Source organism: Christiangramia oceanisediminis, from assembly GCF_022570735.2.
In the GTDB taxonomy this organism is placed as follows: domain Bacteria; phylum Bacteroidota; class Bacteroidia; order Flavobacteriales; family Flavobacteriaceae; genus Christiangramia; species Christiangramia oceanisediminis.
The window spans coordinates 807,402-865,072 of record NZ_JANCNS010000002.1 but is presented as its reverse complement, the minus strand read 5'-3'; the positions used below and the strand labels follow the sequence as shown (position 1 = coordinate 865,072).

The window sequence follows — 57,671 nt, the reverse complement described above, 5'->3', positions numbered from 1 at the left end:
GGACTAAAAGAAATTTTAATCTTTTCATGTGGTAGGGATTTTTGTTGCTTGTAACTGAACGTAAAACTACAAAGCCTATTGTTTTTATTTAAGGAAATTTTAAGAATTAACAATTAAAAAATCCAGTTTCTGGCGTTTTTGATAAAAAAGGGGGGTTAACCCTAGCTGCCCAAAAAATTAACATGAACAAATTATAAATTCGAATATTAAAATATTATATTTGAAAGCGTTATGCTTTGTAAATGAGCGATATAACGGAAAGTCCCCACCTTTCCCCCCGTATAGATTAGGTAATTTAACATGCGTTATTATGAAATTCATAACCGGGAGAGAAGATCAGATCAAAATCATCATCCTATCTGTTAGCCTTGTTCTCATTATTTTAGTGGCGATCTTCAAGTAGGAAATTTATTTTAAACTCTTTTTTAGAGCCAGGATTTCACTCGCTGAGATCCTGCTCCTGCAATTCAACACCGTTCACTTAGGACAATATTAAATTTTTATCCTATTCAAAATTAGGGCTCCAGGATAAAATTCAAATTCAATCCAATATTTGTTAAAAAGTTGTATTTGACATGTTGTCAATGAGTTATATTTAGTAAATTTCTGTATTGATTCAGGCTAAATGTGACTTTTGATTTAAAGATATGCTTAGTTTCCTGGCCCGGTCTTAAATATTAACTACTAAAAAATTTGAAAGATGAAAACGAAATTTCTACCAATTTTATTGACTTTTCTGATGTTTTCCTGCGGACCAAGCACGCAGATAACCGGTGCATGGACCAAGGATAATATTTCCTCACAAGGCCCCTATAAGAAGGTATATATCGCCGCACTTACTCCTAATGTAAATGCTCAGAACGCCATAGAGAATAACCTGGCTTCAGCAGCCAGAGAACGAGGAATAGAAGCGGTTACCAGCAAACAGAGTTTTACCCGAACCTTTACACAGGATAATCAACCTTCCAGGACAGAGATCCTGGATAATATTCGTGCCCAGAATGCCGATGCGATTTTTACGGTGACCCTGGTAGACAAAGAATCTGAAACCAGGTATATACCGGGTAATACCACCTATGCACCCATGGCGTATGGTCCTTATTACGGAAGTTTTTATAGCTATTACAATACTATGTATCCAATTACCTATGATCCTGGATATTATGCTACAGATAAGATCTATTATATGGAAAGCAACCTGTATGATGCAGAGACAGAAGAACTGATCTGGTCTGCGCAGTCAAAAACAGTTAATCCTGCGAATGTAGATTCTTTCGCCAGGGATTATACCGAAGCGATGATCATGGAACTTGTAGAAGACGGCGTGTTGAAGGAATAAGATGTAGGTTCCTGCTGATTAAACAAATATAAATTCAGGCTTATGAAAAGATCCTTGCAACTATCCATTCTTTGCATCGGGGTATGTTTAAGCCTGGCTGCACAGGATTCTCATTACTGGTCGCAACAATTCGGAACCAGGTCTGCACTTCTTTCGGGTGCGGTTCTAGGAGGCGCCAACGATAACAGCATGATATTTTATAACCCGGGAGCATTGGGATACCTGGAGAATTCGTCCATATCTATTAATGCCAGTGCTTATAGCATTGGAAATATAAGGGTAGAAAATGCACTGGGGCAACAGGCCGATTTTGAAAGCGTGCAGATTGGATCTGTACCTCTTTTGGCAGGAGGAATGATACGAACAGGTGATGAAAAATGGAAAATTGGGTACGGCATTATAACGCCGGTAGATTTTAGCTTTAAAGGTATTGCAAGGCTGGATAATAGTTATGAGGTGATCGATGATACCGAAAGTCCTGGCCTGGAAGAACTGGTAGCAGAAGCGGCAGTGACCACCAAAACCTCGGAGATCATGCTCGCATTGGGTGTAGGCAGGCAATTAAATGATAAGTGGTCTATTGGGTTGAGTAATCTTTTCAGCGTTCGGTCTCATTCTTACCAGCGAAACTTCTCTACCTATGTTTTTATGAATGATGAGAACAGGACCCTGGTAGGTGCCAATCAAAATCAGAATGTAGAATATTATAATGTGCGATATGCAGCCAAATTAGGGCTGGTTTATCGAAGTGGTGAATGGAGCACAGGTTTAACCCTTACATCACCATCCATTAATTTCTTTGGGAACGGAACTCTTGCAAATAACATCGCGGTAAGAAATTTGAAACTTGTTGATGATGATCGAATAAGCGGGGTGGCCACCGCCCGCCAGGCTGAATTGAAAAGCACTTTTAAATCCCCATTTTCTGTAGCGCTCGGAACCAATTATACGAAAGGTAGGTCCTACGCGGGAATTGTAGTTCAGTATTTCAACTCGATAGATCCTTACGAGGTCATGGAACCCATGCCGGGTACTTTTGTGAGACCCGCAGAATTAGCTCCAGAATTGCAAAGCGACCGATTCCTGAGGAACAGGGCAGGAGCAGAATCGGTTTTGAATGTGGCCATAGGATATGAACACCAGTTAAATGAATCGCTGGCATTACTGGCAAGCGCCAGGAACGACATTTCTTATTTTGATGAATCACTGAATGACGGCCCGGGTATTAAATCTACCATCAGTTCCTGGGATATTTACCATTTTACGGCAGGAGTAAATTTAGATCATCGGCAAAGCAGCATTAGTCTTGGCCTGCTGTATAGCACGGGCAACACGGGCAGGTACGAACAGCCCGGTAATATAGATCCTTCTAATATCAACCTGGTTGAAGGTAGTACTACCATCACCGAAGCCAGATACGGCAACTTTGGGTTATTGTTAGGTTACACCCTCAACCTGGACCGCAGAACCAACAGCAATGATTTGGAGTAAAAAGGTCAATATTAGCTAAATCCTGGTGTCACCTCAAACAATTCATAAAATAATGCTAATCCAATTTATTTAACTGCTTATCAAATAGTTGAAAGTCAATTTTTCGTTAAATTTAGCAAGCTCTTTTTCTACGTTTTGAAACCCATACCTATTGAATCTGGGTATTATGATCTAATTCTCCCTTTTCTGATCATTCAAATTACAGGGTATGAAAAAAATTGCTTTATCTCTCTCGATCTTTTTGGGTTTTGCATACACTTTACACTCGCAAACCTTTACCATGGGAAAGAAATGCCGGGAAATTTATGTTCGAGCCGAGAATGCCCTTGAACAAAACGCTTACCAGGAAGCACTCAATATTCTGAATGAATTTTCAGATGAATGCAAGACAAAGGATGCCCGGGAATTAAGAAGCGTGGCCAAAGCCGAAGCCTATAATGGCCTGGGCCAATACGACGATGCGATGAGGGAGGCCGAGCTTGCTTTGGATGTGACAAAAGGAGAAAGCCTTAACGCATGGTTCCAGAAAGGTATTGCGCAAAATAAAAAAGGAGATATACAGGGATCCAGGAGTTCCCTGGAAAAAGTGATATCTCTTACTGAAATGAATCAGAACACTCAACAACGAGCCTCTAATTATGCACTGATGGGAGCGCTGTATAGCCGCCAACTCAATGAACCCGATTCCGCATTTTATTACCTGGATAAAGCCAAAGAACTGGATCCCGGGAATCCTGATTTCCTGATCCAGGAAGGGGATATCTATGTGAACTTTGATGATTATGATAATGCCTTCAGGGCTTATGACCAGGCACAGGCTGCCGGTAAGAATGATATGGAAATGTATATCATAAGGAGTGAAGCCCGGTTAAAACAAATGGAACATCAATATGGGACTACCAATGCCCAGGAATTAAAATCAAAAATGACCGCCCAGGAAAAGGAGACTGTTTGCGGCGACCTCCAGAAAGCCCTGGAAATGGGATGGCGGGATATGAACAAAGACATGTTCGCCGCCCTGGTATGTAACTAAAAAAGCAAAAGCTATGAAAAAGTATATCACCTTGATTTTAGTCATTAGTTTGTGTCTGGGCTGTGGCTCCTGGAATAAACAACAAAAAGGAACTGCGGCCGGTGCGGCCGGTGGAGCCCTAATAGGTGCTGCAGTTTCTAAAGGAAGCGTATGGGGTGTGCTGGCCGGTGCTGCCATTGGGGGTACAGCTGGAAATCTTATCGGAAAGCATATGGACGACCAGGCGAAGGAGCTTGAACAGGCTGTGCCAACGGCCGAGGTTAACCGGGTAGGAGAGGGGATCAATATGACCTTCGATTCCAGTCTTGCTTTCCAGATCAATTCTGCAGAGATCAGTGATTCCTATAAAGATGAACTTAGAAGTGTAGCGGGAGTTTTCCAGAAATACGATGACACCAATATTCTTATCGAGGGTCATACCGACGATACCGGGGAAGAAGCTTATAATATGGAACTTTCCAAAAAAAGAGCCCAGGCCGTGGAAGCTTTCCTTATTAGCCAGGGGGTAAGTTCCTCAAGGCTTACTACCAAGTGGTACGGTGAAACCCAGCCAAAATATGAAAATACCGAGGCAGAGCGTGCCAAGAACCGAAGGGTTGAATTGGGAATATATGCTAATGACGATATGATCGCGGCAGCGAAAGAAGGAGAATTAGATTAGTTTTTTATTAACCATTCTGGAATAACCTCAGTCGGTTTTAATATCAGGCTGAGGTTTTTCTTTTAGGCAAATTGATGATATTGACGAATTTACTTATTAAGTATCATTTATGGATTTCAAAATAAATTTAGAAATATAATGGTGGCAATCAGCAATTACCAGATTAATGAATGGCATTGAAGATCAGCTTTTCATGAATATTTTTAAATTTCAGGTTAATAGTATTGAAATACCAAGTGGATTTGTCTAACCATAAAAAAACCACCTGGTACAGGTGGTTTTAATTCTAATTCCGAAAAAATTATCAGGCAGGGATCTTTTTAGCTTCTTTTTCTCGTTTCCAGTTTCGATGCATCTGAATGGCCTTGATAAAATCTTCCGGCCCTTTATTGATAAAGATCGCGTCGTCCTTTTTAAAATCCTTACCATAGGTTTCATCGAATAGCTTTTCAGCTTCAGAATCGATCGCAATCGCCTTGCAATGCTTAATGGTTTCATTAATGAATTTTTTGGCTTTGGCAATTTCCATTAAAGAATCTATGCTTTTGTTGCCCCCGGGAATGTAAAGCGCATCAAAAACCACGCTCTCGGTGGTCATCAATGCGGCGTCTACCTTGTGTTTCTTGTTTTCACTGCATTTAACTTCACCGCCATGACTTGCCACGATGTTCACTACCGCCTTTTCCTTTTCCAGGGCATTTTTCATTTTGCTGAATTCTGAAGCATTAAAGCCGTCGCTCACAAGAAAAGCAATTTTTCGAGCCTCGATACTTTCAGATTTTAGATGGGTCTGGCTTAATGCGGCTGAATTCTTTAAATAATCTTTTCGTTTCCCGGGCTGATTGGTTTTAGAGCCGGCATCGGCTCCGATTGCCTGGTTTACTGGTTTTTCAATTTCTGAAGGTATTTCCATTCTCAGGTTACCGGCCACTTTTTCGGCAAGGTTTTCATCGATCTGATTGATCAACCATAACATTCGCTTTTTTATATGGTCATAGGTACATTTTCCAAGTTCGAATGAATACGCCTCGGCTACATGTTCCTTTTCCCATTCTTCCAGGCTTCTATAAAATATTCCCGGTTGTGAAAAGTGATCACTGAAACTTTCACTTCTGGCTCTTACCTTATTTCCGTCCTGTCTTTCTTCATAGCTGGTGAATCCGCCTTCAGCCATTTTTGCCAGGTGAGGACAACCACCTCCAATCGAATTAGGGAAATAGGCGGTTTTTCCCTTGTTCACGGTCATTCGCATATGGGCATCACGTTGGTTGTTGTGAACTTCATTAACAGGGCGGTTGATGGGAATTTCATGAAAGTTAGGACTGCCAAGCCTGGAGAGCTGGGTATCTGTGTAAGAGAACAGCCTGCCTTGTAACAGCGGATCGTTACTAAAATCTATTCCCGGAACGATGTGGCCGGGATGGAAAGCCACCTGTTCGGTTTCCGCAAAAAAGTTATCGGGATTCCTGTTGAGAGTCATTTTTCCAATTCGCTGAACGGGCACCATTTCTTCCGGAATTAGTTTGGTAGGATCCAGGAGATCAAATTCGAATTTATGTTCATCCTCTTCAGGTACCACCTGAATTCCGAGTTCCCATTCAGGATAATTTCCTGCTTCTATAGCATCCCAGAGATCCCTTCGGTGAAAGTCAGTATCGGCTCCGTGAAGTTTTACGGCTTCATCCCAGGTTACCGATTTTACACCTAGCATGGGTTTCCAGTGGAATTTCACAAAATGAGATTTGCCTTCTTTATTAACCAGGCGAAAAGTATGAATCCCGAAGCCTTCCATCATCCTGAAACTTCTGGGAATGGCGCGGTCACTCATAACCCATATGTGGTTATGAAGGGTTTCCGGGGTATGGGATACAAAATCATAAAAAGTGTCATGGGCTGATGCTGCCTGTGGGATCTCGCGGTCTGGTTCGGGTTTTACCGAATGGATTAGATCGGGGAATTTCATGGCATCCTGAATAAAAAATATGGGCATATTATTTCCTACCAGGTCAAAAACTCCCTCTTCGGTATAAAATTTTACAGCAAAGCCACGAACATCCCTGGCCAGGTCTGCAGAACCCTTGGAACCGGCTACCGTAGAAAATCTTACGAAAACCGGCGTTTTTCTGGAAGTATCAGTAAAAATACCAGCTTTGGTAAGCTTTTCCTGATTTTCATATAGTTCAAAATAACCGTGCGCCCCGCTTCCCCTGGCGTGTACGATACGTTCAGGGATACGTTCATGGTCAAAATGAGTGATTTTTTCTCGAAGAATAAAATCCTCCAGCAGGCTCGCACCTCTTTCTCCTGCTTTAAGGGAGTTATTTGTGTCGTTAACCTTAACCCCTTGATTAGTGGTCATGGTTTTACCTTCAGCATTTGATGTGTTCTTTTCAAGGTCTTTCTCCTTGGCATCTTTCTTCTCGTTGCTCATAATATGATTTATTAGTGTGGTTTACTTAAAAGTAAAACGAACAGGCCATGCATAGGAATAATTTCCTGTTAAACAATTCCGGGATTTTCTTAAAATGCGAAGTTTAAACTCGCCATCTTTTTGAAAACATTTCAAAATAAAGTGAATAAAAATCGTGTTTTATTGAATCCCGTATATCTGAGTTGGCTAAAGATTGATAGAATTAAGATGCTCAAGACCATCAGTGGTCATCTGGAAACCGCCCTTGAAATGGCAAAAGAAAGGATTGGCTGGTGATCGATATGAAAGAAGATTTTAAACAGATCTTTCCGAATTAAATTCGATTAATAAACACAATTGAAAAAATAAAAATACCGGCTTTCGCTGGTATTTTTATTTAATAAACTAGCAATAAGTAACTTGAGGAGATTTTTTCTTAATTTAATGCTTGTTAAAACTACTTATGCAGCTACTTAAAAAACCTATTGCGCAGATCCTCATTTTTGGCTGTTGCCTTGCAGCGATACTTCTAATCGTTTTCGGTGCGAAAAATCCCGGACTGGAAGATAAAAAAGTACTCATTGGCAATGCAGATGTCGCGCAGTTGATCGCCAGTTGGGAACGTACCTGGAAGCGCCTGCCCACGAAAGAGGAGCTCGACGGTTTATTGCAGAACCACGTTAGGGAAGAGATCCTTTACCGTGAAGCGCTGAACCAGGATATGGACGAGAATAATGCCATGATAAGAAGAGGCCTAATCGTGCAAATGAATATGTTGGCCGAATCCCAGGCCCAGGATAAAAAGGTTTCTGAGGAAGCCATCCAGGCCTATTATGACCTTAGGAAGGACCAGTTTATGAGCTCACCGGAATACACCTTTACCCAGCTTTCTTTTGACCAGACTAGTACTGAAGAAGAGATAGAAAAAATCAAGCAGCAATTGATTGAAGACGGTAAACAACCCGACTCCGATGACCTGCCAGGAAAACAGGGAATGTTGCAACGAGATTTTGACGGAGCCAGGCTCTACGATCTTGGCAGGACCTTCGGGGAAGGCTTTGCTGAGCAGCTGGACGAACTTCCGCAAAACACCTGGGCCGGCCCGGTAAAATCGGGATATGGCTGGCACCTGGTTTATATCGAAAATATCAAAGCATCTGAGCCACTTCCTTTGACTGAAGTAAGAGATGCGATCATCACCGAACTTCAATACGAAGAGGCTGAAGCGGCCAGAGAACAATTCTATACCGAACTCAGGCAGGAATACGATGTTGTTTATGAAGGAATCGCAAAAGACTTGGTAAATGATTAAGAGCTTAAAAAGGCTGTTATATATCGCACTCTTTGGATTTTGCTTTTTAAAACCGGCAGATTTCAGGGCAGATATTGTTTTCCCCGCAAGGCTGGAACTTACCGAAACCCAGCCGGGCGTCTTTGATGTGTTCTTTATTCTACCTGTGGTTAACGGAAAAGTATTAAAAGCCAGCCCTGTTTTACCCGAAGCCTGCACTTATCAAACGGAACCTGAAATAACCGGAACACCAAATACCAAGCAAATTACCTGGAGCATAGATTGCCAGGGTGAATATATTTACGGGAAACAGATAGGAATTGAAGGCCTTCAGGGCAGCCAGGTAGAGATCATGCTGATCATCAATTTGCTGGATGGGCGCAGTTATAACAAGAAATTAAGTCCGGCGATGGCCTATTTCGAGGTACCAGAGCCACCCACGACCCTGGAACTACTGAAGAATGGAATGATCAATGGAACAAGATCTCTGCTTTCACAGCCTTATCTTTATCTAATCCTTTTCTGCCTGGTGATCTTTACAGGTTTTGGAAGTAGATCAGGTTTCTATCCTGGTTTCTTTATTTCCATACTTATTGGATACTGGCTGGGAGCCTTTGAAATGATGATGACTCCCCAATGGATGTTCAATCTAACCGCTGCTGGTTTCACTCTTCTGGTTGCTTTAAAATCCAGGAAGGACCTTACAGAAGCTTTTTCCAAATTGCTTTTGATCCCGCCAGGTTTATTCCTGGGGAATAGTTTAAGTCTTCAGGAATTCGGACTTATCCTCACGCCGGAAGAACAGGTAGCTTTTTCTGTATTTTTTAGTCTGGGGATCGCTATAGGAATTCTACTGAGTTTGATCCTTTTCACCCAGCTCAAAAATATTCTGAAGTCCTATTCGGTCTACGAAAGCTCGCTTAAAGTATTTTCCATCCTAATTGGCTCTATAGGTCTCGGTTTACTGATCTTTGAAAGCAGCCTGTTCTGGAAAACTACATCCATGTTGCCACAGATCCCGGCTATGCTGATCCTTTTCTTCCTGCTGCTGCCACTTTTAAGAGGCTCAATGAGTCTGATGATCTCTGGCCTGTTGTTTATCCTGTTTTCGGCCCTTGGTCTAACGCTGGCCATGAACGAAATAAGCCTTCCTTATTCTGAACTGTTCCTGCTGGCATTGATCCTGATCTCGGGCGTATTCATGCTTGGTAAGGGCATGGTCCCGAATTTCATGTTTTTGATCCTGCTTATCATGGGTTCATTTGCCGCCGGGAATATCATGGGAGAATATGCGAATAATAATATTTCCTATCCGCTGGCAAGGTCGGTAGGTTACCTGGCTTTCGGATTATTCCTGATCGGTATCCTGGGTAGTTCAGTTAAAACAGCTGAATCCTCCAATTTCTTAAAAGCTGTTTCGGTCATAATTACTGGATTGGCTGTGCTGATCCTTTTTAACCTGTTTTCCAATGATTATTTTGAAGGCATCGTAACCGCATTCCTGAGCGGAAATCTGCCGATCCCTGTGATAAGTATTTTACTGCTCATCCTCGCCATCATTTTCTGGCCGAGAAACAGAAAAGTCCACCGGCAAATGGCCCTTAAAAGCCGAAAACCTCTTGTTAGTTTAAGTATGGTGATCCTGGCGGTTATCCTGCTTCCTTTTCATCTGAATATAAATAATCCCTGGTTTGAAGCAGAAGACCTGGACCAGGCGGGGATGGAACGTATCATGCAAAATGTACTTTCCAATACCTATTCGGCCTTTAATGTGGAAGATGAAGAAAAATTGTTTGAAGAACTCTCAAACAACGTAGATTCAGAATTGCTGGATAATGTTTACCTGGACAGCCGGAGAAGGCTGAATATGGGCCTTCGGGAAGGAGCCGAAGTGAGCGTGCAGGAGGTAGAACTCAACAGTATGGGGAAACCTCAGGTATTGCAAGACCCTGAAAGCATCGAATATCCTGCCCAATGGACCGTAACGGCGAGAGTACGACATTTAAAACACATACATTACCGTAAAAACCAGTATACCGGCACCGTAGCCCTAAAAGCGATAGATAATAAATGGAAGATCTCAAAAATAAGTCTCACCTCAGAAGAGCGGAAAGTGATCGCGGCTTCCAGCCTTTGATAAAACTGGAAGACCTCAGCTTCTCCTACACCAGGGATTCTTTTTATTTAAAGATTCCAGAGCTTCTTATTGGCAGATCTGAAAAACTGGGCATAACAGGTCCCAGTGGCTGCGGAAAAACCACTTTACTGAACCTTATTTCGGGAATTATAAAACCCAATTCCGGGAAGATCTTTACGGGAGATATCGAACTAACCAGCCTTGGAAACCAGGATATCAAAGACCTCAGGCTGGTAAAAATGGGGCTTATCTTCCAGCAATTTGAATTACTGGAATACCTCAGCGTTCTGGATAATATCCTTTTGCCCTTCAGGATCAATCCAATTCTGGAGCTACAGTCCGAAACTAAAGAAAGAGCGAGTTCCCTGGCAATTTCGATGGGGCTTGGAGATAAACTGAAACGCTATCCTGCTAATCTCTCGCAGGGAGAACGTCAACGGGTATCGGTAGCACGGGCCCTGATCACCAAACCGGAACTGCTAATCTGTGATGAACCCACGGCCAACCTGGACCCTGTAAATCGTGACCGCATCCTGGATATTATAGATTCTTACTGTGATAAGACCAATACGGCCTTAGTCATGGTGACCCACGACCGGGAGATCCTGGGCCGATTCGACCGGGTGCTGGATATCCTGGAATTTTCGAATTTTAAAGATAACCGTGGCCATGAATAACAGTTTTTACATAGCCTGGCGTTACCTGCAGTTTCACTGGGGCAAGACCCTGCTGCTTATCCTTTCCATTTCGCTAGTCATATTTATTCCTTTAGGCCTGAATCATCTGGTGAACAAAGGTTCTGAAGACCTTATGGCCAGGGCTGAAAAGACTCCGCTCCTGGTGGGCGCACCTGGAAGTGAAACCGAATTAAGCCTTAGTTCCCTGTATTTCAATAAACCGAAAAATCAACCGGTGATGTTTCGTGAAGTGGAAAAGATAAAGGAGCAGCAACTGGGAAAACCAATTCCGCTTAATATCGAATACCAGGTGAAGGAGCAACCCATTGTGGGCACGACGCCAGATTATTTTGAATTCAGGGATTTGAGCCTGGCTGAAGGCCGGAAAATGGCCATTTTGGGGGAGTGTGTGTTGGGTGCTGAAGCGGCCAGGAAACTGAATGCGCAAGTGGGATCTTCGATCATCTCATCTCCTTCAGGAGCTTTTGATGTTGCCGGAAGTTTTCCCCTAAAAATGAACATCGTTGGTATTTTAGAAGAGACCGGTACTTCTGATGATGAAGCTGTTTTTACTGACATCAAGACCAGCTGGGTCATTTCAGGAAAGGCCCATGGGCACCAGGACCTGCAGCAGGTGGAAAACGACAGCTTGTTACTGGCTAAAGATGAAACTCAGGCGGTGGCCAGCCCTGCCGTACTTTCTTATACCGAGATCACACCTGAAAATATCAATTCCTTTCACTTCCATGGGGACCCGGGAGATTATCCTGTCAACGCGATCATCGTGGAACCTAAGGACCGGAAGTCGGCTTTGATGCTGAGAGGTCGGTACGAAAATGAACAAAGTTCTGTGCAAATGCTGGTGCCGGAAAAAGTGATTTCAGAACTGGTGGGCACCATGATCTCGGTTAGAGACCTGCTTATCCTGGCCGGGGTGATCATTGGTATCGCCTGTTTGGCCATTCTTGCATTCGTTTTTGCTTTGTCTATTAAACTCAGGAAAGCCGAATTACAAACCATGAAGCATATTGGCGCCTCCCGAAATTTCATCGGCAGCGTTCTGGGCCTGGAAATAGGACTCGTCCTGCTTTCGGCCATTATAGTATCAGGAATATTAACTTTGATCATGGGGAACTTCGGGATTCCCCTTATTGAAAAACTAATCTCATGAAAAAGACCAGCCTAATTCTAGCATTTTTGATCTGCCTTGTGGCCTGCAAAGACAAGGAAAAAGAGAATAACACTACCGAACCCGTTTCCGAAGAAACACAGGAAAGCCCGGTAGTCTATGTAAGCAATTATCCGCTTTATTATTTTGCTGAAGAAATTGGCGGGGAGGCAATAGACCTGAGATTCCCGGCTTCCGGGGAAACCGATCCTTCCGGTTGGGTTGCTGGAGCTGAAACCATCCTGAATATGCAGCAAGCAGATCTTGTCATCATCAATGGCGCTACCTTCGAAAAATGGCGGAATAATGTGACCCTGGAGGAAGCGAATATCCTAAATACTACCCAGGGACTGGACGATAGGCTGCTTCCGCTAGGAGAAAAATTCACCCATAGTCATGGCGAAGGCGGTGAACATACCCATGAGGGGACGGCAAGCATTACCTGGCTGGACCTTGAACTGGCCATTGCCCAGGCTGAAAAGGTGAAAAATGCCTTTCAGGAACTGCTGCCTGGAAAAAGAGAGGAATTCCAGCAAAATTTTCAGGATTTAAAGCAAAGTCTTACCGACCTTGACAGCAATTATGACAAGCTGGAGGTAGATCCTGAAAAATTCCAGCTTATCTATTCGCACCCGGTTTACCAGTATTTGCAAAATGCCTATTCACTTAAGGGTGAAAGCCTGCACTGGGAACCCGGTGATGCCTGGAACAAGGATAAGAAGCATGAAATAGAGCACCTGGCGAAAAAAGGCAAAAAGACCTACCTAATCTGGGAAGATGAACCAGCTAAAGAGACAAAAGAAGGCCTGGAAGAAATGGGGGTTCATTCTATCGTGGTAAACCCTGTTTTCGGACAGCCAGAAAACCTGGATTTCCAGGAGGTGATCTTTAAGAACCTGCAAAACCTTCAGAAGATCAAAGAATAGACTTTTATGAAATTATTTAAAAACCTGTGGTCAGATTTTGGTCACAGGTTTTTTTGTTTAACCTTCTGACTGTCAGATATTTATTTTAAATTTTAATTTTCTTGTTGTATCTTCAATATTCCTTTCTTAAAAAGGAGAGGATCTTGCCCCACATTTTTTATTCGAACCTGAGATTTTAAAAAACAATTGTTTATGAAAAATTATTTGAATGTATTAGGCCTGATCCTTCTTGGCAGTCTTGTAATAAGTTGCGGCGATGAAAAGAAAAATGATTCAGAAGAATCATTGGCTGAAAATGAAGCCGAAACAGCAGAAATAAAAACCAACCCGCTAAAAGAGGTTTACTGGGGAGATACTCACCAGCATACGGGTAATTCTTTTGATGTATATCTATTTGGAACGCCAAATTCCACACCAGAGACTGCCTATCGTTTTGCCAAGGGAGAAGAAGTGGTCAGCCCAACTACCGGAGAAAAATGGCAACTAAGCAAACCACTTGATTTTCTTGTTATTGCAGATCATGCCGAATTGTTGGGTTCCATCGCGTTGATGTATAAGGATACCCCTGGAATTGCAGATACAAAAACAGGAAAGACCTTTCTGGAAATATCCCCTGAACCAGAGGAAGAAGGAATGCAAAAAATATATGACATCATAAACTACGCGGCATTTGATCAACCCAATGATGCTAATTTAACTTCGAAAGATCTTATCGGGGATTTTGGAGGCGATAAGGTAAGAATGGCCTGGGAGGCTAATATTGAAACGGCAGAGGCTCATAACGAACCTGGAAAATTTTCAGCAATCATAGGATGGGAATGGACCTCCAATAATGGCGGTGCCAACTTACACCGGGTAGTTTTCATGCCACAGGATGGTGATGTGGCTAAGCAGTTTATTCCTTATACTGCTCTGGAAAGTGATGATCCCGAGAGTCTTTGGGATTGGCTTGATGAAACCAGTGCCCGTACCGGTGCAGATTTCGTAGCCATCCCGCACAACCCGAATATCAGTATCGGGCTCATGTTTCCTGAAGTTCGCCTTAACGGGCAACCTATTGATGAAGCCTACGCCAAACAACGAATGAAATGGGAAAAGAACGTAGAGATCACTCAGATAAAAGGGGATTCTGAAACCCATCCTGCACTTTCACCCAATGATGAATTCGCAGATTTTGAAACCTATGATTTCGCCTTAACTCCCGATGGCACCAGGCCAGATCCTACCATGGCAGATTATGTTCGTACCGGTTTGATGAGAGGTCTTGAGCTTGAGAAAAAGTTAGGCACTAACCCTTACAAATTAGGGCTTATAGGAAGTTCAGATTCGCATACCGGAATATCGGCTGTTGAAGAAACCAATTTTGCGGGCAAAGGACAGCATGATGCCACACCAGAGCAACGACCTCATCCAACAGGTCTCGGCTCATCCAAAGGTTGGGATATGGGTGCTGCCGGCTGGGTAGGTGTTTGGGCCAAATCGAATACACGCCAGGACATTGTGGATGCATTTCAAAGGAGAGAAGTCTACGCAACTACAGGCCCCAGGATCACTTTAAGGTTCTTTGGCGGATTCGATTATTCCGAAGCAGATGCCAATGGAAATAATATGGTTCAAACCGGTTATGATAAAGGTGTACCTATGGGAGGAGACCTTAAAAATACCGATGGTAAGGCGCCAACATTCATGATCGCCGCCATGAAAGATCCAGACGGCGCGAACCTGGACAGGGTTCAGGTCATTAAAGGCTGGTTGGGAGCCGATGGTAAATCAAAGGAAAAAGTTTATGATGTCGCCCTATCCGGTGACCGTAAGGACGGAAGCGAAAAAGTGGGGAATACGGTAGACCTGGAAACAGGAAAATATACCAACAGTATAGGTGCATCCGAATTAAAAACTCTTTGGACCGATCCCGATTTTGATGCTTCGCAGAGGGCCTTTTATTACGTTCGTGTACTGGAGATCCCAACACCCAGGTATTCCTTACTGGATGCCATCTAGTTGGGTATTGACCCAAAGGAAACCAATCACCCGGCAACCATTCAGGAACGAGTGTATAGTTCACCGATATGGTATAACGCTAAATAAAATTCTCAGGATCCATTTTTAAAAGAACTAAAAAAAAAATTTAAATCAAAAAGCCTGTAATTCTTGTGAATCACAGGCTTTTATTTTTAAGTTTCAATTTTAATTTAATCTGAACTATGTTTCAGGATCAACATATTGAAATCTCTGCTGTTATACTTTTACCTGCTACCAGGCATGGAATTAATAGTCTCACTTAAATTGGTAACCTGTACAGACATTCCTTTCTGACTGGGCGGATACTCTTCAAATGTTTCTACGAACCTTCCTATTATCTTACCTGCCTGCCCCAGGATCCAACTGCGATTTTCAGACCACTCGTCATATCCTCTGGCTTTTATAAACCTTTCAAAGGGATCCATTTTTAAATTGATAAGGATGGGTGTAGAAAGTGGTACCTGTTCTGCCCGAAACCATTCCTCCTGATCTATAAAGAGCAACTTCCATTGGTTATAACGCATTCCATGGAAAACCGTCTCTGTAAAATAGAAAAATTCTTTACGATTGGTTTTACCATTGTTCAGTAAAATATCACTTTGATCGTAGCCGTCGAGATGGACTTTAAATTGTTTGCCATTTATGTTCATACCGTCAAGCAGATCTTCTTTGATGTTATCGTCTCCAACCCAGGCCATCAGTGTAGGAATCCAATCTTCCATGGTCATAAATTCACCAGTAACAGATCCTGCTGGAATATGGCCGGGCCATTTTACCATCATAGGCACTTTAAAGCCACCTTCCCAGCCACCAACACCTTTTTCTCCGTGGAAAGGGTGATTACCTCCATCAGGCCAGGAATTTGAGGGAGCCCCATTATCTGTAGAAAACATTACGATTGTATTTTCATCTGCACCAAGTTCTTCTAGCAGGTCTAATAATTCCCCAACGTCATCATCCAGTTCCATCATCCCGTCTGCATAAAGGCCATATCCGCTTTTCCCATCGTATTCTTCATTAAGGTTGGTACGGTAATGCATTCGTGTGGTGTTATGCCATACAAAAAATGGTTTATCATCCTCAACCGCATCACGAATAAAGCGCTTAGATTCCTCAAGGACCTGCTGGTCCAGATTTCTCTGTACTTCTCTTCCCCAGGGACCAAGATCCTTGATCTCCTGTTCACCATTAGCTAAGGCTTTGGAATGAATTATTCCGCGTTGATCGAGATTATAACGTTCCTGCACCTCTGGATCTTTTGGGAAATCATCCTGTTCAGGGTATTCCCCGGCATTCAGGTGATACAGGATCCCATAGAATTCATCAAAACCATGAGCAGTTGGTAGATGCTCATCACGATCTCCCAGGTGGTTCTTGCCAAACTGCCCGGTAACATAACCGTGGTCTTTTAACATTTGCGCAAGAGTAGGATCACTATCCTGAATACCTTCTTTCGCTCCTGGAAGTCCAACGGTAGTTAATCCGGTACGGATTGGATATTGACCCGTAATGAAGGATGCACGCCCGGCCGTACAGGATGCCTGAGCCAGGTGATCCATAAATAACATCCCTTCCACAGCTATTTTGTCAATATTTGGTGTACTACCGCCCATCATTCCGCGGTGATAGGCCGAAATGTTCCACATTCCCACATCATCACCCCAAATAATTAAAATGTTCGGCTTTTCCTGAACAACAATCGCCAGGGGGAGCATGAGCAGAATCAGCAAAACAGACCAATGATTTGTCGCTTTCTTTTTCATATTGATAGTTTATATAGTTAATAAAGAGTTATTCAGCTTTAGCCTAACATACTTTGGGGTATAGAATAAGTTATGTTGATGGGGTAATTCCTGTAAAAGCTTGGGAATCATTGAATTTAAGAATTTTCCTGATTATTTTCCTACACATATGCCTGAAAAAAATATTATAACTTCTGATTTATAGTGATTTAACTTTTGTTGATCGAGAAACCAGGCATTTTTTAAAGCATCAAAAAGCCTGTAGTTTTTATTAAGCTACAGGCTTTTTGATAAACTGTGTTTTCAAATTCTTATTCAGGACTATACCAGAAAGGTGAAGCCCAGGCTCTTTCCACGATCTGTTTTGGAATACGGTCAGGGAAATCTACACCGGCGCGAATCTCATCAAAGAGGTTCCATCTTGCGGTTGGTAACTGCAACACCCTTACATAGTAATAGGCATATTGATCTGGATTGAATTCAGGATCGGTCCATACGCCCGATAATTCAGGAGCTCCTTTTTCAGTATTGAACTCACCGGTTTCCAGGTTCACCGGAGCATCTATAGGTTCTACAGAACCATCAGATTTAAGCCTGTCTCCAGAGGCTACTACATTAAATATTTTATCCTTTAGTTCACCATTCTCTACCCAGCCTTTTATGATCTGGATTCGATCCAGGTTAGGCCCAATAGGATCTTTGATTGCCCAGACAAGGATCTGCGGGGCGGTATCTCCCTTATAATCCTGCCCCATGGGAACGCCTTTATCATAGGCATCGGTTATGATATCTTCATAAGATGTTTTGGAAGTATCAAAGCCCTGCCCGGCAAAGGCACGAACTTTTATCCTCGGACCACTGGTAGCGAAAGTTTCCTTGTTATACATTCCATCCCAGATCGCTTCTCGCGTGTTAGAGGTGGCCCAAACACCGGTAATGGCCCCTGGATTCATATCTGCCACGGTCATTTCTCCATCCATATCGTTGTTAGCCCTGTCTTCAGGAGTACGATCGGCCAGGCCGTGACCACCAACTTTCCAGTTGTCTTCCTCTACATTGGAAGGTGAACCATTATGACTATCGGTTCCGCCTGCGAAACCGTATTTAAATGGATTGGTGCCCAGGTCCTGTTCATATTTTAATCCCCGGGTAAGACCGTAACGTACAAAATTTCGTTTTTCGAATTTTCGGTCATTGAATTTTGCGATGGAAGGCGCGTTCTCAAAATCGGCAAATTCATCCTTTTGCCAGAATTGAGAAACCACTTCAGAATTACCTTTTATCTGCATCATCTCGATAAGCGGTTCCATGCTGTTCCTTGTTTCCACGTATTCCTTGGTAATAGGCCCACCGCTAAGAGTTTGTTCCGGGAAATCCAGGCCTTTACTTTCATTGGAATTATGTGGCACGGCAAAAACGCGCATTCCTTTATCCCGCTGATCCTGCATCCAGGCCCAAAGGTCTTCCGGATCCTTACTTTCGTTGGAAGAGAATGGAATATCAGGCACATTTGTGTCTCTAAAGAATACATTTCGGTGGGAGTTTCCTTCGTTTGGTGCAGAGGACCACTCATATGCATGGATCGTGGTAAACTTCCCGGGTTCATAATGTTTTTCGGTAGCTTCAAAATTGGCTTTCCAGGTAGATTTTACAGCCTCCCAGCCTTCCCAGAACTCGGCATGCGGATTATCACCTCCGGCAAGTACGTCCAGTACATATGTTTTATAAAGCCCAAGTGCTTCCTGGTAATCGGTCGCATTTCGAAATTTTGTAGGTACTTCAGAATCATAATTTTCAGATTCAGGATTCATTAAAGTGTAAGCTTCACCCATGAATTCAGAATGGTCGGTCACCGCACACCAATCCAAAGGTCTTTTGATCTGGTGCATCTGTCCGTTAACTTTTACCTGTTCTCCCTTGGCGAACTTATAGGCATCATCGGGTCCTATACGGGTTCCGGCGATATAAGCATCCATGGAAACACCTGTATGCAGGTGCTCCTCGCCAAAATAAGCATCTTTTAATGGGTTTTCCTTAACCTTGACTTCGGCTGTTTCAGGATTGGTTTGATTTAATTCAGCCTTTGATTCACTCTTATCAGATTTACAGGAAATAAGAAAAAAAAGCGCTGAAATGAAAATAATAGATCGTTTCATAATGAAAAAGGATTACGTAGTTGGCTATAATCACCCTAAGATACTGAAAAATAGAATACTATATAAAAAATTTTAAGTCTGGTTTGCAAAAGCCATTCAATTTCTTCGTTAAGATTGAATGCCTAACGTAACCTATGTTACGGTTCAGGTGCACTATAAATCTTAGTTTTGCCGGAGTGAGTTTAAACGCCCCCATATCCATTTTCCTTAGCCTGATGTTCATGGCTAAACTATTCCTGGTAGATGCCAGCTTTATGCAGGTGCTTAGCGGGGGTGAGATCAGGATCGAGAAAGCATATTGCAAGAAAAAGACCTCCATTTCAGAAAATAATAGGGCAGCTGCCTTTGTTGCTGAAACCAATACGAATAATTTTAGCCTGGAACTTTTGAGTTCCTGCACTCCACAGTTCAATTTTTTCATCGCAGGCTGGGATTTCGGATATTCCGAACCTATCAGGGCTACAGATGATCTTCATACTTCCAGGCTTAGTTATCTATACCTCGAGAAGCATTCTCCTCCTCCAAAAATTGGCTGATCTGCTTTCAGTCATAGCCTGAATCTTACTCTTCAGGTTTATCCTAATTCAATTTAAAATACGTTCAGAAATGACGAATAATATTCAGATTAATCGTCGTTCCATTCAGCTATTGCGTGTGCTGCTAAGCGGCATCTTCCTGGTGGCGGGAAGCAATCACCTGCTTAATACCACGCAAACAGTAAGAAGACTGGAACAGGCCAGTTTCAAAGGCATCGCCTATTTTTTTGGTGAACCTGAAACGCTGGTCCTGCTTTCCGGGATCCTTATGCTCATAGCCGGCTTCCTTTTCCTTATTGGATATAAGACCCGATGGGCGGCGATCGTACTGGGACTCATATTGGTCCCTATCACACTAACGGTCCAGGTAGGACAGATCAATACCCTGGGCCCGCTTTTCAAAAATATAGCAATCCTCGGTGGCCTGTTGTTCTTTATGATCAATGACACCGAAAAATCATTTAAAATCAAATAATATGAAAACGATACTCAAAATAAGTTCAATACTAATACTTGCAATTTTCAGTATGTTGCCTGCACAGGCACAACAGCATCATGCTGAAGAACATAATTATGTGGTGCTCACCAAAAAAGTACCGCAACTGGAACCTATCCTCATAACTGCTGAAAATCTCAAAACTGAAGACGGCGATCACTTTGGCGATTTCCAGGTGATCATCTGCGGAAAAAATATAGCTGATATCACCGATCCCGGAAAAATGGAAAAATTCATTGCCAAAGCTGAAAAGCTGGGCGTACAGCTGGTTGCCTGCGGATTTTCCCTAAATAAATTTGGAGTGGACAGAAAGGAAGTTCCCGAAAGTATAAAAACAGTAGAAAACGGGATCCTGTACAACTTCCAGTTGCAGAAAAAAGGATATAAAAGTTTAAGCCTGTAATTATGGAGTTAATAAAGAGAAATTTAGTTCCCGGTTTCGGATTCCTGGCACTGCTGATACTTTCAGTTGCCTGTAAATCTGAAAAGCGGGATTCAACAGCCGGGAATACCGGCAAGGATCCGCTAAGCATCAGCATCCTGCAAACTGCCGATATACATGGGCAACTGGATACACATCCCGAATTATTCTGGGAAGACGGCGAGATCACTTTCAGGGATCGCGGCGGACTGGCAAATATTAAAAGCCTTTTTGATAGTGAACGAAAAAGGAATCCCGGGAGAACGCTTATCGTGGACGGGGGAGACCTTATCCAGGGTAGCGGGTATATGGCCCTTTCAAAGGCAAAACAAATGCCGGAGATCATCAGGAACATGGGTTATGACGTGATCATTCCGGGTAACTGGGAGGTTGTATATGGGAAGGACGTAATGCTGGATGTGATGAATTCGTACGATACCCAGGTGATCGCGCAGAACATGTTTCATGAAAAAGACAGAGAAGCATTGTTTCCGCCATACTGGATCAAGGAGATAGAAGGAGTGAAAATAGGCTTTGTTGGGCTCAATGATCCTGATGTGCCGGTTAGACAAAATCCGGTTTTTAGTGAAGGCATCGAATTTACGGGGATCAACGATGAATTTCTTCAAAGTCTGGAAATGCTTAAAAAAGAAAAGGAGGTAGATGTACTTTTCCTGGTTACCCATATTGGGATCTTTAAACAGGTTGAACTGGCCAATAATCCCGATCTGAAAGAGGTAGATTATATCCTGGGTAACGATACCCATGAAAGAGTTAGGGAACCAATCCAGGGAAAATTTGCGAAGGTTACCGAGCCCGGTGCTTTTGGTTCTTTTGTTGGAAAACTGAAGCTTGATTTTGTGGATGGCGAACTGGTAAATGACGATTATGAGCTTATCGAAGTAGACCCTGAAAAATATCCAGCAGATGAACAGATACAGGCACTGGTGGATAGCGTGAAAGCTCCTTACCGGGATCACCTGGAAACGGTGATCGGGTACACCAAAGAACCACTTTATCGATACCTAACCGTAGAAAACCCCATGGACAATATGATCACCGATGCGGCCCGTTGGAAAACCGGGGTAGATATCGCCATTTCCAATGGTTTTCGCTTTGGGAATCCCATAGTTCCTGAAAATGGAGAGCCGGCACCCATTACCCGCGCGAATCTCTGGAACCTTTTACCGGTAAATGAAAAGATAAAGACCGGGAAAGCTAGCGGTAAACAGATCAAAGACTGGCTGGAAAACGAGATGGAAAATGTTTTTTCGCAGGATCCAACCAACAGGTTTGGCGGCTGGCTGGTTCGATTTTCCGGAATGAAGGTCAGCTTCGACAGTCAGAAGCAAAAAGGGGAACGTATCGAACAGATCACGGTAAACGGAAAGCCTATACAGGATGATGAATATTATAGCATTTCGGCCTGTGTTAGACCCGGAGACCCAATAGATACGCTTTGCCGATTGCCTGATGTTGAGGATGTGCAAATAAAGGATTACACCATTCACCAGGCAGTAGAGGAGTACCTTAAGGTACATTCTCCTGTTTCTCCAGGTTTGGAAGGCCGGGCCTATTGCGAATACCTTGGCGAGTACTCCTTCTCAACGGTACCGGGTACCAATTATGAATTTCAGTAAGCCTTGAATTTTTAGGTTTATCAGAACTGGCTACATCCTGGGTGTAGCCAGTTCTTTTTTTATTCACGATGAACGAATGTTAAATATGGATCAAAACCTATGTAAAGTGCTGTTTTGTAGATATTTATTTAAAGCATTAAAACTTTTTTACTAATTTAATGCTGGCATTTTAACAACCCGTCCGGAAATCATTCTTTTTTTTACCAGTTTAAGTCGTTTCCCCAAAGGCTTAAAAGGAACTTACCCCAAAGGCTAGAATATACTTACTATTGGATATAAAGCGCAGAAGCAAATCGGGTTTATATCAGGTTTGTACTGTCGAAAATGGAGATTAATTAGTTGAGATGCCGAAGATGATCTGGATAGTTTCGGGTTGTCTTCGGCTAATTAAGCTGATTCACAATAAATGTTGTAGTAATTAACCAGTCTAATAATGAAACTTCAGAAGAAATTATTAATCAGCATACTGCTGTGTTTGTTGAGTTTCCCCGCCTTAGGCCAGGAAGAGATGGAAATGCATAATGAGGAAGAACTTGAGGAACATCATCGCCATAAACATGTGATTTCCCTGGGGATAGGTCATGCGCATATCAATACAGGGGTTGAAAATGGTGTAAAGCAGTGGCTGGTATTGCCATCCTGGATGCTGGATTATAATTTCTGGTTTACAGAACGCTGGGCAATTGGATTGCATTCCGATATGATCATCGAAACCTTTGAGGTAGAAGATGAGCATAGTTCCGGTTCCGTAATTGAAAGGGAAAATCCCATAGCCCTGGTAGGTGCCCTTTCTTTTCAGCCAATCGAGTGGCTAAGCCTGGTTGCCGGTGGAGGTGTGGAATATGAAGCCAATGAAAGTTTTGGACTGGTTAGGCTGGGAGTGGAGCCTCACTGGGAGATCCACGAAAAATGGGAAATATTCGTCAATATAGGCCACGATATCAAGTTCGACGCCTATAACACTTGGAACATCTCCCTTGGGATAGGTCGGGGATTTTAAAAATCTCTGAAGCAAGCAGCATAGTATAATTTGTATGAAACAGTCGTACCTATTTTTGATCCTGATTTTGATTTACGCCCCCGTTTTTAGCCAGGGCGAGGAGATTGTTGAAGAAAAACAGAAGAAAGTCAAAATAGCGGGTGTTCCCTATCTTAATTATAGCCGTACCGTTGGCTTTTCTTATGGCCTGCTTGGCGCAGCCTTCTATAAACTGAATGCGAACGACAGCATTTCTCCTTCGTCGTCAACCACAATAGCGGGAATTTATTCAACTTCTGAAAGTTATATTGGCATGGGGATACAGCAATTCTATTTTGCTGAAGACCGTTGGCGAACCAAATTAGCAGGGGGAATTGGAAACGGTAACCTGCAGGTTTACCAGAGCTTTTATTCCGGCGGAAGCTTTATAGATTACAGTACGAAGGTAAAATTTATAATGGGGGAGGTAGCCCGGCGGGTCGCACCAGATCTGTATGTGGGGCTTTCGGGAGGTATGGTGAATGCCCGTACCGAGTTCGATCTAGATCTTCCGCTTACCGATAGAAGGCCAACAATTGACATTCCTATAAATTATGTGGGCACCTTTATTCAAAGTGATTCCCGTAACAATGTGAACTATCCTAATATTGGTCATAACATCCAGGCCAGCTTCAAGAATTCGGGAGAATGGCTGGGCAACGAAACCAATTTCAATCAGCTGGAACTTTCGTATGACCTTTACAAACCGCTGATGTCTGGCAAGGATATCTTCCTGGCGAGGTATTATTCCATCAGCTCTTTCGGCGATGTTCCCTTTGTAGGGCAGAATACGGTGGGCGGCGATAATATCAGGGGATATTCTGAAGGTCGCTATCGGGATGACCAGCTCTATTCCATTCAGGCTGAATATAGATATAATTTTGAATCGAAATTCGGAATGGTATTCTTTGGTGGATTTGCAACCGTAGTACCCGAGATCTCTGAAATCTTCGAACACGACCTGTTGCCCGGGATTGGAACCGGTATTCGATATCTCCTTCTTCCGAAGGAAAAAATCAATATAGGCCTCGATGTAGCCGCAGGGAAAGGAGACTGGAGCCTGAGTTTCAGAATTTCAGATGCCTTTGCAAGATAAGCACGTACACGCCTAATTAAAGTAGCTATGAGAAGAAAAAGCCCGTATCATTCAACAATCCAAAAACCTGTTTTCACGCTGGGTTTGATCTTGTGTGTGCTTATGATTCTTATAGGTAGCCCTGCGAATTCCCAGGTAACTAAATTAGATAAAAGCGAAAGGGACAGCCTGGCAGCTATTCCATACCCCTATGTACTTCCCATATTTGGAGGGAAGATCAGGGAAAAAGGAATAGATTTCCCGCATCCCCTTGGGATCATGGTTAATTATATCTACCAGGAATCGAAATTCGACCTGGAGAATCCTGCTATTGGGCTGGGCGATTTAGACCTGGTGGGCATAGATTTCGTGGATTTTAAGACCGTTCAGAATCAAACTAATATCATCAATGTAAGAGCCGATGCCTGGGTATTTCCATTTCTCAACCTCTATGGTATTTATGCGAGATCGGAGTCAAGGAGCGATATTCAAATTGGTGTTCCTCTGAATATCGAGGTGGAAGGGAACCCATCTGGTGAAACCTGGGGTTTTGGGGGCGTGGTCGCCTACGGAATCGGAAATTATTTTGCAGCGGCTAATTTGAATTATTCCTGGACCGATGTGAGTTCCCTTTCAGATCCCGTGCAGGGAATAGTTAGCTCGCTACGGATAGGCCGAAATATTGAACTGGGAAGACGAAACCGAAGTTTTATACCCACCATCGGGATCCAGCATCAACGAATTACCCAGGATTCGGGCGGGGAATTACCAATTTCCACCATCTTTTCGAAGTTCGACCAGGATAACCTGGACGACCTGAAAGCCCAGATTGCCGATGAGGCTATGAACTGGTATGATGACCTGAGTATTCCACAGAAACTGGTGGTAGACCGGCTGGTGACTGCCCTGGATAACTGGCTGGCAGGCCGGGATTTGGGAAGTACCCCATTGCGATACAGGTTTGATAAGGTTCCGGTTGGGGAATGGTCTTTCCAGGTAGGGTTTCAGTATAACCATAATAAGCACTGGTGGTACAGGCTGGAAACCGGTTTTGGTCCCGGTCGATTTCAGCTGATGACATCCATAAACTACCGATTCGGGATATGAAATTTGACCTTGTTAAATATGTTTGTTTCTTCCTGCTGATATTCTTCAGCATAGATGCTTATACCCAGGAAAAAGGCATCAAGGGATATTTTCAAAAAAGGGCGGCAAAGAAGGAAGCTGCCATAGAAGAAGGCAGGCCTTTTTTGAGCGTTCTGGCCGGGCCTGGTTACACCCCTGAAAACGGTTTGCTACTGGGAGCGGGGATTTTGTATACTTTCAAAACCAACCCCGAAGATACGCTCATTCAACGATCTTCCATTCCAATAAATACTTTCTTCAGTACCAAGGGGAACTATGGCTTTAATGCCAAACTGGCTTCTTTCTGGTTTCAGGATAAGATCAGGTTCAATTTTGTTGGAAAATTCTCGAGTGCGAACGATAATTATTTCGGGGTGGGATTTTCAGAGATCAACAGGATATCACTGGGAGATAGCACCACGGCTTATGAAAGAAAGCGATACCAGATCGCTCCTACCTTCCTGTTAAGGGTGATGCCGAATATATATGCAGGTGTAGGCGTAGACCTGAATAGAACCAGGGTCACCGAGCTAAACCCTTATATGGAACAGAATGACTATTACAACCGGTTTGGACCTGAAAATTTTAATTCCGGGCTCAAGCTTAACCTGAATTACGATAGTCGCGATATTACCGTAAATGCCTGGAAAGGCTGGTTCGTGAATTTCAACGCGACCTTTTATGGAGATTACCTGGGCAGTGACAACGATTATAACATTTATGAACTGGACATCAGGACTTATCACCAGATCGCCAGGGAAGGGAATACCATTGCCGTTAAGTTATATGGGAGAGTAGGTACTGGTGATATTCCCTATGAAGAATTGACCAAAATTGGAGGCACCAATGCCCTGCGGGGTTATATAGATGGGCAGTATCGCGATCGCAGCGGGGTTTACCTAATCTCGGAATGGAGGCATATGTTCCTAAAATCCAACCAGGAACTGAGTAAACACGGAATTGCAGCCTGGCTGGGTTCCGGAAGCATTGCAAATGACCTCGATTCCATCAACGAGTGGATCCCGAATCTCGGGGTGGGTTACCGCTTCGAAGTGCAACCCAGGATGAACCTTAGGATCGATTTTGGAATTGGTCGCGAATCATCGGGCCTGTACTTTAATTTTACCGAAGCATTTTAGTTTTAATGGCTGGCTAACAATTAGATACAAAAAAATAATTAGTTTTATAAGAACAACTAAAAATCAAAGTGTTATGAAAAAATTTACCTCAAAAAGAAAAATAACCCCTCTTTTTATTTTGATTTTTCTCTTGCCTTTTATGGTGGTGGGCCAGGAGGAAGAACAGTTAAGTGCCGATGAACTAGCCCAGAAATTACAGAATCCTGTGGCCAGTTTGATCAGTGTTCCGTTCCAGGGAAATTTCGATTTCGGGGTGGGGCCATCTGATGGTCGTAGGTTTACCATGAATTTTCAACCGGTGGTTCCAATTAGTATCAGTGAAGACTGGAACCTGATTGGAAGACTCATTCTTCCAATCATTCATCAAAATGACGTCTCTGGAAATAGCGGCAGGCAAACCGGGCTTGGCGATGCCGTGGTTAGTTCATTCTTTTCTCCCAAAGAACCATCTTCAGGAGGGCTGATCTGGGGAGTTGGTCCGGTATTTTTACTGCCAACAGCTACCGATAACCTTGGACTTGAAAAATTTGGAATTGGACCAACCGGGGTTGCTCTTAAACAGATTGGCGATATAACCATAGGTGCGCTGGCCAACCATATCTGGTCTGTAACCGGAGATGATGACAGGCCTGATGTCAATGCCACTTTTGTTCAGCCTTTTATCGCGAAGAATTTTACAGGTGGTTATGCGATTACATTGAATACTGAACTTACCCAGAACTGGGATTTTGATGCTACTTCGGGAACAGTGAATCTAACTGGTTCCAAGGTAATAAGCCTTGGGAGCCAGTTGGCCCAGGTAGCCGTAGGACCAAGGATTCCATACGGGAATGCGAATACATCAGAATGGGGCTTCAGAGCCGCATTCGTTCTCTTGTTTCCAAAATAAGCTGCCTATGAGATTACTAGTATGCTCTGTTTGTATGTTCTTTTTTCAGATCAACCTGGTTGCACAAAAGGATTCTCTTGTCTTTACCAATAACAACATCATGGTTGGTGAAGTAAAGGCCTTGGATAAGGGTGTTATTACCATTGAAACCGACTATAGCGACAGTGATTTCAAGATCGAATGGGATAAGGTTAAGGAACTCTATTCTCAAAGCACGTACCTAATTAATCTCACAGATGGCAGAAGGCTCAACGGTACGATAAGTTCTGTAGATTATCCAGACTGGGAGATCTACAGGATAACTGGGGATACGGTTGTGGTTCAAAGAGACGAGATCGTGTATTTTAAATCCTATGAAAAGGACTTCTGGAGCAGGGTGAGTGCCTCGATTGATGCCGATTATAGTTTTACAAAAGCCAATAATTTTAACCAGATAGGAGGAAGGGCAAATATTGGATATACCGCTCCAAAATGGTGGTTAAAGGCAAGCTATAGCATTTTGCGTTCCAACCAGGATAATGTGGACCCGGTTAAACGCCAGGACGGGGATCTGTCCTACCGGGCTTTCCTAAAAAAAGACTGGTATTTTAGTTCGGTGATCTCATTCCTGTCCAATACGGAGCAGCTGCTGAATTTGCGTGCTAACCTTAAAGCTGGTATGGGTAAATATATCATTCATACCAATGTTTCGTACCTGGCGGTTGAAGGAGGAATTTCAGGAGTGAACGAAAATTTTGAAAATCGGGTTTCTAACCTGAACTCCCTGGAGGCCTATGCCGGGTCTGAATTGAACTTATATGATATCGGCGACTGGAGCCTGCTTACCAGGCTCATCGTCTACCCCAGTTTAACCGAGAGCGGAAGGTGGAGAATAGATTACGTACTGGATACCAAATATGATCTTCCCCTTGATTTTTATGTCAAGGCGGGCTTAACGCTAAACTACGATAACCAGGCGGTAGAAGGAGCGGCAGATGTGGATTATGTGGTACAAACCGGGATAGGCTGGGAATTCAATTAATCACCAAAGAAATAAACTCAAAACAATAGTATGAAAATGTATATCGATTGGTTCAGGAGCCAGAGAATCCTGGTAATTATCTCCTGTATCTTTGCTATCCTTATATTATTTCAGTCCTTCAGTTCTAATAACAGAGCCAAAAATAATTTAAAGATAGGCGATCTATTAACTGCCAGAACTTCGGAAGAGATCCTTGCCCTTGAGAAAGATTGGGCTGCTGCTTTGGTCGCAAATGACCTGAGTAAGGTTGAAGATTTGATGCATAAAGATTTCCGCTTGATCCGGGTCTATGGAGACACACCGCCCATTACACGGGAAATGTATCTTGGAATGAAAGGAATGAGTGCAACCTCTGCTGAAGTCACCTCGCTAAGGATTTCTGAAGAATTAGGTCCAATAGCGGTTGCAAGAGTAAGCTGGACCCTGGACTGGCAACAGGAAGGGGCAGGTAAGTTACCACCACATTTTGATATGATTGACACCTGGATAAAAGCTGATAATGGTAAATGGCAAATCCTTTCAAGGATCAGCCAGGTTGCAGATAAAGCTCACCAGCCCAGACAGGATTAAGAATATATCTAGAAATGATATCATCAACCTGAACCAGGTTGAGCATGTCAATGAATGAATTATTTTAGTATGAAAAGTGTGGAAACCTTTTAGTGCAGGTTGAACTAAAAGGAAACTTAAAGGTCTGGATCTTTTAATAGTCTGCAGAAGATCCTGTGTGCTCTCTAATTATACTGTACCCTCGATTTTAGCTGTCCAGGCTGATTTCTGAATTTATCTATGGAAATCCTGAATTCGGTACCCGTATTATCGTCACTATTCACCTCGATATGTCCGCCATGTGCTTTTGTGACCGCTTTTACCAGACACAGGCCCATTCCCCAGCTTCTGAAACCTCTGTTTTCAGCCGATTTTTCGGAATGCAGGTAATTAAAAATTTGTTTCTGTTTGTCCTCGGGAATCGCTTTCCCGGTATTATGCACGCAAATACATACTTGTTCCTGCTGGTCAAAGACGCTAATATTTACAGGTTTGCATTTATCACCGTATTTTACGGCGTTGGTAACCAGGTTTTCAAGGACCCGGCGAATGGCAACCCCGTCAAATACACCTCGAACTTCAGAACTATCGCAATTGAGCTTTATTTCGTTTTGAAAGATCGTTGCTGTTTCTTTTACTACCCATTCTATATCCTGAAGTATATCCTTCTCCTGGAAATTAAGGGTGATGCCTTCACCAGCTTCCAGGCTAATCGCGTCAAGGAGACCTTCGATAAGTCTCATGGAGTAGTCCAGGCTGTTAACAGCCATTTTCTTTACCCGTGAAATATGTTGAGGTCCTGCATGTACATCCAAAAGATCCAGCGCCAGGTAAGCTGCAGATATAGGATTCCTGATGTCGTGAACCAGGGTTCCAACCATTTTCTCCTTCATTTCATTAATTGAATTGTTGAAAGAACTCGCCGAGTGAAGCATGGCTGTTTCTATAGTGCGTTTTAAGATGATACCTGTCTCTACACTATATACATTTTTCTCCATGAGCAGATCTGTAAGAACCCTATGAAAGATCATATATTCCTTTAATATTCCCGCTATGGTATAATTTGCGGTAGAAGCCCGGTGTCTACCATGTTCCAGGCTATTTTCAACTATTTCTTTGAAAGGTGCATTCGATTTGATATCCTCTACCTTATCGAAACTGTCCAGGATTCCTGAAATATCCTTAAGCACTTGTGGTAATTGGTTTCTTAAGGCCAGGCTGGGGGTTTCCTTAGAGGCTTCTATCTCTAATTTCACCTGTTTTTCCCAGGACTCAATGATGCCCAGACTATTTTCTCTTATATAGGTTGCCGCTCTTTTCATTAAACTTATTTGGTGGTAATGAATTGTAAACTTCAAATATATAATCAACAAGAGTTAAAATGACCATCTGCATACTTGCTGGGTCAATCATAACCGATTTTGTTAGAATTTGTTCCTATTGAGTCAGGTTCCAGGTTTAAAATTGAGGATATTACTGATGTTTATCACAGCTTGTATAATAATATGAGGTCATCAAAATATTCTGGTAATATGAAAACCTGCCTTGAAAGGCTGGAGAAAAGGTTTGATCTAACCAGGGAAGAGTTACGGCGTGTTCGATCTATTCGCAATTGCGAGTTCATTAGTATTTCTATTGCGTCAAGCGGAGGATTTGAAGCTGCTTCAGGCGAATTTCAATTAAATGATAACCCGGGTAATTACAGGGTGAAAATTACCTTCAGCAAGGATGATGATAGTATCCAGGAATTTATATTGCTAAAAGGTAACACCTAAAAGATCAACAGGATTGTTTTTTCAGGCTAATGACGGGATATTAGTTCTTAATATTATTATAAAAGTTCAATTTTGTTAGGATCCATTTCAATAGTTTCATGATTTTTAAAAAAGGAGACTTATTTTCGGTATCGAGGTATTAGGTTAAGTCTAAATGGGACGAATAGAGGTCATAAAGTTTTAGTTTATGGCCTCTATTTTTTTTAATCCTGAATTTAATTTCTTGGGGCTATATAACCGCGAATTATAGTATTCGCAGTGTTTTTTAAAGATCTAACAATAATGAACCAATTTCTAACAAAATAGAGTTTAAAAAATGTAATAACTTAAAGCTTTGCCTTCCATTTATTTATTTTGAACGAAAATAGCATTTGGAAATAAGTTTAGGGACTGTAAATCCTGAAGAATACATTCGTGAGCACGCCAGGTACCTGGATGCTGAAGTCGTTTCGAGATACAATCAATACTGGTTGAACCTGCCTCCTGAAATTGGAGAAGGAATCTATAAAGGGATCGCGTTTAATGACGGGTTCAATCTTTTCCAGTATAAGATGATCCATCATACCGATATGGAGATCTTCTTCGAACAGCGGGATGAGCCCCGTAATATTCTCATATTTAATCTTAAAGAGAAAGCTGAGCTAAAAATTAACGGAGACCAGGAAAAGGTTATGCTGGATAAGTACCAGAATTTCGTTATCTCAATCCCTGAAGGCACCCCTTACTCTCTAAAATTTTCAAAGAACAGGCCTTACTTTCTCAATATCCTGGATATATCCGGATTGCAGATAAATTTTGATAAAAAAAATATCCATGCCTGGGAGAAGATCATGAACAGGCTGTTCCAGAATTTTGATAGCAGTAAGTTATATATCCACAAGGGTAATTACAATCTCGCGTCATTAGAATTGTTCGAGCATATCGAAAATTTTAAAAAAAACGACATGCTGGAATATCTCTTTCTGGATGCCAAGGCTCACGAGATACTGGTGAGGCAATTATCCCTATATGAATCTGAAATCATGGATCCAGAAGCCGGCATAGTTGGTTCAGCTGAAGATGCCGAGATTATCGCAAGTGCCACGAGAATAATAAAGAACCGCCTTGGAGAAATAAAGACGGTTACAGACCTTGCCCGCAGCTGTGCGACCAATAATAATAAGTTACAGGAAGGCTTCAGGCGCTATCTGGGGCAAACTGTAAATCGATACCTCATTTCAGCCAGGATGGAGCGAGGGAGGGATCTTTTGATTGAAACCAATTATACAATTTCTGAAATAGTGGACAGAATAGGACTTCGCAGCAAAAGCTATTTTTCTAAAATGTTCCGTGAAAAATATGGTTTTAGCCCTTCTGAATTCCGCCGAAGGCTGAAAAGAAATTCAGAAGTATTGCCTGGCACCGATGGACATTTAACTAAACATTAGGCGTTGTTCGTATTAAAGTTAATTTCCTGCGATATGCGTTGATTAATCCGTATGTTAAGCAATGATTCCAGAATGGAAGGTATTGCAGGTTCAACGGCTAAAAATTTGGGTCTTAACCTGTTTTATCTTATACTAAAGAAAGTCACGATGCCTGTTGACCGGTAATTGTTCTTTTCAGAACTTATTTGCTGAAATATGAATTACAAGCCGGTTTAATCTTAATTACAGGAATAAACCAACTAAAGGGAGCATGAGATGTTAACCTATAATATTAATTCAATTCCTATAGACCAGGTAATGGAAGAATTAGCCGGTCAATTCAATACGCAAATCAGTACGAATTGCGGGGAGTGCACCATTAATATACCCAGTGAACTCGGGCAGGGATATATAAAGGGGGTAGTATTTGATAAAGGTATTGGTTTTATAAATTACTGCTGTGAATTCAGGGAAGAGGTACAGATCAATTTTCTCAGAAATAAGATTCATCCCTTAAAGTTTTTATACGTGCTGGAAGGAGAACTAAGTCATTATTTCGAGGAAACCGAAAATGTACAGGTACTGGAACAATTTCAATATTGTTTGCTTTCAGGAAAATCAACCATAGCTCATTCCATACGTTTTCATAAGGACTCTCCTTTAGCGTTTAACAGCCTGGAGATCAATAGGAAAAGTTTTTTTGAATCCATGTCCTGTTCCATTCAGAAAATGAAACCTTCGGTTAGAGAATTACTCATGGACCTGGAATCGAAAAATGCTTTTTATCACAAAGGTTATTATTACCTGGAAATGGCCGATCTTTTTCAGCAACTTCAGGATGTTACAGTAGATAAAGGTTTCAGAAAGATTTTCCTTGAAGCTGTCGTACATAAAATGCTGCTTACTCAATTAGAGGATTTCACTTCAGAAGTAAATGGAGATACCGAAAAGGAAATTTTAAAAAAACACGAGGTACGATCTCTGGAGGAAGCCCACGATATCATTCATAATGAAATAGGGGAGTTGCCCAATATAAAGGAGATCGCCTACCGTGTAGGTTTGAACTCCAATAAACTTCAATTTGGATTTCGAAGGATGCATGGTAAATCCATCAACGCCTATGTTAAGGAAAAAAGGCTGGAAATATCAAAGAAACTATTGCTGGAGACCAGTTACACTATTTCCCAGGTAAGTGATAAGATAGGAATTGCCAGCAAAAGCTATTTTTCCAAATTGTTCCGACAAAAATATGGGCTTAGCCCGTATGAATTCAGAAAGAAATATCAAAAGGATACGGTATAGATTAAATTACACACCGTCTCAGCTTAGACCAACAAAAAAGCCCCGCACGAATGTGCAGGGCTTTGTTTTGGCGGGGGTGGCAGGATTACCTCCCTACGATCGGTGATCCTGAGTTTGGCTTTATTACTCATCAAAATCCAAACAGGCTTCGCCCATTGTTTTTTTGTTTGTTTTCAATCCGAAGTATACTTCGATTTCCTCCAAACAAAAAATCCAACCACGTTGTGTGATTGGATTTTTATGGTCGGGGTGGCAGGATTCGAACCTGCGGCCTCCTGCTCCCAAAGCAGGCGCGATAACCGGGCTACGCTACACCCCGAAATTGCTTTCGCAATTCATTCAATATTTTTTATTTAAGATTCAAGATCACTTGAACCTTCTTTCCCGGTCTTTGCGGCCTTCCCGCCTTGGCGGGACGATATAACCGGGCGGAGTTTATCCTGTTCCCGCGTATGCGGGAGAAGGGCTACACCCCGAAATTGCTTTCGCAATTTATTCGATCTTATTTTTAGCCTTTTCCGTTCCAAATCACTTTAAAAAAAGCAGCCGGGAAGCGGAGGAAATCTATTCCTGTCTTTTCAAAAGAAAAGGAGAATAAATAAACCGCAGACTAAAAATCTTTGCGGAGAGACCGGGATTCGAACCCGGGCATCCAAGAAGGATGACAGCTTAGCAGGCTGCTGCATTACCACTCTGCCACCTCTCCGTTTTTTATATGAACGTCGCAACTATTTTTGCGGTTGCAAATGTAACTTTTACTTCCAAACCATCCAAGTCTTTTACACCTTTTTTCGGGAATTTTTATTCGGCTCTTTTTGCTTTAGCCTTTAAATTACTTGTCATCAAGAAACTAAAGAAAAATTATTTTTATAAAGTTTTTTCTGAAGCGATCAATCTGTGAACGTTCTCCAGCGCTTTCTGATGATTCCTTACAAATGGATTAGATTTGTCCCATACATACCCGGCCAGTACGGCACAGATTTGTTCCTTTATATGAGGGCTGGGATTAGGATGAAAAAAGATGTCCTGTAATTTACCAGAATACCATTCCTTTACATAGGTCGAAAATACCTCTACGCCCTTTCGAATATAAGCTACGTATTCGGTTTCCCAATCCACCTTTTCGTCTTTTAATTCCCTGTAAGCCAGTTTGGCGGCCAGCAGTCCCGATTCGGTTGCAAAAGCCACGCCTGAAGAAAACACGGGATCCAGGAACTCGGCAGAATTTCCTGTGAGGGCAAAGCCTTTACCGCAGATCATTTTTACATTTTTTGAAATGTTCTGTAACTGTAAAGGTTCGAATCTGAAATCATAGTCATCGAAGCGTCCTTTGTAATATTCAGTTTTTGCCAGCATGGCTCTAAATCTTTTAGCTTGAGTACCCGGGAATTGATCGAACCAGGAATTTGGCCCCACGAAGCCCAGGCTGGAATCGCCATTGGAAAACGGGATATACCAGAACCAGGTTTGGGTATTGATCACTTCAAAAGTAATTTGTTCTCCTTCCTTGCCTCGAGGACGTTCAGTTTCCTGTATATGAGTAAAAATGGAAGAATGCTCGTAGATCCTGGGAGGTGCCTCTAGATCCAATTTATTGGCCAGGACCCTGCCATTGCCACTGGAGTCGATCAGGAAGCGGGCGGTTAGTATCTTACTATTTCCCGAGTCATCCCTGGTTTCAATTTCCCAAAGATCATTTTGACGATTAACCGAGAGAACCTCGGTTCCAAACCTGATATCGGCTCCCCTGGAGCTCACCTCGTTGGTTAATACCTTGTCAAAATCGGCACGGGGAACCTGCCAGGTCCAGTCCCAGCCTGATCCGTGCTTTTTGCTGAAATCGAATTCAGCCATTTCGTTTCCCTTTAAGAACCGGGCTCCGAATTTTTTCTGAAAACCTGCTTTTTTCAATGCGTTCAAAAGGCCTGCTTCCTCGAAATTGTCCATGCATCGGGGAATAAGACTTTCGCCAATTGCGAAACGCGGAAAATGCTGTTTTTCCAGGACGATGAACGCCGCCCCCTGTTTTTGAAGGTAACCGGCAGCAACCATTCCGGATGGGCCAGCACCTATGATAATGATATCGGTATGCTTACTTTTCATGGGTTTGAAACGATGGAACAAACTTACAACAGATAGGTGGAACTGTCGAAACTTAGATCCAAAATTAAAAAGTCCCAACCATCAGGCCAGGACTTTATTGAGATATAAGCACAGAATGAATTCCTTACTGTTTTCTTATCATTAAGAACTTAAATCTTGACAGGAATTCCATTCTGGAACTAAAGATATAGGTTGGGCTGGCAAAATAACAATCCAGGGCGAACACCTAATTATTTTTTAAAATGGGCATGTGTTTGTTAATCTTAAATTTATGTTGGCTTAAACTGGTTATAAAAACCGACCTGTTTTGGCGTACTTCCAATAGCTTCTCAATTCATAGGCTCATTCTTATAATTATATTACATTTGTTAATTCCTTTAACAGTTTGCCCTAAACCGAAAAACTAGTCGAAAAGATCTATGCTGAACCTGTCGAATGCACTGGAACTCCGGGATTTTTACCGGGTTCTATTTGAGAATGAAAAAGTTGAACTGGATGCAGCCAGTTTGAAGCGTTTAGATGATAGTTTTAATTTTTTAAAGGAATTTTCAAGAAATAAGATCATCTACGGGGTGAATACCGGTTTTGGTCCTATGGCCCAGTATAAGATAAGTGACGGGGACAGGATACAGCTTCAGCTAAACCTTATTAGAAGTCATGCCACCGGGGCAGGGGAGCCTATGCAGCCATTGTATGTAAAGGCTTTAATGCTAGCTCGGCTTAACACCTTATGCCTGGGTAAATCTGGGATACATGCTTCGGTTGTAAGGACCATGGTATATTTGATCAATCATGATATCACGCCGCTTATCTTTGAACATGGCGGAGTAGGAGCCTCGGGAGACCTGGTACAGCTCGCACACCTGGCCCTGGTGATCATTGGAGAAGGGGAGGTTTTCCATAAGGGAAAAAGAAGGCCTGCTAAAGAGGTCTTTAACGAATTGAACATAACTCCAGCCCGGATAGAAATACGGGAAGGCCTGGCCTTGATGAACGGGACTTCGGCCATGACCGGTATCGGGATCGTAAACCTTATCTATTCGAAACGATTGCTTAATTGGGCTATTTACTGCAGTTCGGTCATCAATGAGATCGTACAGGCTTATGATGACCACCTTTCAGAAGAACTGAATTCTTCCAAATTGCACAAGGGACAGCAAAAGGTTGCTGAAGCCATGCGCAAGCACCTGGAAGATTCGGTGCTTACGCGAGATCGTAACGAGCATTTATATAACAACGGCGCCGATAAGAATACTTTCTTTAAAGAAAAAGTACAGGAATATTACAGCCTGCGATGTGTGCCGCAGATTTTAGGCCCCGTGCTGGATACCATCAAAAATGCTGGTAAAATACTGATCGAGGAAGTAAATTCGGCGAACGATAATCCAATAATCGATGTAGAAACCGAACATGTTTATCATGGCGGTAATTTTCACGGCGATTATATTTCTCTCGAAATGGATAAATTAAGGCTGGTGATGACCAAAACGTCTATGCTGGCTGAGCGGCAGCTTAATTACCTGCTCAACTCAAAACTGAACGATATTCTTCCACCTTTTGTGAATCTACAAAAACTGGGTCTTAATTTCGGAATGCAGGGCGCGCAGTTCTCGGCGGTTTCGACCACTGCGGAAAACCAGATGCTTTCCAATTCGATGTACGTTCATAGCATCCCTAACAACAATGATAACCAGGATATCGTGAGCATGGGTGCTAATTCAGCCAATATGACAAGGAAGGTGATCGATAACTCGTTTGAAGTGCTTGCCACCGAACTCGCAACCATCGTACAGGCGCTTTATTATTTAGATTTTGACGATAAACTTTCCGAAGCCACAAAAGCCAGGCTTTTTGAGCTACGAGAGATCATCCGGCCCATCAACGAAGACAAACCTTTGTACAATGAAATGGCAGGGCTCAAGGAATATTTACTGAACAACGAAGCTTATTGATATGAAATATGCATTGGTTACGGGAGGCTCCAGGGGAATAGGTAAGGCGATCTGCCTGCAACTGGCTGCAGATCATAAATATAATATCCTTCTGAATTATCATTCCAATATGGCTGCTGCCGAAGAAACAAAATCAGAGGTCGAAGCCATTGGGGTAAAATGTGAACTTTTAAAATTTGATGTATCAGACCTTGAGGCGACGCAGACATCAATCGAATCCTGGAGATCTGAAAATCCCGGTGCAATCATCGAGGTACTGGTCAATAATGCCGGTATCACGAAAGATGGGTTGTTCATCTGGACCAACCAGGAAGCCTGGTCAAAGGTGATTGACACCAGCTTGAATGGATTTTATAATGTCACTCAGAGCCTTTTAAAAGAAATGTTGCGAAAGCGCTACGGTCGCATCATTAATATCGTCTCTCTTTCGGGACTAAAAGGAAACCCTGGGCAGGTGAACTATTCTGCCGCAAAAGGTGCAATGATCTCTGCTACCAAGGCGCTAGCACAGGAAGTAGGGAAAAGAAAAGTTACCGTGAATGCGGTTGCGCCAGGTTTCATACATTCAGACATGACCAGTAATTTTGATGAAGAAGAACTAAAAAAACTGATCCCGGTCAACCGATTTGGAGATCCGGAAGAGGTAGCCAGCCTGGTATGTTTTCTGGCTTCAGAAAGATCTTCCTATATCACTGGCGAGGTAATCAATATCAATGGAGGCTTATATTCCTAAATATATGGCTAGCTGGAAGGGACAATCAAGGGGAACCTTGTTGGGCTTCAGGATCTATGTTCAGATCATCAAACGAACAGGGCTTTATAGCGCCTATTTTGTGTTGCTCTTCGTGGCCGCCTATTTTATCGTCTTCTCCTTTCATTCCACTCGCAGTACCTATTACCTTTTTCGACGCAGGCTGGGCTATTCGGCACTGAGCGCTGCCCTGAATGTCTACAGGAGTTATTTTACCTTTGGAAGAATTCAGCTGGACCGGGTGGCTATTTTAAGCGGACTCCGGCATAAATTCACTTTCGAATTTGACGGAAAAGATCATATTGAAGCACTTCTGAAAAAGGGTAAAGGCGGAATTTTGTTAACCGCGCATATCGGTAATTTTAATCTGGCCAAGCATTTTTTCGAGGAAAAACATTCGGAAGCGGTCGTAAACCTGGTAGTGACAGATTTTGAACATAAGCAAATCAAGAATTACCTGGAATCGGTCACGGGAACTTCAGAAGTGAAGATCATCGTGCTCAAAGAAGACCTGAGCCATATCTTTTATATGAAAGAAGCCCTGGCCAGGAATGAGTTGCTGGTTTTTGCCGCCGACCGATATTTGAAACATTCAAAAACCTATACGGCAGAATTCCTGGGAAAGAACACAAAATTTCCCCAGGGGCCTTTTAAACTGGCTGCCAGGAATCAAATTCCAATTTTGTTCGTGCATTTGATGAGGGAGCGAAACTTCCATTATCATTTTTATGCCCGTCCATACAAAGCAGTGGAAGGTACGCCTCGTGAAATTTTAAATGCCTATCTTGAAGACCTTGAAAAAATGGTACGTAAATACCCGCATCAGTGGTATAATTACTATGATTTCTGGAACGATTTCAGTTAACTATGGCAGAGAATTTATTACATCATCCCATCACAGAAGTAGGTGATCTTATTCCGCAAAAAGAACCATTCGTATTTGTAGATACGCTTTATGAATACACCTCGCTTACCGGGGTAACGGGATTCACCATTCCGGCTGAAAGTTGCCTGCTCGATGATGGATTCCTTTCAGAAAGTGGACTTATTGAGCACATGGCTCAAAGCATGTCCCTTCACAGGGGTTACCAGGGTTCTTTAAGTGGAAACCAAAAACCTAAAACAGGATTTATAGGGGTTATTAAAACTGTAGAGATCCTTGGGCTTCCTAAAGTAGGAGAACGTTTAAAGACCTACGTGGAGATCCTGCACGAGATCATGAACGTAACTTCGGTATCTGCCAGGACCGAAAACGAGAAAGGTGAGGTGATCGCAATTTCCGAAATGAAAACGGTAACGGTGGAATGAATTCAGAATCCCTGGAAAGTATCATACAATTAAGAGTTCGGTTTCATGAGTGCGATCCCTTACAGATCGTATGGCATGGAAATTACCTGAAATATTTTGAAGAGGGAAGAGAGCACTTTGGGAGAGAACATGGAATCTCTTACCTCGATGCTAAAAAGCATGGTTTTGCAACTCCGGTCGTCAAATCAGCCTGTGAACATAAACTACCTTTAAAATATGGTGATGAATTTGAAGTTCATACCATCTTTAAGAATACTGAGGCCGCCAAGATCATTTTTAAATACGAGATCCTTTCATCTGGAAAACTGATTTGTACCGGGGAAACGGTTCAGGTTTTTACCGATAAAAACCAGGAACTTATACTTACCAATCCACCGTTTTTCTTAGATTGGAAAACGAAAATGGGACTGGTATCATGAACTTGAATTTCTTACTGGGCGATTCGATCATTTCTCCTTTGGGGTTTGGCACCCAGCTAAACCTGGAAGCCATCAGGCAGGGAGAAACAGCCTTGCAATCCCATACCAATCTTTCCTATCAAAAGGATTCGTTCTATGCAGGAATCATCGATAATGATCTTTTAGACGAGGCCTTTTCCAGGATAGGAAACCTGCGGGCCTACACCAAACTGGAGAAAATGATGCTGCTTAGCATTCACCAGGTTTTGGAGGATTTTCCCTATTTAGATCTGGAAAGAACCGGGCTGGTTATTGCCACCACTAAAGCTAATATTGATGAACTGGGAAAAGGCCGATTTTCTGAGGACAGGTTGATGCTTTGGAAATTAGGTGAGGTGGTTGCCAAATTCTTCGGTTTTCAGGATAAACCAATGATCGTTTCTAATGCCTGTGTTTCTGGAGCTCTGGCTTTGAAACTTGGTAATGACCTCATTCAATCTGGTAGGTTTGACCATGTGATGGTTGCAGGGGGTGACCTGGTTTCCGAATTCGTTCTATCCGGTTTTAATTCCTTCCAGGCAATTAGCCCGGAGCCCTGCAGGCCATTCTCAAATGACAGGCAGGGGATAAGCCTTGGTGAAGCGGCAGCAGCCATGCTAATTGGTCCCAAAACAGGAAAAGGAGAGACAAGGATAGGCTATATCGATGCTGTTACGGCCAATGATGCGAATCATATTTCAGGTCCCAGCCGTACCGGGGAAGGTTTGTATTCGAGTATTTCGCGTTTGCTAAAGGCGAATAAGGTGAAGCCATCTGAGATCGATTTTTTATCGGCTCATGGTACCGCAACGGCCTATAACGATGAAATGGAATCCATAGCTTTTAACCGAGCCGGACTTCAGGACATCCCGGTTAATAGCTTAAAAGGCTATTATGGCCATAGCCTGGGCGCCTCGGCCCTAATCGAAAGCATCATCACCCGGCACAACATGCTTAATAATGAATTATTCGCTTCCCGAAATTTTACAGATCTGGGTGTTTCCAGACCGTTAAACATTATTCAGCAGCATCGAAGTTCAGAACTGAACCTGGCCTTGAAGACAGCTTCCGGTTTTGGCGGGTGTAACCTGGCCATGTTTTTAAAAAAAGTTCAGGATGAATAAGAAGTATTACATAAAGGATTATGTGATCCTCCGTCAAGGTAGACTCATCAGGAACGGGGAGGTGTTACTTGAAGCGGGGAATCCAGAATTAAAGGATTTTCTTAGAAAGATATATAAGAGTTTTGGTATGAGATACCCTAAATTCTTTAAGATGGATGATCTTTCCAGGCTGGGATTTCTGGCTGCCGAGATTCTTTTTGACCAGGAAAAGCCGGAAGCAGATACCGCCCTGATATTTGCCAATTCGTCTTCCTGTCTCGAAACAGATAAAGCCTATTCTAAAACGATGAGTGGTTTTCCATCTCCCTCCTTATTTGTTTATACTTTACCAAATATAGTTTTAGGAGAGATAAGTATACGGCATGGTTTACGCTCAGAGAACCTTTTCCTGGTACAGGATAGGTTTGAGCCAACCACAATGATAGATTATTCACATTCCCTGCTCAATAAGGCTAAGGCCAGCAATGTGCTTTGTGGATGGGTGGACTTGCACAATACGGATTATGATGTATTTTTGTGGCAAATTGCTGCTTCCGGGCGATTAGAGCATAATGAAGAGGAGCTAAATAAAATATACTTACCTGAATGAATGACCTGCACACCGAGCTAAAGAAGAGTATTATAGACCAGTTGAACCTGGAAGATATGGACGTGAGCGATATCGAAAATGATGAGCCGCTTTTTGGAGACGGATTAGGGCTGGACAGTATCGATGCGCTGGAACTTATCGTATTGCTCGAAAAAGATTACGGGATCAAGCTGGAGGACCCTAACCAGGGAAAAGAGATCTTTAATTCTATTAATAGTATGGTCGATTTTATCGAGAAAAACCGTACGAAGTAAAACATGTGTGCCGTTGCCGTCACCGGGATGGGGATCGTTTCTTCACTGGGGAAGAACCTGTTTGAAAATTACCAATCCTTAAATACGGGAAAAACCGGCATTTCTACGCCTGAAATCCTTCAAACGAATTATAAGGATCTTCCGGTTGGGGAGATCAAGATCAACAATACCAGGTTAAGTAATGATCTGGGGCTTAATCCCGGCCACTCCTATACCCGTGCTGCCTTATTAGGATGTATGGCTGTTAGGGAATTACTTCATAATTCAGGACTTTCAGAATTTGATCCAGGTACAGGATTTATTTCCGGAACTACGGTTGGTGGAATGGATATGACCGAATCCTTTTTTGATCAATTTTCTGAAAACAGCGAGAACCTCAGGTATATCCAGGCCCAACATCCCGGCTTTACCACAGAAAAGATCGCAGCATATTTTGGGCTCAATGCTATGGTAACTACCATCAGCACCGCCTGTTCCTCATCTGCGAATGCCATTATGCTTGGTGCCCGTTTGATCGAATCGGGCAGGTTGAAAAGAGTCATCGTGGGAGGAACCGATTGTTTAACCAGGTTCACTCTTAATGGTTTTAATTCCCTGAAGATTCTATCTGGAGAAACCTGTAAACCTTTTGATGAAAACAGAAACGGACTCAATCTTGGAGAAGCTGCTGCTTATCTTTTGCTGGAAGCTGATGAAATGAAGGGAAATCGCCCCGCCATTGCAAGGATCTCCGGTTACGGGAACGCCAATGACGCCTTTCACCAGACCGCTTCTTCCCAAAATGGGGAAGGAGCCTATTTAGCTATGAAAAAGGCTATTGAAAAAGCAGGCGTGGATCCGGTGAACATCAATTATATCAATGCACATGGGACCGGTACGGGCAATAATGATCTTTCAGAAAGTGTTGCTATCAAAAGAGTTTTTGGTGATCATATTCCCGAATTTAGTTCTACCAAGGCTTTGACGGGTCATACCCTGGGTGCAGCCGGTGCGGTGGAAGCTGTGATCTCAATTATGGCCATACAAAACCAGGAAGTCTTTCCAAACCTGAACTTCAGCCAGCCTATAAGAGATACAGGATTAATGCCTGAAACGAAACTGCACTCAAAGCAGTTAAATTATGTTCTTTCCAATTCCTTCGGATTTGGAGGAAACTGTACCTCTTTAATTTTCCGAAATGAATAAGGTTTTTATCAACGGGATTTCGGCTATTTCTGCCCAGGATGAGGATATTTTCGATACAGGGAATTTCCAGGAATTTAGTTCCAGTATCGTTAAGGCCAAAGATCAGGATTACAAAGCCGTTATCAAACCCATGATGCTGCGCCGTATGTCGCAGGCGGTAAAAATGGGACTGTATTGCAGCAAAAAAGCACTCACTGAAGCCGGGATAATACAGCCTGGAGCCATTATTATAGGAACCGGGCAGGGATGCATTCAGGATACTGAAAAATTTATGCAAAGCATGATCGAGTCTGAAGAAGGTTTGCTGGCGCCAACTTCTTTTATCCAGTCCACTCACAACACGGTTGGTGGCCAGATCGCCCTGGAACTCAATTGCAATAGCTACAATATGACCTATACTCAGAATTCGGGTTCTTTTGAAAGTGCCTTGCTGGATTCCCTGATGCTGATCAATACGGGTGAAGAAACAACTGTCCTGGTAGGTGGGGTGGATGAGACATCACCAGCCTTCACCGGTTTCCAGGTTCTTGACGGGCAAATTTGCAAAGAACAAATCTCGGGCCCCGATCTTCTTAAAAAAGATACTCCGGGAACCATGATCTCTGAGTCGGCGTCCTTCTTTGTGCTGGATGCTAAAAAGCAGGAAAAGTCTTATGCCTGTGTACGTGACGTATGCCTGAAAAATAGGATTCAGAAACAGGAACCTGAGCAATTGATCCTTGAATTTTTAAAGTCGAATGAATTGGATATCAGTGAGATCGATGCCGTGATCCTTGGGAATAATGGAGATTGCAGGTATGACGGTTATTATTCAGGAATCCAGGAAGCGATCTTCTCAAAAACCGCCCAGTTGGCCTATAAACACCTGGTGGGTGATAATCATTCCATTTCGGCCTATGCCATGTGGCTCGGAGCTCGCATAATTGCTGAAAACAGGATTCCAGAGGCTTTTCAAATTAATCATGTAACTTGTGATAAAATAGATAAGGTGCTGATCTATAATCAATACCTTGGTAAAAATCATGGCTTAATTCTGTTGGAAAAACCTTGACCTATAGAATACTGAACATACTTTTTGTAATCACCCTGGTGATTTTTTTATACCTGTACCTGGAAGATCTTTGGTCTTTCTGGCCAGTTGTCCTGCTGGTTTTGGGATATATCCTGTTCCTTTTAGTGGTTTCTACCAACGTTGGCTTTAATTTTTTTGTAAAGGCCTATAATAGAAATCCAGATTTCGAGGGAAATTCGGTGGCTTTAAGTTTTGACGACGGGCCTAACCAGAACACCCTGAAGATCCTTGATATCCTGGACCGGCATGAGGTGAAGGCCACCTTTTTTTGCATCGGGCAACAGGTTGAGGCTCACCCCGAAGTATTCAGGGAGATCCTGAAAAGAGGACACCTGGTTGGAAATCATACCTATTCTCATACCCGTAAAATAGGATTTTTGAAATCTTCCCGAATAATTGAAGAAATTGAGGCCTGTGACAAGGTTGTTAAAGACAGGTCTGGGCTAGAGATGCGGCTTTTCCGGCCGCCTTTTGGCATTATAAACCCTAAAGTTAAAAGAGCGCTGGCTAAAACAGGGCACCAGGTAATTGGCTGGAATAACAGGCCTTATGATGCGATCACCAGTTCACCAGAACGCATCCTGAAAAGAATTCTTAAAAACCTTGATAAAGGCGACCTTATTCTTCTTCACGATAATATAGAGAAAACTTCGGTGGTATTGGAACAGTTATTGGTAAAGCTAAAGCAACGCAATCTTGGTGTTGTGAGACTGGATAAATTATTTGATATAGATGCGTATACTAATTAACATATTTGCCTTCCTGATATTTTCAGGAACTATTGCTCAAAATAACCTGCTTTCAGATAAAGAAGGAGACAGGTTTAAGACCAATGTGATCCAGACTGCTGAAGGGATCAATAGCTTTTCTGCTGAATTCAGCCAGACCAAACATATGCAAACCATGAACACCGAGCCTAAAAGCGTGGGAATGGTTTATTACAAATCGCCAGATATGCTGAAATGGGAATATCAAAGCCCGTTCGATTACCAGGTTCTTTTCAGGGACTCCAAATTGTATATCGTGGAAGACGGCATGGCTTCAGAGATCGACCTTTCATCCAGCGAATTGTTCGAAAAAATGGGCGAGCTGGTTGCAGGAAGTGTAAATGGAAAGATACTTAATGCAACGGGTAAATTCGATATTTCCTACCACAGGGATGGCGATAGCTACAAAGCGAGAATTATTCCGAAAGACGAAAATATTAGCGGACTATTCCAGGAGATCTGGGTGAATTTTAATTCAGATTACCATATCAGGTCGGTACGCCTGTTAGATCCGTCTGGAGACTATACCGAGATCAGGATGAAAAATATTAAAATTAATCAGCCTATACCTCAGTCGGTTTTCCAGAACTAAGTATCTTGTAAGCCTGATCCAGTATTTATGATTTTACAGGAATTCTACGAGCTTATTTCTTCAAAAGAACAGGACGGCCTGCTTCTAACCACTCTTAGAATCAATAATGAACATCCCCTTTATAATGGACATTTTCCCAACAGGCCGGTCACGCCGGGAGTAGTGCTCATGCACCTCTTTAAGGAAGAAGCCATGAGAAGAACTGGAAATGAACTTCAACTGGTTCGCGCCAACAACGTGAAATTCATAGCGGTTTTCGACCCGGGCCAGACTCCAGAGCTCCTGCTTGAGTCAAAGCTGGAAGTTTCCGGTGAATTTGTAAAGCTTAACGGCGTCGCCAGGACGGAGAATGGGATTGTCCTGAAGATCCAGGCACTGTATAAGACTCTCTGAATCTTATGTTGCTTTCGTCATAAATAATACCTTTGCACAAAGCTTTAATCTTGAATACTAATTCGGTTTTTCAATCGAGGTTCGATGCCCTTAATTGCTGTGTAATTGTACCAACCTATAATAACGCCGCAACTTTGGGGCCTTTCCTTGCTGAGCTAAGAACCTATACCCTTAATATTATCGTGATCAATGATGGTTCTACTGATGAAACATCCCGGATCCTCGATTTGTATCCCCATCTGGAGTTAAGAGAACACACCGAAAATCAGGGTAAGGGGATAGCCCTAAAAACCGGTTTTAAGGCAGCAGAAGAACTGGGATATAAATATGCAATTACCATTGATTCAGATGGCCAGCATTATCCAGATGATCTGGATGTTTTTTTAACCGAACTGGAATCCCGTACAGATTCTGATCCTGAACTACTGCTTGTTGGAGACCGCAACATGGGCCGTGAGGGAATTCCCGGGAAAAGCAGCAAGGGGAACAGGTTCTCTAATTTCTGGTTTTTAGTGGTAACGGGCATCGATCTTTCAGACACCCAGAGTGGATATCGACTATATCCGGTAAAATTGATCAATTCTCTTAAACTGATCACCTGGAAGTTTGAACTCGAAATAGAGGTCCTGGTCAAGGCTGCATGGAAAAAGGCCGATGTAAGAAATATTCCAATCAAAGTACTTTATGAAGAGGGAAAGCGTGTAACGCATTTCAGGCCTTTCTGGGATATCGTTCGAATTGTTCTTTTATATATGTGGTTCGTGCTGGTAAGCTTTTTTTATATACATCCCAGGAACAAATACCAGGATTTTAAAAATAAAGGCTTTAAACGATTCTGGAAAGAAGACGTGATGAAAAGCCAGGAACCACCGCATAAAAAGGCCTCTGCCATCGCCCTTGGAATCTTCGTAGGTTTGTCTCCTTTCTGGGGCATCCATACGTTGCTGGTCTTTAGCCTGGCTGCCCTTTTCAGCCTCAATAAGGTTATAGCCTTCTTATTCTCCAATATAAGTATACCGCCTTTTATTCCATTTATAATCTACAGCAGCTACCAGTTAGGTTTATTTCTCACTGGAAATGGTTTCAACTGGGATTTGAATTTGCATAATTTTGATTCGGGAACCGAAGTTTTTCTGGGTCTATGGCAATATATAATCGGCAGCCTCGCGCTTTCAATTGTATCGGCTGGAGCAGTATGGATTGTATTTTATTTTTTATTTTCGATCTCTAATCAAAAGCAGGTCGTTAAACCTTAATGCATAAAGCCTTTTATAATAGCTACAGGTATCTGAAAAGCCATAAAAGAACAGGCTTCCTTATACTTTTTGTCTACCTGCTCATCACGGGTTATTTTGCCTGGAATATTCAGCTCGAGGAAGATATCACCAGTCTCATCCCTTCTGGCGGAGAACAGGAAAATCTGAAAAAGGTTCTTAGAACAACCAATCTTTCCGATAAACTAATTATAAGTATTTCTGCAGAAAATGAAAATGTTTCACCAGATAGTCTGGTGAGCTATGCCGAAGCTTTAACCGGGAAACTGGAATCGAACCTGGATGACTATATTCTGGACATCAAAGGTAAAATTCCGCCTAATGACCTAAGACAGATCTATGGTTTTGTATATGAAAACCTCCCGATCTTTCTAAATGAAAAGGATTATAATGAAATTTCAAACCGACTTTATGCCGATAGCATACGCGCACGAATAGGTTCGGGATATCGACAATTGATGTCTCCAACGGGTTTTGTCACCAAGGATTATTTTCTTCGCGATCCCCTGTCCCTCACCAATCTTGGTTTGTCCAAACTGCAGGAATTGCAGGTTGGGGAGAACTTTGGATTGTACAATAATTACCTGATCACTAACGACCGAAAGAATATCCTGCTATTCGTTGATGCGGCCTATCCCTCTTCAGAAACCGATAAAAACGAGGAATTCCTTCAGGGGCTTGATTCGATCGTAAACGATCTGAATGGTCGATACCCGGAAGTAGAAACCAGTTATTTTGGTGGTATGATGTACTCAATAGCCAATGCCAGCAGGATAAAGCAAGACATCAGGCTTAGTTTAGGGATAGCGGGAAGCATCTTATTACTCTTGCTTATATTCTTTTACCGGAAGATCTACGTGCCGCTAATATTATTCATTCCCAGTATAGTTTCCGGAATCACGGCTATTGCCTTACTGAGTCTTGTAAAGGGAAGCGTATCGGCCATTTCCCTTGGGATAGGCTCCATCCTGCTGGGTATCACGCTGGATTATTCCCTGCATACCCTAACGCATTATCGCAATAATCGAGATGTTTCAAAACTCTACAGGGATATTACCAAACCGGTTTTGATGAGTAGTATCACTACTGCAGTGGCATTTTTATGCCTGGTTTTCCTGAACAGTGAAGCATTAACCGATCTGGGAATATTTGCGGCGGTAAGCGTAATATTTTCTTCGATCCTGGCTCTGCTGTTGGTACCCTTATTATATGTTCCCCCTTCTGAAGATTATAAGCAGAATACTTTTCTCGACAAGATCGCTTCCGTAGAATATTCAAGGTTCCGGCCGCTTATTTATCTGATCCTGGGTATATGGTTGGTAAGTGTATTTCTTTTCAACAACGTTAGTTTCAATGATGATCTTTCCAGGATCAATTATCAGCCTGAAGAGCTCATGGAGCTGGAGCGAAAGGTGGAAGGCCTTGCCGGCCGGGAGGGTAAGACCATCTATATGGTCGCCTACGGAAACAATATTGATGAAGCACTTCAGGAAAACAGCAGGCTTTACGATAGGTTGAACGAGCTGGAGAAGGAAGCTGAAATTCGTAATTTTAGCAGTATAGGAGGTGTAATTCTATCAACGGCAACCCAGAATGACCGAATCGAAAACTGGACATCCTTCTGGAACCCTAAAAGAGCTGATAGTCTAAAGACCCATCTTGTAAACATTTCAGGGGATTATGGCTTTAGGCCGGAAAGTTTTAGACGCTTTTATTCTTTGCTTGAACAGGATTTTGAGAATATAGACCTTGATGATTATAAGGATGCGGGTTCTCTTTACCTGAGCGATTTTATATCGGAAGATGAGAATATTGCCACGGTTACCAGTACGGTAAATCTTGCTGAAGAAAATACCAGTGAATTCCTTTCAGAATTTGAAGGGGTGGAGGGTGTGCTTGCGCTGGATCGAAAAGCTATGAATCAGGTATTTCTTGGAGACCTTAAAGACCAGTTCAATAAACTGGTTCTGTTTTCACTGTTGGCTGTCTTTATTATCCTTTTGATCGCATACCGAAGTATCGAAATTAGTCTTTTTACACTGCTTCCAATCCTGGTTACCTGGATTTGTGCCTTAGGGATCATGGTTTTGCTGGACATAGAGTTCAATATTCTCAATATTATCATATCGAGTTTCATCTTTGGATTGGGGCTGGATTATAGTATTTTCATTACCAATGCCTGTTTACAGGAGTATGAGACGGGGAAAAAGGAATTGCAGACTTACCAGACTTCCATACTAATTTCGGTCATCACAACCATGCTGGGAATGGGAGCCCTGATTTTTGCGAAGCATCCCGCGCTAAAATCGGTTTCTGTAGTTTCGATCATAGGAATAATTTCAGCGGTAAGCATCAGTTTTATTTTGCAAAGAGCTATCTTCAGAAAACTGATCCTGGAGAGGGTGGAAAATGGAGAATCTCCTTATTTCCTCAAACAATTCATCCGGTCAAAAGCTGCGAAATATCCAACCGAAAGTGAAAAGCTTTACAAGAAATGGGCTGTTTTGAGCAATTACCGTTATAAATCGATCTATGGCGAGGTTAGAAAAAGATTCAGGGCTTCCCGCGAAAAATTCCTTCGGGTAAGCCGATACCTGAATGAAAAGGATAGAGTGACCGTGATTAATTCGGGTTACGGGATTTTGCCTTTGTTCCTATCTTATAAATTCAGTGAAATTGAGATCCATGCCTTTGAAGGTGATCTGGAACTGCTGGAAATCGCAAAAGCAACGCCACGTTCCAAAATAACTGAAATCGAATTTTATCCGGAACTTGGTTCATTGCCACCTTCCGAGATATTTATTATTCAGGGGAATGTGACCAATGCCCAGCCCCTTATAGAATTTATGAAACCTCATGCCAGAAAGGTGATCATAATCGATTCTGAATTTCCGAATCGCTGGCTGCTAGACCTTAATTTCGAGATCGTTTACCGTCAAAACAATATCCTGGTCTTACAAAAAGCAGAATGATGAAAGCAAGGCTTGTATATTTGATTTTTGTTCCCCTGCTTTTCATATCCTGCGGGTTAAAAAAATCGATGGAATTCGAACCCGATATTTCGGGGATTGAAAAAATTGATACGACCCGTATACAGCATTCCGAGAATCATTACAGCCTAGGAAAGAATCAGCTTTATAAGAATGAATTCGGTATCTGGGAGCTGTATCTCGAAGGCGATGCCCTGGAAAGAGGCCTTGCTAACGGCAGTCTTAGTCGGGAGCTCATCAGGCACCAGGAACAGGTCTTTATGCAGCGGCTTTCAGAAATGGTGCCTTCAGAGAATTACAGGAGTTTCCTGTTGAAATCCGTATCATTCTTTAACCGGAAGATGTACCAGTATATTCCGCAGGAATATCTAAAGGAGATCTACGGAGTTTCCCGATATGCTTCTGCCGAATTTAATGAATTCGCACCTGCTTTTACGAGAATGCTTTATTTGCACGGCGCCCACGATATAGGCCATGCCATGCAGGACCTTATGCTGGTAGGTTGTACTTCGTTTGCCGCCTGGGATGAGCAAACAGCAGATGGCCAGCTTTTGCTGGGAAGAAATTTCGATTTTTACGCCGGTGATGAATTCGCTGAACAGAAGATCGCTGCCTTTATTAATCCCGATAAAGGCCATAAATTCATGATGTATACCTGGGGCGGAATGATTGGAGTGGTAAGCGGGATGAATGAACAGGGTCTAAGTGTCACGATCAATGCGGGTCGATCTGGAATTCCCCTGGTGGCGAAAACACCGGTAAGCCTGGTGGCCCGGGAAATTCTTCAGTATGCCTCAAGTACGCAGGAAGCTATTGAAATTGCCAGGAAACGGGAGGTTTTTGTTTCTGAAGCTATTATGGTGGGGAGCGCCAAAGAGCGAAATGCGATCCTGATAGAGGTTTCACCACGTAACTTTGGAGTTTATGAGGTTGATAATTCCAGTCAATTGATCTGCAGTAATCATTTTCAGAGCGAGGCTTATTCCGAAGACCGGCGGAATAAAAAAGCGATCCTTGAAAGCCACACTCAATACCGGTATGAGCGTATGCAGCAACTTCTGGCAGAGGAACAGAAACTGGAACCTGGAACTGCAGTTTCCATCCTCAGAAATATGGAAGGTAAAAACGAAGCAGAACTTGGATATGGAAATGAATTGGCGATCAATCAGTTGCTGGCCCATCACGCGATCGTATTCAAACCAGAGGAAAACAGGCTTTGGGTCTCCACGGGACCTTACCAGATGGGCGAATTCGTAGCCTATGACCTGGATTCGGCTTTTGAAAAATTTACTAATGGAATTGTGGGAAATTCAGTTGCCAGTAAAGAATGGAATATTCCGGAAAGCGATTTTATTCATCAAGCTCAATTCAAAAACTACGAGCGATATAGAAAGTTAGAATATGATGTTAAAGCTGCCCTCAGAAGGGATGAAATACCGGAAGTGGTTGAAGCTGAAGAACTGGTAAAATTAAACCCACAATTCTGGGAAGCCTGGTATCTGGCCGGAATGGTGTATTACGAGCAGGAAGACTATGACCAGGCACTGAGACATTTCGAAGAAGCCCGGCAAAAGGAAATAACCACACTTCCTGATGAGGAAGAGCTGGAAAAAATGATTAAAAGAACACAGCGAAAATTATAATGCAAGATCTCTATTTTCAGGATATAAAAAAGATCAGGACGGCTCAATGGAAATTGATAAAAAGCCAGTTGCAATACTGCAAGGACAATTCTCCATTTTACCAAAAAATGTTCAGGGAACGTGATATCTCTTTAAAGGAAATTCAGCAGCCAGGGGACTTTAGCCGGCTTCCCATCACCAGCAAGGAGGACCTGCAGCGCTTCAATTCCAATTTTATCAGCGTTCCTGAGGCCGATATTATTGACTTTGTAACCACCTCGGGCACACTCGGGAGTCCGATGAATTTTGTCCTGAATGAGGAAGATCTCGAAAGGCTGGCTGAGAATGAGTTGAGATCGTTCAAAATGGCAGGAGTAAAAATGGAACATAAGGTCCAGATCACCACAACCCTGGACCGGAGATTTATGGCCGGAATGGCTTATTTCCTTGGACTGAGAAAGCTGGGAGCAGGTGTCATCAGGACGGGAAGCGGACTGCCTCAATTACAATGGGAAAGCATCGAGCGATTTAAACCGCAGTACCTGGTAGCCGTACCTTCTTTTCTGCTTAAGATGATAACTTTTGCGGAGGCTAACGGGATCGATTACCGAAATTCCTCCGTAAAAGCCGCTATTTGTATCGGGGAGGCGCTTCGGGATTCAAATTTTGAATTGAATGCAATAGGGAAACTCTTACAGGAAAAATGGAATATTGAAATCTATTCTACCTATGCCTCAACGGAAATGGCCACTGCTTTCACCGAATGTCCCGAACATCGTGGATATCATGTGCCTGCCGATCTGGTTTATACCGAAGTTTTGAACGAGGCGGGAGAGGCCGTTCAACCGGGTGAAATAGGGGAGCTGGTGGTCACCCCGCTGCAAACCCGAACCATGCCGTTGATCAGGTTTGCTACCGGCGATATGCTTACCTATTATGAAGAGCCCTGCGATTGCGGAAGGAATACCCCACGGCTAGGTTCAGTGGTTGGAAGGAAACAGCAAAAGATCAAACTGAAGGGAACCAGCCTTTACCCGCAGCACCTGATTGAGGTTTTAAATTCCTTTAAAAAGCTGGATTCCTATTTGATTGAGGCCAGGCATGATGAATTCGGAAATGATGCGGTAACTGTGTTCGTACCTGCTGATTTTATGGGAGTAGCACGCCTTCAGGATTATTTCAGGGCCAGATTGAATGTTACCCCGATAATAGATTTGATGGAACTTGAGGAGATCGAAAAATTAAGGTTTCCGAAGATGAACAGGAAACCACAGGTTTTCAGGGATCTTCGTTAATCATATCTTCTGGCAGAAGATCACGATCTTTTCGTTTTCCAGGTTGGTGGTAAAGAAAATATAATCGCTTCCACCATCCTTAATCTTGAATTTCTTCCGAAGGTTTTCTACAGAATCAGGAAAATTACGGGTAGTGATATTGGCTTTTCTAGACTTTAACTTCTTCTTTAGGTAAGAATCTTTAAAATACATACGATCAATCACTTTAAAGCTCCTTCCGGGGAATTTAAGCGGGTGATTTGAGGTGTATAAATGGGAATGCTGATGTAGCTTCGTAGTACCGGTTTCTAAAGCCAGCTGTTTAAAAAGTCCGCTTTTCATAATAGCCGAATTGGGCTCATACAAATACTCCAGCGGTTCGCTAAAATCGATCGATAGCCCTTCCTCATCATCCAGGCTTCCCTGGAATTTCTCAATTTCACTCTTTTCAAAATTTACGCATTTGGTAACGGGCGAAATTTCATGTCCCTTTTCAAGGATCCACAATAACTCCTTTACCTCGTTGCGAACGGCCAGGATATGGATCTCCTTTACGAATTTCAATTCCCTGTTTCCTGCAGAAATATCAAGAATAGGAGAGGTTTTCAATAAAAGATTGTTGGTCTTTGAAAATATCAGGTCGAGATTTGCAGGAATATTGGGCTCGCAATCTTCCAGCCTGAATACCTTTTCGCCAGTTTTACCCCGCCTGGCAGGATCGGCATAGATCCAGTTGAATCCTTCCTGTTTTTTTAGGTATTCCAGCGAATCGGTATGTTGAACTTCGATATTTGCATGAAGCGACCTGAAATTATGTTTGGCGACTTCGGCCAGCTCTCTATTTAGCTCGCAGTAAACGAAATTTTCAAAATTCTGGGAAATATAATAAGAATCGATTCCAAGGCCACCCGTAAGATCGATGCACGATTTTCCTTTTACCAGGGATGCCTTGTAAGTTGCCGTAATTTCAGAAGAACTTTGTTCGAGGTTCAGGCTGGGTGGGTATATGATTTCATCAGATTGATAAAATTCCGGGAATTTCCTTTTTGCGATCTTAAGCCCTTTCAACTGGCCGGCAAGCTCCTGAACGCTTATATCATCAAATGGACTGCCCTTAAGAACCAGTCCTGGAATATCGCTTTTTTCATTATTACGAATGAACTTAACGACTTCTGGTCTAAGCAAGGCCCTGTTAAACATGATCAGAGGTCTCTGGTAAGCCTTTTTACGATTTTGTATTCGCTTAGTGACTCCTTGGCGATCACTTTAAGGGCTGTATAGAAAGGAACAGCCACAACCATTCCTGTGATGCCAAACATAAGCCCGGCGATTAGAATGATCAGGAATATCTCCAGCGGGTGCGATTTTACACTGGCTCCAAAGATCATTGGTTGCGAAATGAAATTATCGATCAACTGGCATATCCCGTAACCCAGCATCACATAGATTACTCGTGGGAGGATCACACTGCTGAATTCGGCTCCCAGGTTGCTGGAGATCACAAAAAGCGCCATTAAAATACCTGCCAGTAATGGGCCCAGGTATGGAACCAAATTTAAAACTGCACAGATAAAGGCGATGGCAATCGGGTTATTGATCTCAAAGACCGAAAGCAGGATACTGTACAATAGAAAAAGCACCGAGATCTGGAGGGTTAGGCCAACAAAATAGCGGGAAAGCAGCACCTTGATCTTATTGAAGACGCGCTGAAATTTCTTTTCTTCTCCTTTATTGGCAAATACCAGGATGCTGTTCAGCATCAGTTTGCTATCTTTCAGAAAGAAAAATGAAATGAAAAGAATGGAAAATACAGCGACCAGGGTCGCTCCAAGAATCCCGAAAACATTGTTCAGAAATTGGGGAATAAGGCTAACGTCAAAATTCCTTATAAATTCGCTTCGTTTCAGGCCTTCAATTATATTGATCTCCTCAACACCGAGGTAATTGTTGATCTGCTCGTTAAGGTCGTTTAAATCATTTTTAAACGCCTCTATATCTATCTGGCCTAAATACTTGCTTTGTTCGATCACGATCGGGACAAAAACAAAAATGATCCCGGCAAAAATGGCGAGTACCAATAGCAGTACGATCACTACGGCAAGCTGATTTGGCAGCCTAAGCTGGTTGCGAAGAAATATTACCACCGGTCTTCCAATAAGCGCAATAACCGCAGCAACGGCAACGTATACGATCACCGACTGGATCTCCCATAAAAAGTAAAGAAGGAGGACGATACCGAGCATGATCCCGGTTGCCCTGAGGATTCCATTTGCAAATTCATGTGCTTTCACGGCGTAAATATATTATTTCTTGTCGAACTTGTTGAAGACTTTGGTTATTTCGTATAACGCGATCCCCACCGATTGTGCCACATTCATACTGCTGTTTTCCCCGAACATTTCTATATGAAAAAGCTCATCGATGCTTTCCAGAACTTCTGCTGAAATACCATGTCGCTCATTTCCAGCGACAAGCAGCGTTTCACCTAATTTTTTTTCTGAAATCTCATGTATAGGCCGGCTTGTACTGGTGATCTCAAGCCCGATACTTTTATACCCCATATTTCGGTAGGTATCAATTGCTTCAGAAGATTTTTCATAAAATTCAAAATCCACCAGTTTATGGGTATTCCGCGCAGTTCTGGTAAGGCGGTTACTATTTAGATTGGGCCTGGAGCCTCCGAAGATGATCTTTTCAATTCCGAAAGCGTCGGCAAGCCTGAAGAGACTTCCAATATTCGCTTCACCGGTCACATTGTCTAATAATAGCACAATGGGAAATTTTTTTTTTTGGAAGGAAGTTTCGGTGTGGGATAGTTGTTTTATCAATTTTCGAAGGCGTATTTAACAATATTTGCTCCCATTTTTAAAGCTTTTTGTCTTACTTCTTCCGGGTCATTATGAACTTCCGGGCTCTCCCATCCGTCACCCAGGTCACTTTCCAAGGTGAAAAGCAACAGGAGCCTGTTATTGTCGAATATTCCGAAAGCCTGTGGAGGCAGGGCATCATGCTCGTGTATCTTGGGAAGACCATTCGGGAAATCGTAGGCGATCGAGAAAATTGGATGATTTTTAGGTATTTCGGTGAGCTCTTTTTCGGGAAAGAGTTTTTTGATCTCCTTCCTTATATATTCGTTCATGCCGTAATTGTCGTCGATATGGATAAAACCGCCGCTAAGCAGGTAATTCCTTAAATTTTCAACCTCGTCATCATTGAAGATCACATTACCATGCCCGGTCATATGAACCAGTGGAAACTGGAATATATCGGTGCTTCCCGGTTCAACGGTTTGAGGCTTTGCGGCGATATTGGTCTGGATGTTCTGGTTGCAAAAGCTAATCAAATTAGGAAGTGCGGTAGGATTGGAATACCAGTCACCGCCTCCGTTATATTTAAGCACAGCGATCTCCTGGGCCTTCCCTGAGGAGGCAAGGATCAAAAAAACTAAGAGAAAAAAAACGTTTAAGGTTTTCATCAGGTATCTTGATTAACCAAGGCAACCGTATGGCAGGCGACTATCGCAGCAGTTTCGGTACGCAACCTGCTTTCGCCAAGGCTTATTTGCTGCCAGTTTTTATTTTTGGCCATTTCGATCTCTTCAGGGCTGAAGTCTCCTTCAGGCCCAATTAGAATATTCACGCGTTGCCTGGCCTGTAATTTTTTCTGAAGATATGGTTTTTCGTTAACATCTTCGCAATGAGCAATAAACCTGGAACCTTCCAATTCCTGGGCCATGAGGTCATTAAAACCTATGGGTTCATTCAATTTTGGAAAGCTAAGATGCAATGATTGTTTCATGGCGCTTAACAAAACGCGTTCATAGCGTTCCAGTTTTACCACTTTACGTTCACTGTGATCGCAAATTACTGGAGTGATCTCGTGCACCCCAATTTCCATGGCCTTTTCAAGGAACCACTCATAACGGTCGTTCATTTTGGTTGGAGCGACGATCATATGAAGATAATAGGGTGGAGCAGGTTGTTCTTCAAAAGACAGGATTTTTACCACGCAATGCTTCGGGTCGGCTGATATGATCTCAGCCTGAAATAATAAACCTTTTCCGTTTGTGAGATTAAGTTTGTCTCCTTCATTTTTTCGAAGAACCTTGACGATATGTTTACTTTCATCCCTGGGAAATGTTACCAGGCTGTCTTTTTCCGAAATATCTGGATTAAAGAATAATTGCATCTTAGAATTTATATCTTGACTGTGCGGTGATTGAAAGATCGGCAAAATCTTTTTGAAGGTATTTGTAATAACCGGCGATACCAATCATGGCTGCATTATCTGTGGTGTACTCAAATTTTGGTACGAAACATTTCCAGCCCCACTTCTTTTCGGCATCTACAAGTGCCTGCCTTATCCCGCTATTGGCTGAAACCCCGCCACCAATAGCAACCTGACTGATCCCGGTTTCTTTTACCGCCTTTTTAAGTTTATCCATCAGGATCCCAATGATGGTATACTGAATGGATGCGCAAATATCTTTAAGATTCTTTTCTACAAAATCCGGATCGTTTTTTGTTTCCTTCTGAATGA

52 protein-coding genes, 2 tRNA genes and 1 pseudogene (2 of these 55 cut by a window edge) are annotated in these 57,671 nt (G+C 42.6%); 41 read left to right on the top strand and 14 right to left on the bottom strand.

Annotated features, from left to right (window positions below; genetic code table 11):
* On the bottom strand, positions 1-28 hold the 5' end (the start) of the coding sequence (locus MKO06_RS11365; protein ID WP_241551291.1) for a hypothetical protein. 431 nt of this gene lie to the left of the window's left edge; only the first 28 of its 459 coding nucleotides appear in the window; its start codon is at positions 26-28; its stop codon lies off the left edge, out of view.
* A 672-nt stretch (positions 29-700) separates the two neighbouring features.
* On the opposite strand from MKO06_RS11365, the gene MKO06_RS11360 reads away from it, so the two are divergent.
* The 4 genes from MKO06_RS11360 (at position 701) to MKO06_RS11345 (ending at position 4,524) form a co-directional block, all read left to right on the top strand.
* Entirely contained in the window at positions 701-1,339 is a 639-nt protein-coding gene (locus tag MKO06_RS11360) for a hypothetical protein (RefSeq protein WP_241551290.1), read from the top strand.
* 42 nt (positions 1,340-1,381) lie between these two features.
* Complete coding sequence (locus MKO06_RS11355) at positions 1,382-2,830, top strand: porin family protein (RefSeq protein WP_241551289.1); 1,449 nt, start codon at positions 1,382-1,384, stop codon at positions 2,828-2,830.
* A gap of 208 nt (positions 2,831-3,038) precedes the next feature.
* Entirely contained in the window at positions 3,039-3,863 is an 825-nt protein-coding gene (locus tag MKO06_RS11350; protein ID WP_241551288.1) for a tetratricopeptide repeat protein, read from the top strand.
* Between the two features lie 13 nt (positions 3,864-3,876).
* Complete coding sequence (locus tag MKO06_RS11345; RefSeq protein WP_241551287.1) at positions 3,877-4,524, top strand: YiaD family glycine zipper/OmpA-like lipoprotein; 648 nt, start codon at positions 3,877-3,879, stop codon at positions 4,522-4,524.
* Between the two features lie 304 nt (positions 4,525-4,828).
* On the opposite strand, the gene MKO06_RS11340 is transcribed toward MKO06_RS11345, so the two are convergent.
* Complete coding sequence (locus MKO06_RS11340; protein ID WP_241551286.1) at positions 4,829-6,955, bottom strand: catalase; 2,127 nt, start codon at positions 6,953-6,955, stop codon at positions 4,829-4,831.
* A gap of 442 nt (positions 6,956-7,397) precedes the next feature.
* Between MKO06_RS11340 and MKO06_RS11335 the strand changes: the two genes are divergently transcribed.
* The 6 genes and pseudogenes from MKO06_RS11335 (at position 7,398) to MKO06_RS11310 (ending at position 15,221) form a co-directional block, all read left to right on the top strand.
* Complete coding sequence (locus MKO06_RS11335; RefSeq protein WP_241551285.1) at positions 7,398-8,246, top strand: peptidyl-prolyl cis-trans isomerase; 849 nt, start codon at positions 7,398-7,400, stop codon at positions 8,244-8,246.
* Complete coding sequence (locus MKO06_RS11330; RefSeq protein ID WP_241551284.1) at positions 8,239-10,362, top strand: hypothetical protein; 2,124 nt, start codon at positions 8,239-8,241, stop codon at positions 10,360-10,362. The genes MKO06_RS11335 and MKO06_RS11330 overlap by 8 nt, the downstream gene beginning before the upstream one ends.
* Positions 10,296-11,039: an ABC transporter ATP-binding protein gene (locus tag MKO06_RS11325; RefSeq protein ID WP_241551283.1), complete on the top strand. Its 744-nt coding sequence runs from the start codon at positions 10,296-10,298 to the stop codon at positions 11,037-11,039. Before MKO06_RS11330 ends, MKO06_RS11325 begins: the two co-directional genes overlap by 67 nt.
* Positions 11,032-12,210, top strand: coding sequence for an ABC transporter permease (locus MKO06_RS11320; protein ID WP_241551282.1), 1,179 nt, complete (start codon positions 11,032-11,034; stop codon positions 12,208-12,210). The genes MKO06_RS11325 and MKO06_RS11320 overlap by 8 nt, the downstream gene beginning before the upstream one ends.
* Positions 12,207-13,133, top strand: a complete 927-nt coding sequence (locus MKO06_RS11315; protein WP_241551281.1) for a metal ABC transporter substrate-binding protein — start codon at positions 12,207-12,209, stop codon at positions 13,131-13,133. Before MKO06_RS11320 ends, MKO06_RS11315 begins: the two co-directional genes overlap by 4 nt.
* Before the next feature lie 192 nt (positions 13,134-13,325).
* Positions 13,326-15,221: pseudogene (locus tag MKO06_RS11310) on the top strand (DUF3604 domain-containing protein).
* A gap of 158 nt (positions 15,222-15,379) precedes the next feature.
* On the opposite strand, the gene MKO06_RS11305 reads toward MKO06_RS11310, so the two are convergent.
* Positions 15,380-16,918, bottom strand: a complete 1,539-nt coding sequence (locus MKO06_RS11305; protein ID WP_256946177.1) for an arylsulfatase — start codon at positions 16,916-16,918, stop codon at positions 15,380-15,382.
* A 290-nt stretch (positions 16,919-17,208) separates the two neighbouring features.
* Complete coding sequence (locus MKO06_RS11300) at positions 17,209-19,053, bottom strand: DUF3604 domain-containing protein (protein ID WP_241551279.1); 1,845 nt, start codon at positions 19,051-19,053, stop codon at positions 17,209-17,211.
* A 176-nt stretch (positions 19,054-19,229) separates the two neighbouring features.
* Between MKO06_RS11300 and MKO06_RS11295 the strand changes: the two genes are divergently transcribed.
* The 11 genes from MKO06_RS11295 (at position 19,230) to MKO06_RS11245 (ending at position 28,983) form a co-directional block, all read left to right on the top strand.
* Positions 19,230-19,589: a hypothetical protein gene (locus MKO06_RS11295; RefSeq protein ID WP_241551278.1), complete on the top strand. Its 360-nt coding sequence runs from the start codon at positions 19,230-19,232 to the stop codon at positions 19,587-19,589.
* A gap of 70 nt (positions 19,590-19,659) precedes the next feature.
* Positions 19,660-20,064, top strand: a complete 405-nt coding sequence (locus tag MKO06_RS11290) for a DoxX family protein (RefSeq protein WP_241551277.1) — start codon at positions 19,660-19,662, stop codon at positions 20,062-20,064.
* 1 nt (position 20,065) lies between these two features.
* Entirely contained in the window at positions 20,066-20,488 is a 423-nt protein-coding gene (locus MKO06_RS11285) for a DsrE family protein (protein ID WP_241551276.1), read from the top strand.
* A gap of 2 nt (positions 20,489-20,490) precedes the next feature.
* Positions 20,491-22,146 carry a bifunctional metallophosphatase/5'-nucleotidase gene (locus tag MKO06_RS11280; RefSeq protein WP_241551275.1) on the top strand — a complete coding sequence of 552 codons (1,656 nt, stop codon included), beginning with the start codon at positions 20,491-20,493 and terminating at the stop codon, positions 22,144-22,146.
* Positions 22,147-22,579: 433 nt separating this feature from the next.
* On the top strand, positions 22,580-23,146 hold the full coding sequence (locus MKO06_RS11275) for a hypothetical protein (RefSeq protein WP_241551274.1): 567 nt from the start codon (positions 22,580-22,582) through the stop codon (positions 23,144-23,146).
* 34 nt (positions 23,147-23,180) lie between these two features.
* A complete protein-coding gene (locus tag MKO06_RS11270; protein ID WP_241551273.1) occupies positions 23,181-24,260 on the top strand; it encodes a BamA/TamA family outer membrane protein in 1,080 nt (359 codons plus the stop codon).
* A gap of 27 nt (positions 24,261-24,287) precedes the next feature.
* Positions 24,288-25,346 carry a hypothetical protein gene (locus MKO06_RS11265; RefSeq protein ID WP_241551272.1) on the top strand — a complete coding sequence of 353 codons (1,059 nt, stop codon included), beginning with the start codon at positions 24,288-24,290 and terminating at the stop codon, positions 25,344-25,346.
* A complete protein-coding gene (locus MKO06_RS11260) occupies positions 25,343-26,503 on the top strand; it encodes a BamA/TamA family outer membrane protein (protein ID WP_241551271.1) in 1,161 nt (386 codons plus the stop codon). Before MKO06_RS11265 ends, MKO06_RS11260 begins: the two co-directional genes overlap by 4 nt.
* 73 nt (positions 26,504-26,576) lie before the next feature.
* Complete coding sequence (locus MKO06_RS11255) at positions 26,577-27,392, top strand: hypothetical protein (protein ID WP_241551270.1); 816 nt, start codon at positions 26,577-26,579, stop codon at positions 27,390-27,392.
* Between the two features lie 7 nt (positions 27,393-27,399).
* On the top strand, positions 27,400-28,413 hold the full coding sequence (locus MKO06_RS11250) for a DUF481 domain-containing protein (protein WP_241551269.1): 1,014 nt from the start codon (positions 27,400-27,402) through the stop codon (positions 28,411-28,413).
* 30 nt (positions 28,414-28,443) lie between these two features.
* The gene (locus tag MKO06_RS11245) at positions 28,444-28,983 is read left to right on the top strand and encodes a nuclear transport factor 2 family protein (RefSeq protein WP_241551268.1); all 540 of its coding nucleotides are present in this window, start codon (positions 28,444-28,446) and stop codon (positions 28,981-28,983) included.
* A gap of 164 nt (positions 28,984-29,147) precedes the next feature.
* On the opposite strand, the gene MKO06_RS11240 is transcribed toward MKO06_RS11245, so the two are convergent.
* A complete protein-coding gene (locus MKO06_RS11240) occupies positions 29,148-30,284 on the bottom strand; it encodes a sensor histidine kinase (protein ID WP_241551267.1) in 1,137 nt (378 codons plus the stop codon).
* Positions 30,285-30,494: 210 nt separating this feature from the next.
* Here MKO06_RS11240 and MKO06_RS11235 point away from each other — a divergent pair, with 210 nt between their 5' ends.
* The 3 genes from MKO06_RS11235 (at position 30,495) to MKO06_RS11225 (ending at position 33,445) form a co-directional block, all read left to right on the top strand.
* Entirely contained in the window at positions 30,495-30,737 is a 243-nt protein-coding gene (locus MKO06_RS11235) for a hypothetical protein (RefSeq protein WP_241551266.1), read from the top strand.
* Between the two features lie 371 nt (positions 30,738-31,108).
* Positions 31,109-32,164 carry a helix-turn-helix domain-containing protein gene (locus MKO06_RS11230; RefSeq protein WP_241551265.1) on the top strand — a complete coding sequence of 352 codons (1,056 nt, stop codon included), beginning with the start codon at positions 31,109-31,111 and terminating at the stop codon, positions 32,162-32,164.
* Between the two features lie 255 nt (positions 32,165-32,419).
* Entirely contained in the window at positions 32,420-33,445 is a 1,026-nt protein-coding gene (locus tag MKO06_RS11225) for a helix-turn-helix domain-containing protein (protein WP_241551264.1), read from the top strand.
* A 241-nt stretch (positions 33,446-33,686) separates the two neighbouring features.
* Here the strand turns inward: MKO06_RS11225 and MKO06_RS11220 are convergent.
* From MKO06_RS11220 to MKO06_RS11210, 3 genes are all read right to left on the bottom strand, one after another.
* Positions 33,687-33,764: transfer RNA gene (locus tag MKO06_RS11220), tRNA-Pro, on the bottom strand.
* Positions 33,765-34,068: 304 nt separating this feature from the next.
* Positions 34,069-34,151: transfer RNA gene (locus MKO06_RS11215), tRNA-Ser, on the bottom strand.
* A 161-nt stretch (positions 34,152-34,312) separates the two neighbouring features.
* Positions 34,313-35,548, bottom strand: a complete 1,236-nt coding sequence (locus MKO06_RS11210; RefSeq protein ID WP_241551263.1) for an NAD(P)/FAD-dependent oxidoreductase — start codon at positions 35,546-35,548, stop codon at positions 34,313-34,315.
* 419 nt (positions 35,549-35,967) lie between these two features.
* Between MKO06_RS11210 and flxA the strand changes: the two genes are divergently transcribed.
* From flxA to flxY, 17 genes are read left to right on the top strand one after another with little or no spacing between them, the layout of a single operon-like run.
* Positions 35,968-37,500: a flexirubin biosynthesis tyrosine ammonia-lyase FlxA gene (gene flxA, locus MKO06_RS11205; RefSeq protein ID WP_241551262.1), complete on the top strand. Its 1,533-nt coding sequence runs from the start codon at positions 35,968-35,970 to the stop codon at positions 37,498-37,500.
* Between the two features lies 1 nt (position 37,501).
* Positions 37,502-38,233, top strand: a complete 732-nt coding sequence (gene flxB, locus MKO06_RS11200; protein ID WP_241551261.1) for a flexirubin biosynthesis SDR family reductase FlxB — start codon at positions 37,502-37,504, stop codon at positions 38,231-38,233.
* Complete coding sequence (locus MKO06_RS11195; protein ID WP_241551260.1) at positions 38,214-39,116, top strand: LpxL/LpxP family acyltransferase; 903 nt, start codon at positions 38,214-38,216, stop codon at positions 39,114-39,116. The genes flxB and MKO06_RS11195 overlap by 20 nt, the downstream gene beginning before the upstream one ends.
* Before the next feature lie 2 nt (positions 39,117-39,118).
* Positions 39,119-39,559 carry a hotdog family protein gene (locus tag MKO06_RS11190; RefSeq protein ID WP_241551259.1) on the top strand — a complete coding sequence of 147 codons (441 nt, stop codon included), beginning with the start codon at positions 39,119-39,121 and terminating at the stop codon, positions 39,557-39,559.
* Positions 39,556-39,978 carry an acyl-CoA thioesterase gene (locus tag MKO06_RS11185; RefSeq protein ID WP_241551258.1) on the top strand — a complete coding sequence of 141 codons (423 nt, stop codon included), beginning with the start codon at positions 39,556-39,558 and terminating at the stop codon, positions 39,976-39,978. The genes MKO06_RS11190 and MKO06_RS11185 overlap by 4 nt, the downstream gene beginning before the upstream one ends.
* Positions 39,975-41,120, top strand: coding sequence for a beta-ketoacyl synthase N-terminal-like domain-containing protein (locus tag MKO06_RS11180; RefSeq protein WP_241551257.1), 1,146 nt, complete (start codon positions 39,975-39,977; stop codon positions 41,118-41,120). The genes MKO06_RS11185 and MKO06_RS11180 overlap by 4 nt, the downstream gene beginning before the upstream one ends.
* On the top strand, positions 41,113-41,709 hold the full coding sequence (locus MKO06_RS11175; protein ID WP_241551256.1) for a 3-oxoacyl-ACP synthase: 597 nt from the start codon (positions 41,113-41,115) through the stop codon (positions 41,707-41,709). The genes MKO06_RS11180 and MKO06_RS11175 overlap by 8 nt, the downstream gene beginning before the upstream one ends.
* Positions 41,706-41,963 carry a phosphopantetheine-binding protein gene (locus MKO06_RS11170; protein WP_241551255.1) on the top strand — a complete coding sequence of 86 codons (258 nt, stop codon included), beginning with the start codon at positions 41,706-41,708 and terminating at the stop codon, positions 41,961-41,963. The genes MKO06_RS11175 and MKO06_RS11170 overlap by 4 nt, the downstream gene beginning before the upstream one ends.
* A gap of 3 nt (positions 41,964-41,966) precedes the next feature.
* On the top strand, positions 41,967-43,148 hold the full coding sequence (locus MKO06_RS11165) for a beta-ketoacyl-[acyl-carrier-protein] synthase family protein (RefSeq protein WP_241551254.1): 1,182 nt from the start codon (positions 41,967-41,969) through the stop codon (positions 43,146-43,148).
* On the top strand, positions 43,141-44,199 hold the full coding sequence (locus MKO06_RS11160; protein ID WP_241551253.1) for a beta-ketoacyl synthase chain length factor: 1,059 nt from the start codon (positions 43,141-43,143) through the stop codon (positions 44,197-44,199). Before MKO06_RS11165 ends, MKO06_RS11160 begins: the two co-directional genes overlap by 8 nt.
* Positions 44,196-44,969, top strand: coding sequence for a polysaccharide deacetylase family protein (locus MKO06_RS11155; RefSeq protein ID WP_241551252.1), 774 nt, complete (start codon positions 44,196-44,198; stop codon positions 44,967-44,969). Before MKO06_RS11160 ends, MKO06_RS11155 begins: the two co-directional genes overlap by 4 nt.
* Positions 44,953-45,579 (top strand): flexirubin biosynthesis/transport protein LolA2, encoded by a 627-nt coding sequence (gene lolA2, locus MKO06_RS11150; RefSeq protein ID WP_241551251.1) that lies wholly within the window; start codon positions 44,953-44,955, stop codon positions 45,577-45,579. The genes MKO06_RS11155 and lolA2 overlap by 17 nt, the downstream gene beginning before the upstream one ends.
* Before the next feature lie 27 nt (positions 45,580-45,606).
* Positions 45,607-45,972, top strand: a complete 366-nt coding sequence (locus MKO06_RS11145; RefSeq protein WP_241551250.1) for an ApeI family dehydratase — start codon at positions 45,607-45,609, stop codon at positions 45,970-45,972.
* 50 nt (positions 45,973-46,022) lie between these two features.
* Positions 46,023-47,228 carry a DUF2062 domain-containing protein gene (locus MKO06_RS11140; RefSeq protein ID WP_241551249.1) on the top strand — a complete coding sequence of 402 codons (1,206 nt, stop codon included), beginning with the start codon at positions 46,023-46,025 and terminating at the stop codon, positions 47,226-47,228.
* The gene (locus tag MKO06_RS11135) at positions 47,228-50,218 is read left to right on the top strand and encodes an MMPL family transporter (protein ID WP_241551248.1); all 2,991 of its coding nucleotides are present in this window, start codon (positions 47,228-47,230) and stop codon (positions 50,216-50,218) included. The genes MKO06_RS11140 and MKO06_RS11135 overlap by 1 nt, the downstream gene beginning before the upstream one ends.
* Entirely contained in the window at positions 50,215-51,879 is a 1,665-nt protein-coding gene (locus MKO06_RS11130; RefSeq protein WP_341849956.1) for a C45 family autoproteolytic acyltransferase/hydrolase, read from the top strand. Before MKO06_RS11135 ends, MKO06_RS11130 begins: the two co-directional genes overlap by 4 nt.
* The gene (flxY, locus tag MKO06_RS11125) at positions 51,879-53,153 is read left to right on the top strand and encodes a flexirubin biosynthesis putative acyl-CoA ligase FlxY (protein ID WP_241551247.1); all 1,275 of its coding nucleotides are present in this window, start codon (positions 51,879-51,881) and stop codon (positions 53,151-53,153) included. The genes MKO06_RS11130 and flxY overlap by 1 nt, the downstream gene beginning before the upstream one ends.
* Here the strand turns inward: flxY and MKO06_RS11120 are convergent, their stop codons facing one another.
* The 6 genes in view from MKO06_RS11120 to tsaD are tightly spaced (at most 53 nt apart) and all read right to left on the bottom strand, a layout consistent with a single transcriptional unit that may run on beyond the window.
* The gene (locus tag MKO06_RS11120; protein WP_241551246.1) at positions 53,154-54,332 is read right to left on the bottom strand and encodes a THUMP-like domain-containing protein; all 1,179 of its coding nucleotides are present in this window, start codon (positions 54,330-54,332) and stop codon (positions 53,154-53,156) included.
* Between the two features lie 2 nt (positions 54,333-54,334).
* The gene (locus MKO06_RS11115) at positions 54,335-55,423 is read right to left on the bottom strand and encodes an AI-2E family transporter (RefSeq protein ID WP_241551245.1); all 1,089 of its coding nucleotides are present in this window, start codon (positions 55,421-55,423) and stop codon (positions 54,335-54,337) included.
* Between the two features lie 12 nt (positions 55,424-55,435).
* Positions 55,436-55,903: a TrmH family RNA methyltransferase gene (locus MKO06_RS11110; RefSeq protein WP_241551244.1), complete on the bottom strand. Its 468-nt coding sequence runs from the start codon at positions 55,901-55,903 to the stop codon at positions 55,436-55,438.
* A gap of 53 nt (positions 55,904-55,956) precedes the next feature.
* On the bottom strand, positions 55,957-56,607 hold the full coding sequence (locus MKO06_RS11105) for a DUF4159 domain-containing protein (RefSeq protein ID WP_241551243.1): 651 nt from the start codon (positions 56,605-56,607) through the stop codon (positions 55,957-55,959).
* Positions 56,607-57,320 (bottom strand): 16S rRNA (uracil(1498)-N(3))-methyltransferase, encoded by a 714-nt coding sequence (locus tag MKO06_RS11100; RefSeq protein WP_241551242.1) that lies wholly within the window; start codon positions 57,318-57,320, stop codon positions 56,607-56,609. Before MKO06_RS11100 ends, MKO06_RS11105 begins: the two co-directional genes overlap by 1 nt.
* A 1-nt stretch (position 57,321) precedes the next feature.
* On the bottom strand, positions 57,322-57,671 hold the 3' portion of the coding sequence (tsaD, locus tag MKO06_RS11095; RefSeq protein ID WP_241551241.1) for a tRNA (adenosine(37)-N6)-threonylcarbamoyltransferase complex transferase subunit TsaD. 673 nt of this gene lie beyond the right edge of the window; the window shows 350 of its 1,023 coding nt (coding positions 674-1,023); its start codon lies beyond the right edge, outside the window — the gene reads right to left on this strand; its stop codon occupies positions 57,322-57,324.

Bases quoted from the DNA above. Each gene is read 5' to 3' on its own strand.
- MKO06_RS11360 (WP_241551290.1), top strand. From the start codon at position 701: ATGAAAACGAAATTTCTACCAATTTTATTGACTTTTCTGATGTTTTCC.
- MKO06_RS11355 (WP_241551289.1), top strand. From the start codon at position 1,382: ATGAAAAGATCCTTGCAACTATCCATTCTTTGCATCGGGGTATGTTTA.
- MKO06_RS11350 (WP_241551288.1), top strand. From the start codon at position 3,039: ATGAAAAAAATTGCTTTATCTCTCTCGATCTTTTTGGGTTTTGCATAC.
- MKO06_RS11345 (WP_241551287.1), top strand. From the start codon at position 3,877: ATGAAAAAGTATATCACCTTGATTTTAGTCATTAGTTTGTGTCTGGGC.
- MKO06_RS11340 (WP_241551286.1), bottom strand. From the start codon at position 6,955: ATGAGCAACGAGAAGAAAGATGCCAAGGAGAAAGACCTTGAAAAGAAC.
- MKO06_RS11335 (WP_241551285.1), top strand. From the start codon at position 7,398: ATGCAGCTACTTAAAAAACCTATTGCGCAGATCCTCATTTTTGGCTGT.
- MKO06_RS11330 (WP_241551284.1), top strand. From the start codon at position 8,239: ATGATTAAGAGCTTAAAAAGGCTGTTATATATCGCACTCTTTGGATTT.
- MKO06_RS11325 (WP_241551283.1), top strand. From the start codon at position 10,296: ATGGAAGATCTCAAAAATAAGTCTCACCTCAGAAGAGCGGAAAGTGAT.
- MKO06_RS11320 (WP_241551282.1), top strand. From the start codon at position 11,032: ATGAATAACAGTTTTTACATAGCCTGGCGTTACCTGCAGTTTCACTGG.
- MKO06_RS11315 (WP_241551281.1), top strand. From the start codon at position 12,207: ATGAAAAAGACCAGCCTAATTCTAGCATTTTTGATCTGCCTTGTGGCC.
- MKO06_RS11305 (WP_256946177.1), bottom strand. From the start codon at position 16,918: ATGAAAAAGAAAGCGACAAATCATTGGTCTGTTTTGCTGATTCTGCTC.
- MKO06_RS11300 (WP_241551279.1), bottom strand. From the start codon at position 19,053: ATGAAACGATCTATTATTTTCATTTCAGCGCTTTTTTTTCTTATTTCC.
- MKO06_RS11290 (WP_241551277.1), top strand. From the start codon at position 19,660: ATGACGAATAATATTCAGATTAATCGTCGTTCCATTCAGCTATTGCGT.
- MKO06_RS11285 (WP_241551276.1), top strand. From the start codon at position 20,066: ATGAAAACGATACTCAAAATAAGTTCAATACTAATACTTGCAATTTTC.
- MKO06_RS11280 (WP_241551275.1), top strand. From the start codon at position 20,491: ATGGAGTTAATAAAGAGAAATTTAGTTCCCGGTTTCGGATTCCTGGCA.
- MKO06_RS11275 (WP_241551274.1), top strand. From the start codon at position 22,580: ATGAAACTTCAGAAGAAATTATTAATCAGCATACTGCTGTGTTTGTTG.
- MKO06_RS11270 (WP_241551273.1), top strand. From the start codon at position 23,181: ATGAAACAGTCGTACCTATTTTTGATCCTGATTTTGATTTACGCCCCC.
- MKO06_RS11265 (WP_241551272.1), top strand. From the start codon at position 24,288: ATGAGAAGAAAAAGCCCGTATCATTCAACAATCCAAAAACCTGTTTTC.
- MKO06_RS11260 (WP_241551271.1), top strand. From the start codon at position 25,343: ATGAAATTTGACCTTGTTAAATATGTTTGTTTCTTCCTGCTGATATTC.
- MKO06_RS11255 (WP_241551270.1), top strand. From the start codon at position 26,577: ATGAAAAAATTTACCTCAAAAAGAAAAATAACCCCTCTTTTTATTTTG.
- MKO06_RS11250 (WP_241551269.1), top strand. From the start codon at position 27,400: ATGAGATTACTAGTATGCTCTGTTTGTATGTTCTTTTTTCAGATCAAC.
- MKO06_RS11245 (WP_241551268.1), top strand. From the start codon at position 28,444: ATGAAAATGTATATCGATTGGTTCAGGAGCCAGAGAATCCTGGTAATT.
- MKO06_RS11240 (WP_241551267.1), bottom strand. From the start codon at position 30,284: ATGAAAAGAGCGGCAACCTATATAAGAGAAAATAGTCTGGGCATCATT.
- MKO06_RS11235 (WP_241551266.1), top strand. From the start codon at position 30,495: ATGAAAACCTGCCTTGAAAGGCTGGAGAAAAGGTTTGATCTAACCAGG.
- MKO06_RS11225 (WP_241551264.1), top strand. From the start codon at position 32,420: ATGTTAACCTATAATATTAATTCAATTCCTATAGACCAGGTAATGGAA.
- MKO06_RS11210 (WP_241551263.1), bottom strand. From the start codon at position 35,548: ATGAAAAGTAAGCATACCGATATCATTATCATAGGTGCTGGCCCATCC.
- flxA (WP_241551262.1), top strand. From the start codon at position 35,968: ATGCTGAACCTGTCGAATGCACTGGAACTCCGGGATTTTTACCGGGTT.
- flxB (WP_241551261.1), top strand. From the start codon at position 37,502: ATGAAATATGCATTGGTTACGGGAGGCTCCAGGGGAATAGGTAAGGCG.
- MKO06_RS11195 (WP_241551260.1), top strand. From the start codon at position 38,214: ATGGAGGCTTATATTCCTAAATATATGGCTAGCTGGAAGGGACAATCA.
- MKO06_RS11190 (WP_241551259.1), top strand. From the start codon at position 39,119: ATGGCAGAGAATTTATTACATCATCCCATCACAGAAGTAGGTGATCTT.
- MKO06_RS11185 (WP_241551258.1), top strand. From the start codon at position 39,556: ATGAATTCAGAATCCCTGGAAAGTATCATACAATTAAGAGTTCGGTTT.
- MKO06_RS11180 (WP_241551257.1), top strand. From the start codon at position 39,975: ATGAACTTGAATTTCTTACTGGGCGATTCGATCATTTCTCCTTTGGGG.
- MKO06_RS11175 (WP_241551256.1), top strand. From the start codon at position 41,113: ATGAATAAGAAGTATTACATAAAGGATTATGTGATCCTCCGTCAAGGT.
- MKO06_RS11170 (WP_241551255.1), top strand. From the start codon at position 41,706: ATGAATGACCTGCACACCGAGCTAAAGAAGAGTATTATAGACCAGTTG.
- MKO06_RS11165 (WP_241551254.1), top strand. From the start codon at position 41,967: ATGTGTGCCGTTGCCGTCACCGGGATGGGGATCGTTTCTTCACTGGGG.
- MKO06_RS11160 (WP_241551253.1), top strand. From the start codon at position 43,141: ATGAATAAGGTTTTTATCAACGGGATTTCGGCTATTTCTGCCCAGGAT.
- lolA2 (WP_241551251.1), top strand. From the start codon at position 44,953: ATGCGTATACTAATTAACATATTTGCCTTCCTGATATTTTCAGGAACT.
- MKO06_RS11145 (WP_241551250.1), top strand. From the start codon at position 45,607: ATGATTTTACAGGAATTCTACGAGCTTATTTCTTCAAAAGAACAGGAC.
- MKO06_RS11135 (WP_241551248.1), top strand. From the start codon at position 47,228: ATGCATAAAGCCTTTTATAATAGCTACAGGTATCTGAAAAGCCATAAA.
- MKO06_RS11130 (WP_341849956.1), top strand. From the start codon at position 50,215: ATGATGAAAGCAAGGCTTGTATATTTGATTTTTGTTCCCCTGCTTTTC.
- flxY (WP_241551247.1), top strand. From the start codon at position 51,879: ATGCAAGATCTCTATTTTCAGGATATAAAAAAGATCAGGACGGCTCAA.
- MKO06_RS11120 (WP_241551246.1), bottom strand. From the start codon at position 54,332: ATGTTTAACAGGGCCTTGCTTAGACCAGAAGTCGTTAAGTTCATTCGT.
- MKO06_RS11105 (WP_241551243.1), bottom strand. From the start codon at position 56,607: ATGAAAACCTTAAACGTTTTTTTTCTCTTAGTTTTTTTGATCCTTGCC.
- MKO06_RS11100 (WP_241551242.1), bottom strand. From the start codon at position 57,320: ATGCAATTATTCTTTAATCCAGATATTTCGGAAAAAGACAGCCTGGTA.